The organism is Rugamonas aquatica (assembly GCF_009380215.1).
Lineage (GTDB): Bacteria > Pseudomonadota > Gammaproteobacteria > Burkholderiales > Burkholderiaceae_D > Rugamonas > Rugamonas aquatica_B.
In genome coordinates this window covers 1-55,491 of the sequence record NZ_WHUG01000018.1, presented here as the reverse complement: position 1 = coordinate 55,491, position 55,491 = coordinate 1, and the positions used below count along the sequence as shown (strand labels likewise).

Annotated in this window: 52 protein-coding genes and 8 tRNA genes (1 of these 60 only partly in view); 25 read left to right on the top strand and 35 right to left on the bottom strand. The window is 64.0% G+C overall.

Features of this window, described 5'->3' with window-relative positions; translation table 11 throughout:
* Together GEV02_RS28770 and GEV02_RS28765 are read right to left on the bottom strand one after the other, a co-directional pair.
* Positions 1 to 335, bottom strand: partial view of a DUF4209 domain-containing protein gene (locus GEV02_RS28770; RefSeq protein ID WP_152841280.1) — the start only. Its footprint begins 1,549 nt before the window's first position; only the first 335 of its 1,884 coding nucleotides appear in the window; it begins with the start codon at positions 333 to 335; its stop codon lies beyond the left edge, outside the window.
* A gap of 252 nt (positions 336 to 587) precedes the next feature.
* On the bottom strand, positions 588 to 1,184 hold the full coding sequence (locus tag GEV02_RS28765) for a hypothetical protein (protein ID WP_152841279.1): 597 nt from the start codon (positions 1,182 to 1,184) through the stop codon (positions 588 to 590).
* A 349-nt stretch (positions 1,185 to 1,533) separates the two neighbouring features.
* On the opposite strand from GEV02_RS28765, the gene GEV02_RS28760 reads away from it, so the two are divergent.
* The 5 genes from GEV02_RS28760 to dbpA all read left to right on the top strand — a co-directional run bounded on the left by GEV02_RS28760 (position 1,534) and on the right by dbpA (position 5,623).
* Positions 1,534 to 1,767, top strand: a complete 234-nt coding sequence (locus GEV02_RS28760) for an AbrB/MazE/SpoVT family DNA-binding domain-containing protein (RefSeq protein ID WP_152841278.1) — start codon at positions 1,534 to 1,536, stop codon at positions 1,765 to 1,767.
* Positions 1,761 to 2,108, top strand: a complete 348-nt coding sequence (gene mazF / locus GEV02_RS28755) for an endoribonuclease MazF (protein ID WP_152841277.1) — start codon at positions 1,761 to 1,763, stop codon at positions 2,106 to 2,108. Before GEV02_RS28760 ends, mazF begins: the two co-directional genes overlap by 7 nt.
* Positions 2,109 to 2,170: 62 nt before the next feature.
* Entirely contained in the window at positions 2,171 to 3,835 is a 1,665-nt protein-coding gene (locus GEV02_RS28750) for an acid phosphatase (RefSeq protein ID WP_328595941.1), read from the top strand.
* Between the two features lie 78 nt (positions 3,836 to 3,913).
* Complete coding sequence (locus GEV02_RS28745) at positions 3,914 to 4,138, top strand: hypothetical protein (RefSeq protein WP_008449983.1); 225 nt, start codon at positions 3,914 to 3,916, stop codon at positions 4,136 to 4,138.
* A 75-nt stretch (positions 4,139 to 4,213) separates the two neighbouring features.
* Positions 4,214 to 5,623 (top strand): ATP-dependent RNA helicase DbpA, encoded by a 1,410-nt coding sequence (gene dbpA, locus GEV02_RS28740; RefSeq protein ID WP_008449985.1) that lies wholly within the window; start codon positions 4,214 to 4,216, stop codon positions 5,621 to 5,623.
* Positions 5,624 to 5,701: 78 nt separating this feature from the next.
* Here dbpA and GEV02_RS28735 read toward each other — a convergent pair whose 3' ends face one another.
* Positions 5,702 to 6,907: an MFS transporter gene (locus GEV02_RS28735; RefSeq protein ID WP_152841275.1), complete on the bottom strand. Its 1,206-nt coding sequence runs from the start codon at positions 6,905 to 6,907 to the stop codon at positions 5,702 to 5,704.
* Positions 6,908 to 6,969: 62 nt separating this feature from the next.
* Between GEV02_RS28735 and GEV02_RS28730 the strand changes: the two genes are divergently transcribed.
* Positions 6,970 to 7,779 (top strand): AraC family transcriptional regulator, encoded by an 810-nt coding sequence (locus tag GEV02_RS28730; RefSeq protein ID WP_152841274.1) that lies wholly within the window; start codon positions 6,970 to 6,972, stop codon positions 7,777 to 7,779.
* Here GEV02_RS28730 and GEV02_RS28725 read toward each other — a convergent pair.
* Together GEV02_RS28725 and GEV02_RS28720 are read right to left on the bottom strand one after the other, a co-directional pair.
* Positions 7,776 to 9,269, bottom strand: a complete 1,494-nt coding sequence (locus GEV02_RS28725) for a sensor histidine kinase (RefSeq protein WP_152841273.1) — start codon at positions 9,267 to 9,269, stop codon at positions 7,776 to 7,778. The genes GEV02_RS28730 and GEV02_RS28725 overlap by 4 nt on opposite strands.
* Positions 9,266 to 9,982 (bottom strand): response regulator transcription factor, encoded by a 717-nt coding sequence (locus GEV02_RS28720; protein WP_152841272.1) that lies wholly within the window; start codon positions 9,980 to 9,982, stop codon positions 9,266 to 9,268. Before GEV02_RS28720 ends, GEV02_RS28725 begins: the two co-directional genes overlap by 4 nt.
* A gap of 151 nt (positions 9,983 to 10,133) precedes the next feature.
* On the opposite strand from GEV02_RS28720, the gene msrB reads away from it, so the two are divergent.
* Genes msrB through GEV02_RS28680 form a run of 8 tightly spaced genes read left to right on the top strand, consistent with a single transcriptional unit; the run spans position 10,134 to position 16,831 of the window.
* Positions 10,134 to 10,628: a peptide-methionine (R)-S-oxide reductase MsrB gene (gene msrB / locus GEV02_RS28715; RefSeq protein WP_152841271.1), complete on the top strand. Its 495-nt coding sequence runs from the start codon at positions 10,134 to 10,136 to the stop codon at positions 10,626 to 10,628.
* Positions 10,629 to 10,643: 15 nt separating this feature from the next.
* Positions 10,644 to 12,473, top strand: a complete 1,830-nt coding sequence (locus GEV02_RS28710) for a cytochrome c biogenesis protein DipZ (RefSeq protein WP_152841270.1) — start codon at positions 10,644 to 10,646, stop codon at positions 12,471 to 12,473.
* A 15-nt stretch (positions 12,474 to 12,488) separates the two neighbouring features.
* Positions 12,489 to 13,202 carry a peptide-methionine (S)-S-oxide reductase MsrA gene (gene msrA / locus GEV02_RS28705; RefSeq protein ID WP_152841269.1) on the top strand — a complete coding sequence of 238 codons (714 nt, stop codon included), beginning with the start codon at positions 12,489 to 12,491 and terminating at the stop codon, positions 13,200 to 13,202.
* A 34-nt stretch (positions 13,203 to 13,236) separates the two neighbouring features.
* On the top strand, positions 13,237 to 14,286 hold the full coding sequence (locus tag GEV02_RS28700; RefSeq protein ID WP_152841268.1) for an ABC transporter substrate-binding protein: 1,050 nt from the start codon (positions 13,237 to 13,239) through the stop codon (positions 14,284 to 14,286).
* A complete protein-coding gene (locus GEV02_RS28695) occupies positions 14,283 to 14,867 on the top strand; it encodes an SCO family protein (RefSeq protein WP_152841267.1) in 585 nt (194 codons plus the stop codon). The genes GEV02_RS28700 and GEV02_RS28695 overlap by 4 nt, the downstream gene beginning before the upstream one ends.
* Positions 14,864 to 15,340, top strand: coding sequence for a cupredoxin domain-containing protein (locus tag GEV02_RS28690; RefSeq protein ID WP_235923020.1), 477 nt, complete (start codon positions 14,864 to 14,866; stop codon positions 15,338 to 15,340). Before GEV02_RS28695 ends, GEV02_RS28690 begins: the two co-directional genes overlap by 4 nt.
* Before the next feature lie 8 nt (positions 15,341 to 15,348).
* Entirely contained in the window at positions 15,349 to 16,107 is a 759-nt protein-coding gene (locus tag GEV02_RS28685) for an ABC transporter permease (RefSeq protein WP_152803469.1), read from the top strand.
* Positions 16,097 to 16,831, top strand: coding sequence for an ABC transporter ATP-binding protein (locus GEV02_RS28680; protein WP_152841266.1), 735 nt, complete (start codon positions 16,097 to 16,099; stop codon positions 16,829 to 16,831). The genes GEV02_RS28685 and GEV02_RS28680 overlap by 11 nt, the downstream gene beginning before the upstream one ends.
* A gap of 7 nt (positions 16,832 to 16,838) precedes the next feature.
* Here the strand turns inward: GEV02_RS28680 and GEV02_RS28675 are convergent, their stop codons facing one another.
* The 3 genes from GEV02_RS28675 to earP form a co-directional block, all read right to left on the bottom strand.
* A complete protein-coding gene (locus tag GEV02_RS28675; protein ID WP_152841265.1) occupies positions 16,839 to 18,446 on the bottom strand; it encodes an amidase in 1,608 nt (535 codons plus the stop codon).
* 192 nt (positions 18,447 to 18,638) lie between these two features.
* A complete protein-coding gene (locus GEV02_RS28670) occupies positions 18,639 to 19,214 on the bottom strand; it encodes an elongation factor P (RefSeq protein ID WP_008450015.1) in 576 nt (191 codons plus the stop codon).
* Between the two features lie 132 nt (positions 19,215 to 19,346).
* The gene (gene earP, locus GEV02_RS28665) at positions 19,347 to 20,501 is read right to left on the bottom strand and encodes an elongation factor P maturation arginine rhamnosyltransferase EarP (protein ID WP_152841264.1); all 1,155 of its coding nucleotides are present in this window, start codon (positions 20,499 to 20,501) and stop codon (positions 19,347 to 19,349) included.
* A 176-nt stretch (positions 20,502 to 20,677) separates the two neighbouring features.
* On the opposite strand from earP, the gene GEV02_RS28660 reads away from it, so the two are divergent.
* From GEV02_RS28660 to GEV02_RS28650, 3 genes are all read left to right on the top strand, one after another.
* Entirely contained in the window at positions 20,678 to 21,856 is a 1,179-nt protein-coding gene (locus tag GEV02_RS28660; RefSeq protein ID WP_152841263.1) for a hypothetical protein, read from the top strand.
* A gap of 100 nt (positions 21,857 to 21,956) precedes the next feature.
* Complete coding sequence (locus tag GEV02_RS28655; protein ID WP_152841262.1) at positions 21,957 to 22,250, top strand: hypothetical protein; 294 nt, start codon at positions 21,957 to 21,959, stop codon at positions 22,248 to 22,250.
* 11 nt (positions 22,251 to 22,261) lie between these two features.
* Positions 22,262 to 24,316 carry a S8 family serine peptidase gene (locus GEV02_RS28650; protein WP_152841261.1) on the top strand — a complete coding sequence of 685 codons (2,055 nt, stop codon included), beginning with the start codon at positions 22,262 to 22,264 and terminating at the stop codon, positions 24,314 to 24,316.
* Between the two features lie 45 nt (positions 24,317 to 24,361).
* Here GEV02_RS28650 and GEV02_RS28645 read toward each other — a convergent pair.
* The 13 genes from GEV02_RS28645 to apbC form a co-directional block, all read right to left on the bottom strand.
* Positions 24,362 to 24,437, bottom strand: a tRNA-Glu gene (locus tag GEV02_RS28645).
* A 43-nt stretch (positions 24,438 to 24,480) separates the two neighbouring features.
* A tRNA-Glu gene (locus GEV02_RS28640) sits at positions 24,481 to 24,556 on the bottom strand.
* A 151-nt stretch (positions 24,557 to 24,707) separates the two neighbouring features.
* Positions 24,708 to 24,783: transfer RNA gene (locus GEV02_RS28635), tRNA-Glu, on the bottom strand.
* A gap of 22 nt (positions 24,784 to 24,805) precedes the next feature.
* A tRNA-Ala gene (locus tag GEV02_RS28630) sits at positions 24,806 to 24,881 on the bottom strand.
* A 58-nt stretch (positions 24,882 to 24,939) separates the two neighbouring features.
* Positions 24,940 to 25,015 (bottom strand) — tRNA-Glu (locus GEV02_RS28625).
* A gap of 42 nt (positions 25,016 to 25,057) precedes the next feature.
* A tRNA-Ala gene (locus GEV02_RS28620) sits at positions 25,058 to 25,133 on the bottom strand.
* A gap of 122 nt (positions 25,134 to 25,255) precedes the next feature.
* A tRNA-Glu gene (locus GEV02_RS28615) sits at positions 25,256 to 25,331 on the bottom strand.
* Positions 25,332 to 25,354: 23 nt separating this feature from the next.
* A tRNA-Ala gene (locus tag GEV02_RS28610) sits at positions 25,355 to 25,430 on the bottom strand.
* 84 nt (positions 25,431 to 25,514) lie between these two features.
* Positions 25,515 to 26,930 (bottom strand): glutamate--tRNA ligase, encoded by a 1,416-nt coding sequence (gene gltX, locus GEV02_RS28605; RefSeq protein ID WP_152841260.1) that lies wholly within the window; start codon positions 26,928 to 26,930, stop codon positions 25,515 to 25,517.
* Positions 26,931 to 26,960: 30 nt separating this feature from the next.
* The gene (locus GEV02_RS28600) at positions 26,961 to 27,353 is read right to left on the bottom strand and encodes a VOC family protein (protein ID WP_152841259.1); all 393 of its coding nucleotides are present in this window, start codon (positions 27,351 to 27,353) and stop codon (positions 26,961 to 26,963) included.
* Positions 27,354 to 27,515: 162 nt separating this feature from the next.
* Positions 27,516 to 28,532 (bottom strand): DUF3667 domain-containing protein, encoded by a 1,017-nt coding sequence (locus GEV02_RS28595; protein WP_152841258.1) that lies wholly within the window; start codon positions 28,530 to 28,532, stop codon positions 27,516 to 27,518.
* 117 nt (positions 28,533 to 28,649) lie between these two features.
* A complete protein-coding gene (locus GEV02_RS28590) occupies positions 28,650 to 29,042 on the bottom strand; it encodes a DUF4399 domain-containing protein (protein WP_152841257.1) in 393 nt (130 codons plus the stop codon).
* A gap of 20 nt (positions 29,043 to 29,062) precedes the next feature.
* Entirely contained in the window at positions 29,063 to 30,151 is a 1,089-nt protein-coding gene (apbC, locus tag GEV02_RS28585) for an iron-sulfur cluster carrier protein ApbC (protein WP_152841256.1), read from the bottom strand.
* 122 nt (positions 30,152 to 30,273) lie between these two features.
* Between apbC and metG the strand changes: the two genes are divergently transcribed.
* Positions 30,274 to 32,448, top strand: a complete 2,175-nt coding sequence (gene metG, locus GEV02_RS28580; RefSeq protein ID WP_235923018.1) for a methionine--tRNA ligase — start codon at positions 30,274 to 30,276, stop codon at positions 32,446 to 32,448.
* A gap of 8 nt (positions 32,449 to 32,456) precedes the next feature.
* On the top strand, positions 32,457 to 32,936 hold the full coding sequence (locus GEV02_RS28575; protein WP_152841254.1) for a GNAT family N-acetyltransferase: 480 nt from the start codon (positions 32,457 to 32,459) through the stop codon (positions 32,934 to 32,936).
* Positions 32,937 to 33,033: 97 nt separating this feature from the next.
* Here the strand turns inward: GEV02_RS28575 and GEV02_RS28570 are convergent, their stop codons facing one another.
* From GEV02_RS28570 to GEV02_RS28550, 5 genes are all read right to left on the bottom strand, one after another.
* On the bottom strand, positions 33,034 to 33,489 hold the full coding sequence (locus GEV02_RS28570; protein ID WP_152841253.1) for a cache domain-containing protein: 456 nt from the start codon (positions 33,487 to 33,489) through the stop codon (positions 33,034 to 33,036).
* Between the two features lie 9 nt (positions 33,490 to 33,498).
* Complete coding sequence (locus GEV02_RS28565) at positions 33,499 to 34,575, bottom strand: porin (RefSeq protein ID WP_152841252.1); 1,077 nt, start codon at positions 34,573 to 34,575, stop codon at positions 33,499 to 33,501.
* 21 nt (positions 34,576 to 34,596) lie between these two features.
* Positions 34,597 to 38,217 (bottom strand): hydantoinase B/oxoprolinase family protein, encoded by a 3,621-nt coding sequence (locus GEV02_RS28560; RefSeq protein ID WP_152841251.1) that lies wholly within the window; start codon positions 38,215 to 38,217, stop codon positions 34,597 to 34,599.
* A 22-nt stretch (positions 38,218 to 38,239) separates the two neighbouring features.
* Complete coding sequence (locus GEV02_RS28555; RefSeq protein WP_070361321.1) at positions 38,240 to 39,511, bottom strand: MFS transporter; 1,272 nt, start codon at positions 39,509 to 39,511, stop codon at positions 38,240 to 38,242.
* Between the two features lie 83 nt (positions 39,512 to 39,594).
* Entirely contained in the window at positions 39,595 to 40,386 is a 792-nt protein-coding gene (locus GEV02_RS28550; protein WP_328595944.1) for a putative hydro-lyase, read from the bottom strand.
* Between the two features lie 158 nt (positions 40,387 to 40,544).
* Here GEV02_RS28550 and GEV02_RS28545 point away from each other — a divergent pair, with 158 nt between their 5' ends.
* Together GEV02_RS28545 and GEV02_RS28540 are read left to right on the top strand one after the other, a co-directional pair.
* Positions 40,545 to 41,480, top strand: a complete 936-nt coding sequence (locus tag GEV02_RS28545) for a LysR family transcriptional regulator (RefSeq protein WP_152841249.1) — start codon at positions 40,545 to 40,547, stop codon at positions 41,478 to 41,480.
* Between the two features lie 139 nt (positions 41,481 to 41,619).
* Positions 41,620 to 43,335, top strand: a complete 1,716-nt coding sequence (locus tag GEV02_RS28540; RefSeq protein ID WP_235923035.1) for an extracellular catalytic domain type 1 short-chain-length polyhydroxyalkanoate depolymerase — start codon at positions 41,620 to 41,622, stop codon at positions 43,333 to 43,335.
* Between the two features lie 4 nt (positions 43,336 to 43,339).
* On the opposite strand, the gene GEV02_RS28535 is transcribed toward GEV02_RS28540, so the two are convergent.
* Complete coding sequence (locus GEV02_RS28535; RefSeq protein ID WP_152841247.1) at positions 43,340 to 45,418, bottom strand: 2Fe-2S iron-sulfur cluster-binding protein; 2,079 nt, start codon at positions 45,416 to 45,418, stop codon at positions 43,340 to 43,342.
* Between the two features lie 14 nt (positions 45,419 to 45,432).
* Positions 45,433 to 46,056 (bottom strand): glutathione S-transferase family protein, encoded by a 624-nt coding sequence (locus GEV02_RS28530; RefSeq protein WP_152841246.1) that lies wholly within the window; start codon positions 46,054 to 46,056, stop codon positions 45,433 to 45,435.
* A 123-nt stretch (positions 46,057 to 46,179) separates the two neighbouring features.
* Between GEV02_RS28530 and GEV02_RS28525 the strand changes: the two genes are divergently transcribed.
* Positions 46,180 to 47,085: a LysR family transcriptional regulator gene (locus tag GEV02_RS28525; protein ID WP_152841245.1), complete on the top strand. Its 906-nt coding sequence runs from the start codon at positions 46,180 to 46,182 to the stop codon at positions 47,083 to 47,085.
* Here the strand turns inward: GEV02_RS28525 and GEV02_RS28520 are convergent, their stop codons facing one another.
* A complete protein-coding gene (locus GEV02_RS28520; protein ID WP_152841244.1) occupies positions 47,086 to 47,985 on the bottom strand; it encodes a DMT family transporter in 900 nt (299 codons plus the stop codon).
* Between the two features lie 146 nt (positions 47,986 to 48,131).
* Between GEV02_RS28520 and GEV02_RS28515 the strand changes: the two genes are divergently transcribed.
* Genes GEV02_RS28515 through panC form a run of 3 tightly spaced genes read left to right on the top strand, consistent with a single transcriptional unit; the run spans position 48,132 to position 50,167 of the window.
* Entirely contained in the window at positions 48,132 to 48,341 is a 210-nt protein-coding gene (locus GEV02_RS28515) for a DUF3460 family protein (protein ID WP_008450053.1), read from the top strand.
* Positions 48,342 to 48,361: 20 nt separating this feature from the next.
* Positions 48,362 to 49,282 carry a segregation and condensation protein A gene (locus tag GEV02_RS28510; protein WP_235923009.1) on the top strand — a complete coding sequence of 307 codons (921 nt, stop codon included), beginning with the start codon at positions 48,362 to 48,364 and terminating at the stop codon, positions 49,280 to 49,282.
* A gap of 45 nt (positions 49,283 to 49,327) precedes the next feature.
* Positions 49,328 to 50,167, top strand: coding sequence for a pantoate--beta-alanine ligase (gene panC / locus GEV02_RS28505; RefSeq protein WP_070361329.1), 840 nt, complete (start codon positions 49,328 to 49,330; stop codon positions 50,165 to 50,167).
* 68 nt (positions 50,168 to 50,235) lie between these two features.
* Here the strand turns inward: panC and GEV02_RS28500 are convergent, their stop codons facing one another.
* The 6 genes from GEV02_RS28500 to GEV02_RS28475 form a co-directional block, all read right to left on the bottom strand.
* Complete coding sequence (locus GEV02_RS28500) at positions 50,236 to 51,444, bottom strand: EAL and HDOD domain-containing protein (RefSeq protein WP_152841243.1); 1,209 nt, start codon at positions 51,442 to 51,444, stop codon at positions 50,236 to 50,238.
* A 45-nt stretch (positions 51,445 to 51,489) separates the two neighbouring features.
* A complete protein-coding gene (cheZ, locus tag GEV02_RS28495; RefSeq protein WP_408014866.1) occupies positions 51,490 to 52,137 on the bottom strand; it encodes a protein phosphatase CheZ in 648 nt (215 codons plus the stop codon).
* 2 nt (positions 52,138 to 52,139) lie between these two features.
* On the bottom strand, positions 52,140 to 52,529 hold the full coding sequence (gene cheY, locus GEV02_RS28490) for a chemotaxis response regulator CheY (protein ID WP_008450066.1): 390 nt from the start codon (positions 52,527 to 52,529) through the stop codon (positions 52,140 to 52,142).
* 143 nt (positions 52,530 to 52,672) lie between these two features.
* Positions 52,673 to 53,743: a protein-glutamate methylesterase/protein-glutamine glutaminase gene (locus GEV02_RS28485; protein WP_008450068.1), complete on the bottom strand. Its 1,071-nt coding sequence runs from the start codon at positions 53,741 to 53,743 to the stop codon at positions 52,673 to 52,675.
* 39 nt (positions 53,744 to 53,782) lie between these two features.
* Complete coding sequence (cheD, locus tag GEV02_RS28480; RefSeq protein WP_008450069.1) at positions 53,783 to 54,382, bottom strand: chemoreceptor glutamine deamidase CheD; 600 nt, start codon at positions 54,380 to 54,382, stop codon at positions 53,783 to 53,785.
* Positions 54,383 to 54,391: 9 nt separating this feature from the next.
* On the bottom strand, positions 54,392 to 55,261 hold the full coding sequence (locus GEV02_RS28475) for a CheR family methyltransferase (protein WP_008450071.1): 870 nt from the start codon (positions 55,259 to 55,261) through the stop codon (positions 54,392 to 54,394).
* Between the last annotated feature and the right edge of the window lie 230 nt (positions 55,262 to 55,491).

The window sequence follows — 55,491 nt, the reverse complement described above, 5'->3', positions numbered from 1 at the left end:
GGCGTCTGCTCGGAGCGGAGCTTCCAGTATTCGATGACCTCGGGCTCGATCTGCTTGGCGTCGGGGACGTGGACCTCGTTTCCGGCATGGTCCACGCCAGACGACACCGGTCCGAAGTAGGAGTCCCACGGCCCACGGTCGGCGGGCGTTGTGGTCATGAAGCGGTGGCCGACGATCTCCGCCACGCACCCACGCCGCTCGTCATCGCTCAGTTCTTCAACACTTGGAATCAAAGCTTCCAGTTGGGCAGAGAAGTCGTGCCCAATCATGTAAGCAAGTTGCGCCTCCGCTTTTGCAAGATGGCTAGCCAGAAGTGGAAGGATGCTGATCTGCATGGTAAAAATTCTTGGTCAAAAGGCTTGACATTGGCTACCAGTCTGGGAAGTTACTTTTTAGATTGCAGGCTTAAAGTGGTTTTTTTGGAAAAATGACGCACCAAGCGCATTGCCGATTTTCTCGATCTGAATTTTTCAATTTCCTCATCTAAATCATGAAAAAAACAAACTTGGAAAGTTATCGGAAAAATAGATATGCCATGATGAATTGGTATTCATTCGCATTGGCAATCATGTGCTTGCTTATTGAGTTCAGTCTGATTTTTTAATTTCATCTTTCGAATTTTTAGCTGAGCTCTCTATTTTATTAGACTCATTGGCCATGCATGACTTTTTAGAAGATTGTTCTATTTTTACTCTTTCTGCTTCTTTTTCTTGCTCTTCGTGAATTTTTGAAACATGAGATATGAACATTAACAATACCGTTCCCAATACGACCAAAAGTGTTCCTGCCTCAGCAAAGTCTTCAGCCTCAAGAAAAAGCGAAGAAAGTTTTTTGTTTGAAAAACGAAGAGGCGGATTGGCGCGGGTAATTTGAAGCTCGTAATCTTTTTTATTTATTGATGCTTGCGGGGCACCCAACTTCTTCATTAATTCAATTTTAAATAACAAAAATTCTTCTTTTGAGACGTAAAAATGTTTATCTTCATCTCCTATTTTAAATAATTCATCCCTTTCTTCTTTGCTCATTGCAACGCCTCTAAAAATAATAGTGGCGCCAGTTACAATTAAAATATTGGCAAGCAATTCGAAAGAACCAAAGCTCTGGTTTATTCTGGTTGCGTAAAATAAAGCTCCAACATTTGCAAGCAATAGAAAACTAAAAATTAAAACAGATTTTGCCTTCATATTGAAAACTTTCGTTCTTAGGACTGTGTTCAACAATACAAGATGGATGTGTTGGCCGGTGTCATTTGCGTTATCAATATATCATGTCGATGTGTATTTTTGTGAGCCAAACAGTGATACACTTCGCGCCACACCCTTGAACCCAGCGCCCGGAAGCCACAATCCGCGATTGCCCTTTAGGTTCAACGGCTTGGCCTGAACAGAGCTCTGCCGAGACGCTTATCCTGTCCCCGCAACCAGATTCGATAAACCGTTGATTTCTTTCAGGAATCAACGGCTTTTTTCTTTTGCGCGCTTGTATTCTTCTTTCGCATGTATCTACAATGTAGAAACACTGAGGGAGGCAAATATGCTGCTCGAAATTCAAAAATGGGGAAACAGCGCTGCATTGCGGATTCCTGCTGCGGTGCTGAAGGAAACTGGCCTTCAAATCGGCCAAAAACTGGTCCTCAAAACAGACGGCGGGAAGTTGCTGCTGGCGCCTGCGACCGAGACGCTGGATGACCTGGTCGCCCGCATCACCCCTGAAAATCGTCACTCTTCCCAGTTGGACGATCCAGCCGCCGGCAACGAAGCATGGTGACAAACGCCTACATCCCGGATCGAGGCGATGTCGTGTGGCTCGACTTTACGCCACAAGCCGGGCATGAGCAGGCTGGCAGGCGGCCCGCCTTGGTGCTTTCCGTTGCAAGCTACAACGCCGCCGCAGGATTGGCGGTCTGCTGCCCCGTTACCAATCAGGCCAAGGGCTACCCTTTTGAAGTACCCGCCGTGCCCGCGTCTCAATACACCTTAACCGGAGTGGTTTTAGCCGATCACGTTCGCTCCGTTGACTGGCGAGCCCGAAACGCCCGCAAGTTCGCAGAGGTGACATCGCAGTGCGCCCACGACGTCAGCACTCGCATCAAACTGCTTCTCCCCTGATATACCCAATCCGTCATAAAACTGTCACAATTGCTTTTTTTGGTTTGCCCAGGGAGGCGTGTGTGAAGGATCAAGTTCAGGTATCAGCGCAACAGGAGCAGGATGCTCCAGTCAATCCATCACGCCGCCGCATCTTCCAGGCCGCCGCCGCTACCGGCATGGCCGCGTCCCTGCCCTCGCTGGGCGAGGCCGCGACGGCCAAGCCGGCCGCCGTCAAAGGCTCGCTGGACGCCAAGCTGAAAGCCCACGTCAAGAACGTGGTGGTGATCTACCTGGAAAACCGCAGCTTCAACAACCTGTTTGCCAACTTCCCCGGCACCGCCTGGCCTCTGTCGGCCGCCACCGCAGCCGCCTGCCAGCAGCGCGACCGCGACGGCTCCGTGCTGCCCGCGCTGCCGAAAGTCTGGGGCGGCATGGTGCCGAACACCCAGGACATCGGCGGCAAAAAATACGCGCTCAAGGAAGACGACATCAAGGGCCTGCCTAACGCGCCATTCAAACTGGTCGACATCGAAGGCAAGCCGCTGCCGGAAGCCGTCATCACGCGCGACCTGTGGCACCTGTTCTACCAGAACCAGATGCAGATCAACGCCGGCAAGAACGACGGCTTCGCGGCCTGGGGCAACACCGGCGGCATGGTCATGGGCTACTACGGCGAGACCAGCAAGAACCTCGGCCTGTGGAAGATCGCCGAGCAGTACACGCTGTGTGATAACTTTTTCATGGCGGCCTTCGGCGGCTCCTACCTGAACCACCAGTTCCTGATCTCCGGCCGCACGCCCGAATACTTCAACGCCAAAGACACCGCCGCCAAGAAAAAGATCGCAGTGCTGGACGACGGCCCGACCGGCTTCCGCCTGTCCGTCACCAAGGACAGCCCCGCGTCGGCGATGGACGGCCATCCGCACTTCGTCAACAACGGCGCCATCACGCCGGACGGCTACGCGGTCAACACCATGGCCCCGCCCTACCAGCCCAGCTACATCCGCCCCGCCTTCGACGGCGATCCGCTGCTGGCCGATCCGAACGACGCCGGCACCCTGCCGCCGCAAAGCTACGACACCATCGGCGACCTGCTGTCGGCCAAGAAGGTCAGCTGGGCGTGGTACGGCGGCGCGTGGCAAGCGGCGCTGGATGCGCGCGGCGGCGGCGAGAAGCCCAACTTCCAGTACCACCACCAGCCGTTCAACTACTTCAAGCAGTTCGCACCCGGCACCGCCGCGCGCGCCGAGCACCTGCGCGACGGTGGCCTGGGCGACAGCCCGATCTCGAACCGCTTCATCGCCGACGCCATCGCAGGCAAGCTGCCCGCCGTGACGTTCTACAAACCGCAGGGTAATCTGAACCTGCACGCCGGCTACTCGGACATCGAGTCCGGCGACGCCCACATCGCCAACGTGATCGAGCACCTGAAGAAGTCCCCGCAGTGGAAGGACATGGTCGTGGTCATCACCTTCGACGAGAACGGCGGCTGGTGGGATCACGTGGCGCCGCCCAAGGGCGACCGCTGGGGCCCGGGCTCGCGCATCCCGGCCATCGTCATCTCGCCGTACGCGAAAAAGGGCCAGGTCGACCACACCTTCTACGACACCACGTCGATCATGCGCTTCATCACCCGCCTACACGGCCTGCCGCTGCTGGAAGGCCTGAAGCTGCGCAACGACGCCTTCGCCGCCCGCAACGCGCTGCCGCCGGGCGACCTGACGGGAGCGCTGAGCTTCCGTTGAGTTTGGGCTTTGTGTTACACTTCGCCCTTAACTTACACTGAGCCCGACTGCTGCAGCCGGGCTTTTGTTTTTTTTCAGATGAGAGATAAAAAAGATAACGCTACGTTCGACCTGCCCGGCTTCAGCCCGGCCGCGCCGCTCGAACCGGAAGCAAAGCGTCCGCCGCCACCACGCGGCAAGCGCGCCACACTCAAGCAAGTGCAACTGGAACTGCTGGAACCAACCGACACCTCCGGACTGCCGGTCTGGGTGCGCGACGAAAACCTGGACCTCACCGGCTTGCCGGTGTGGGCGCCAAACTAACAACAACCCCGATTATCACAGCGTCAGCGAGCCTGTTAGACTGTGACCACGTCCTTTTTGAACAGGTCTGACACCATGACATCCACCGCCTTTTCCAGCCTGCCGCTGGCCCCTACCCTGCTCGACAATCTCGATTCGCTCGGCTACAAAGAGATGACCACGATCCAGGCGCAAAGCCTGCCGTCGGTGCTGGAAGGCCGCGACCTGATCGCCCAGGCCAAGACCGGCAGCGGCAAGACCGCGGCCTTCGGCATCGGCATCCTGGCCAAGCTCAATCCCGCATGGTTCGCCGTGCAGGCGCTGGTGCTGTGCCCGACCCGCGAACTGGCAGACCAGGTGGCCAATGAGCTGCGCCGCCTGGCGCGCGCCACCGGCAACGTCAAGGTGCTGGTGCTGACCGGCGGCTCGCCGATGCGTCCGCAGATCGCTTCGCTGGAACACGGCGCCCACATCGTGGTCGGCACGCCGGGCCGCGTGCGCGATCACCTGGGCCGCAACACGCTGGACCTGTCCAAGGTCGAAACGCTGGTGCTGGACGAAGCGGACCGCATGACCGACATGGGCTTCTACGACGAAATCGCCGGCATCGTCAGCGCCTGCCCGAAACGTCGCCAGACCCTGCTGTTCTCGGCCACCTACCCGGACGACATCCGCCGCGCCACCGATTCCTTCCTGGTCGATCCGGTTGAAGTGACGGTCGAAGCGCAGCACGACAACAGCCAGATCGAACAGCTGTTCTTCGAGATCGGCTTCGACCAGCGCACTGCCGCCGTGGCGCGCCTGCTGGGCCACTACAAGCCGGTATCGGCTATCGCCTTCTGCAACACCAAGGTGCAGTGCCGCGAGCTGGTGGAAGAGCTGCAATCGAAGGGCTTCTCCGCCATGGCGCTGTACGGCGAACTGGAACAGAAGGAGCGCGACGAGATCCTGGTGCTGTTCTCGAACCGCAGCTGCTCCGTGCTGGTGGCCACCGACGTCGCCGCGCGCGGCCTGGACATCCCGAATCTGGAAGCGGTAATCAACGTCGACGTGTCGAAGGACACCGAGGTGCACATCCACCGCATCGGCCGCACCGGCCGTGGCACGGAACAGGGCCTGGCCCTGTCGCTATGCGCGCCGAACGAGAAGAAGTGGGTCAAGCTGATCGAGGAATACCAGCAATCCGAAGTCCAATGGTTCGACCTGAAAAGCCTGGACGACAACGAGTACGGCGTCGATCCAGCGCCGATGATGACGCTGGTGATCTCGGGCGGCAAAAAGGACAAGCTGCGTCCGGGCGACCTGCTGGGCGCACTGACCGGTGACGCAGGCCTGAGCAAGGAGCAAGTCGGCAAGATCAACGTGTTCGAGTTCCAGACCTACGTGGCGATCGACCGCCGCGTGGCTTACGACGCCTTCGAACGCCTGAGCCGTAACAATCCGCTGGGCGGCGACTTCGGCGCCATCAAAGGTCGCAACTTCAAGATGCGCTTCATCGAATCCTGATACGTCATTCCCGCGCAGGCGGGAATCCATACTGAGCATGCGTTCCATGGATTCCCGCTTTCGCGGGAACGACGACGTTCAACGGTGCGGCTGCTCGATATGCGGCAGCAGCACCGTGAGGATGCCCAGCAGCGGCAGGAACGAACACAGTTTGTACACATAGGCGATGCCGGCCACGTCGGCGATATGCCCCATGGCTGCGGCGCCGATGCCACTCACGCCGAACATCAATCCAAAGAAGATCCCCGCAATCATGCCGACCTTGCCCGGCATGAGCTCCTGCGCGAACACCACGATGGCGGAGAACGCCGACGAGATCACAAAGCCGATCACCACCGACAGCACGGCCGTCCAGAACAGGCTTACGTAAGGCAGCATCAGCGTGAACGGCGCGGCGCCGAGTATCGAAATCCAGATCACGCGCTTGCGGCCGATGCGGTCGCCGATAGGCCCGCCCATGAAGGTGCCCGCCGCCACCGCCGCCAGGAACAGGAACAGGTACATCTGCGCCGACGACACCGACAGGCCGAATTTATCGATCAGGTAAAAGGTGTAGTAGCTGCTCAAGCTGGACATGTAGATGTACTTGGAGAAGACCAGCAGCGCCAGCACCGCCAGCGCGCCATAAACGCGGCCTTTAGATAAAGGCGATACGGCATGCGCGGCGGCTTTGCGCGGCAGTCCGGCCAGGTGGGCGCTGTGCCAGCGGCTCACTCGCACCAGCACCAGGATCGCGGCCGCCACCAGCAGCGCGAACCAGGCGATATTGCCCTGCCCCCGGCCGATGATGATGGCCGCAGCCAGCAAGGGGCCAAGCGCCGAGCCGACATTGCCGCCAACCTGGAACAGCGATTGCGCAAAACCGAACCGCCCACCCGAGGCGATGCGCGCCACGCGCGAAGCCTCCGGATGGAAGGTCGAGGAACCGACGCCGATCAGCGCGGCGGCCAGCAGCAAAGCCGGGAAGCTGCCGGCGACGGACATCATCAGCACGCCGATCAGCGTGGACACCATCCCCATCGGCAGCAGCCAGGGCATGGGACGGCGGTCGGTGTACAGGCCTATCCACGGCTGCAGCAGCGAGGCGGTGCACTGAAAGGTCAGCGTAATCAAACCCACCTGCGCGAACGTCAGGCCGAACTGCGCCTTCAGCATCGGGTAGATCGACGGCAGCATGGCTTGCGTCAGGTCGTTCAGCAGGTGGACCAGCGCGACCGCGCCGAGGATGGAAATGACGGTGTCGCCGTGGGGACGGCTGGAAGCGGAGAGAGTCGAAGTATTCATGCCGTCCAGTGTAATATGGCTAAAAACCCGATCTATTCCATTCTTCGTCGAATAAGTGACAAATGAAAGCCCTTAAACGCAGCAGCGACCACCGCGACTACCAGCGCGTGCCACGCGTCGTCACGGCCATGGCGCGGGACGAGGTGCATGGCGTGTCGGTGGCGCCGCACAGCCACGAACGCGCGCAGCTGCTGTATGCGACCGAGGGCCTGATGAAGGTGAAGACGGCGTTCGGCGTGTGGATACTGCCGCCGCGCCGGGCCCTGTTCATCCCGCCCGGCGTGGTGCATCAGTGGACTTCCATGAGCCGCGTGACGATGCGGACCATCTACATCGAGGCCAAGGTGGCGCAGGCGTTTGGCGACAGCTGCCGCGTGATTGAAGTCAGCCCGCTGCTGCGGGAGTTGATCTTGTCGCTGCTGGATGAGCCGATCGAATATCCACTGCCGGGACGCGGCGAGCATCTGGCGATGCTGATCCTGTCGGAGCTGGCGGCGGCGGAGACGGTGCCGATCGCGATCCCCTGGCCACGCGACCGTCGTCTGTTGGCCGTATGCGAAGGCATCGTCGATGATCCAGGCAGCCCGCGCACCATCGAGGACTGGGCCGCCGAAGCCGGCGCCAGTGCGCGCACGCTGATACGCCTGTTCCCGAAAGAGACAGGGCTGCATTACCGGCAATGGGTGCAGCAGGTGCATCTGGCCGAAGCCTTCGGCCGGCTGGCACGCGGCGACAGCGTGGGCGAGATCGCGGCGGCGCTGGGCTATGCCAGTCCGAGCGCGTTCAGTGCGATGTTCCGCCGCATCCTCGGCAAGACACCGCAGCACTATCTGAGCGGCTGGCGCGCGCCCTTGCAGAACGCCGGAAGCTAAGCCGCCGCCAGCGCGAAGCGGAACACGGCGCCACGCTGCGGCACGCGCACCAATTCGATGGTGCTGCCGTGCAGTTGCAGGATGCGGCTGACGATCAGCAGGCCCAAGCCCCCTTCCCTGTGCTCTCCGCGCAGCGCGAACGGGCGGCGGAACAGCACCTCCTCCATGTCCGCCGGGATGCCAGGCCCGGTGTCGCCGACGGTGATGCGGACCTGACCCTGCTCATTCGCCTCCACCGCAATTTCGACCGTGCCGCCGGCCGGCGTGTGGCGGATGGCGTTGTCGAACAAGTTGGTCAGCACGCGCTCGATCATGCCCAGGTCCGCGCGCACCATCGGCGCCGGGTGCGGCAATACGGCGTTCAGGTGCAGCTGTTTTTCCTCGGCCCGCAGTTCGAATTTCTGGAACACGTCCTGTATCAAATCGCTGAGCGAGAACGCTTCGATCTCGGGCGCCACCGCGCCGTGTTCAAGGCGAGCCAGTTCGAACAAGGCCTGCGCCAGGCGGCCCACCTTGCGGCTTTGCGCCAGCGCGATGCCGAGATAGTGCTGGCGGCCCGCCGCGTCCAGCGTCTCGTCTTTCAGCGACAGCGTCTCCAGATAGCCGTGCAGTGAGCCCAGCGGCGTGCGCAGGTCGTGCGAGATGTTCGCCACCACTTCGCGGCGCTCGTGGTCCAGCTGGCGCACGGTTTGCCATTGCTCGTTGATGCGCTCCGCCATCTCGCTGTAGGTGCGCTCCAGGATGGCGATTTCGTCTCGGCGTCCGCCGGCGTTGGGTGGCGGCAGCAGCAGTTGTTCGGCCTTGGTGTCCAGCCGGCCCATGGTCGCGGCCAGGCGGTGCAGCGGCCGTGTAATCAGGCGGAAGGCGACCAGGCCAGCCAGCAGGCCAAGCAGCGCCACCACCGCCATCGACCACAGGGTCGTGCGCAGCGCCGAACTGGCGGTGGCGCGTGCGGCGAGGCGGTCGTGCTCTTCGCTTTGCAGGATCACGTAGATGTAGCCGACCTTGCGTTCGTCCATGCGCAGCACGGCCGCACTGAAGACCTTGCGGCCGCTGTCGCTGCGGGGGTCATCGCCCTGGATCGGCAAGGGCTGGTTGTCGAGCAGGCGGCGGATGGGGTCCAGGTTCACGCGATCGCGCTTCAGGTGGCCGGCCGGCGCGGCGTGGCCGACGATGCGGCCTTCCATGTCCAGCAGGTAGACCTCGACGTTGGGATTGACCACCATCAGCTGGCCGAACAGGCGGCGCACGGCTTCGGGACCCAGGCCTTCGCTGGCGGGGGCGCCGGTCGCCGGTGCGGGATCGCTGTCGGCGTGCATCAGCTGAGCGTCGAGCGCGATGCTGCGCGCCAGACCGCGTGACAGGCCCTGCACCACCTCCTTCTCATGCATGATGTTGGCGCGGATCTGCAGCCACGCGGACGCGCCGCAGCACGCCAGCAGCAGCACCGAGAACACCAGCGACAGTCGCTGCGTAAGGCTCAGGTTCATGCCGCAGGTACGCCGTTGGCGAAGCGGTAGCCCTTGCCCCAGACGGTGAGGATGCGGGCCGGGTCGGTGGGATCGGCTTCGATCTTGGCGCGCAGGCGGTTGATGTGGGTGTTGACGGTGTGTTCGTAGCCGTCGTGCTGGTAGCCCCAGACCTGGTTGAGCAGGTCCAGCCGCGAGAACACTTTTTCCGGGTGCTTGACGAAGAAGTACAGCAGGTCGAATTCACGCGGCGTCAGGTCCAGCGGGCGGCCTTCAACCTGGGCCTGGCGGGTCAGCGGATCGAGGCGGACGCCGTTCAATTCCAGCGCGCCGGCTTCGTTGCGCTGGTTGCGGGCCATGGCGTCGGCGCGGCGCAGCAGCGCCTTGACGCGGGCCACCAGCTCCAGCACCGAGAACGGTTTGACGAGGTAGTCGTCCGCGCCCAGTTCCAGGCCGAGGATGCGATGCACTTCGCTGGAACGGGCGCTGGTGATGATGATGGGCGTGTAAGTCGCCATCGCGCGCGCCTGGCGGCAGATCTCCAGTCCGTCCACGCCGGGCAGCATCAGGTCGAGGATTAGCGCATCCCAGCCGCCGGTGCGCAGCTGGGCCAGGCCCTGGTTGCCGTCGGCGCAGTGCGTGACCTGGTAGCCCTCGTCCTGCAAATGCAGGCGCAGCAGGTCGGCAATAGGCATATCATCCTCTACGATCAGGACGCGTTTTGGTAAATCCATAGTCTGTCGGGCCGGGTAAAAGTCGGAATGCCGCCATTGTGAAGGATTCCTGCGCAGGAAAGTATCACATTTAATTGAAGTTTACGTGAGGATTTCGTCAGCGCTTCAGGGCCAGAATGGCTGCATCGACATTTCACTTTATGGAGTTTGTATGACTTCCAGACGCAAATTTCTCTTCACCAGCGGCGCCGCCTTGGTGGCAAGCGCAGTGACTTTACGTTGGCATGCCGCGCATGCGGCACCGGCTGCAGCATGGGAAGTGACCCACTCGGATGCGGAATGGCGCGCTTTGCTGTCGCCTGCGCAGTACGAGATTCTGCGGCGCGGCGGCACGGAGCGCCCGTTCAGCAGTCCGCTCTACAAGGAGCACCGCGCTGGGAAGTTTTTCTGTGCGGGGTGCCAGAATCCGTTGTTCTCGTCTTCCACCAAGTTCGATAGTGGCACCGGCTGGCCTAGTTTCTGGAAGCCGCTGGAGCGCGGCGTCTACACGGCTCGCACCACATCGCTGGGTTTCCGTGGCGCGGAGGTGCAGTGCCGCCGCTGCGGCGGGCATCTGGGCGATGTCTTCGACGATGGTCCGGAGCCGACCGGTCTGCGGTATTGCATCGACGGGCTGGCGCTGGTTTTCACGCCTGGCGCGGCTTAAGGAAGGACGATCGCTATGCTGCTGATACTTCTTTCCTATCTGGGTGGGGCGCTGACGATACTCAGCCCTTGTATTTTGCCGGTGCTGCCGTTTGTGTTTGCACGCACGGGGCAGCCGTTTGTGCGCAGCGGCTTGCCGCTGCTGGCCGGGATGGCGCTGACCTTTGCACTGGTGGCGACGCTGGCTGCCGTTGGCGGTGGCTGGGTGGTGCAGGCCAACCAGTATGGGCGCTGGCTTGCCATGGCGCTGATGGCTTTCTTTGGCTTGACGCTGATGCTGCCGCATCTGGCGGATCGTCTGACCAAGCCGCTGGTGGCGCTGGGCGACAAGCTGTCGAACAAGGCGCAGCAGGCCGGTGCTTCGGCCGGCGACAGCGCTTGGTCGGGGGCGCGTTCGTCTTTCCTGCTTGGGATTGCGACGGGTTTGTTGTGGGCGCCTTGCGCCGGGCCGGTGCTAGGTCTCGTGCTGACCGGGGCGGCGTTGAACGGCGCCAGTGCCGGGACTACGCTGCTGCTGTTGGCGTATGCGGCGGGGGCGGCGACTTCGTTGGGACTGGCGCTGCTCATCGGGGGTAAGGTCTTCAGTGCAATGAAGCGCTCACTGGGCGCGGGCGAATGGGTACGGCGCGGCTTGGGCGTGGCGATGCTCGGCGGCGTGGCGGCCATTGCGAGCGGGCTGGATACGGGTCTGCTGACGCGCGTGTCGACGGTCGCCACGGCGGGGCTGGAGCAAAAGCTGATCGACAAGCTGTCGCCACGCGCTCCGCAAGATGGCGCAATGATGGCCGGCGGCGCAATGATGTCGCGGACGGCGATGACCGGCAATGGCCCGGCCATGACAGCCATGCGCGGCGCGGCGGCTGGCGGCAGCACGCTGCCGGTGGAAGGCAAGCTGACGCAGCTGACCGGCGCGGTGGAATGGCTGAACTCCGCCCCGCTCAGCGCTGAGCAGCTGAAGGGCAAAGTGGTACTGGTCGACTTCTGGACCTACTCCTGCATCAACTGCCTGCGCACCATGCCGTACGTGAAAGCCTGGGCGGAAAAATACCGCGACCAGGGCCTGGTGGTGATCGGCGTCCACGCTCCCGAATTCGCTTTCGAACGCGATATCGGCAACGTGCGCAAGGCAATCAAAGACCTCGGCATCACCTACCCTGTCGCGGTCGATAACAACTTCGCCATCTGGCGCTCGTTCGGCAACCAGTACTGGCCCGCGCACTACTTCATCGACGCCAAAGGCCAGATCCGCCATCACCACTTCGGCGAAGGCGAATACGCCCAATCCGAACAGGTGATCCAGCAGCTGCTGGAAGAAGCGGGCCGCAAGGATGTGTCCAACAGCGTGGTCAGCGCGGAAGACGCCAAGGGCGTGCAGCAAGCCGCCGACATGGGACAGGTGGCCTCGCCGGAAACCTACCTGGGCTACGAACGCGCTCAGAACTTCGCCTCGCCGGAAGGCCAGGCCGCAGACCAGGCCCGCAGCTACACCGCTCCAGCCAAACCGTCGCTGAACCAGTGGGGCCTGGCGGGCAGCTGGCTGTCGCAGCCGGACCAGGTCACGCTGAACCAGGGCACCGGCCGCATCGTCTACCGCTTCCATGCACGCGACCTGCATCTGGTGCTCGGCCCCGGCAAGGACGGCAAGCCGGTGCGCTTCCGCGTGACGATAGACGGTGCCGCACCGGGCGCCAACCACGGCACCGACGTTGCCGCCGACGGCAGCGGCACCATCACCGGACAGCGTTTGTATCAGCTGGTGCGACAGTCCGGCAGCATCGGCGACCGCACCTTCAGCATTGAGTTTCTCGATCCCGGCGTACAAGCCTACGCCTTTACCTTTGGTTGAAACGGAGAGCACACTATGAACAGCATACTGAAAAACTGGGGCGGCCCTGCCGCATTGGTCGGCGCAGCCATCTTCGGCGTGGCCTTGTGGCAGCAGCCAGCGGAATCGGCGGAAGTCGCGGTGGTGATCGAGCCGCCAGCCGTCGACGAGCCGGCAGGCAGCGAGCATGCTGCCACCGCCATCTTTGCCGGCGGCTGCTTCTGGGGCGTGCAGGGCGTGTTCCAGCACGTGAAGGGGGTGAAAACCGCGGTCTCCGGCTATGCCGGCGGCGAAGGCCGCAACGCCAACTACGAAGCCGTCAGCGGCGGCGATACCGGCCATGCGGAGAGCGTGAAGATCACCTACGATCCGGCGCAGATCAGCTATGGCAAGCTGCTGCAGATTTTCTTCTCGGTGGCGCACAATCCGACGGAGCTGAACCGCCAGGGACCGGACAGCGGCACGCAGTACCGCTCGGCGATCTTCCCGCAAACGCCGGTGCAGCGCAGCGTGGCGGAAAAATACATCGCCCAGCTGGATGCTTCGCACGCGTTCAAGAAGCCGCTGGCGACGAAGATCGAAATGAACAAGTTCTTCTACCCGGCCGAGACCTATCACCAGAACTACCTGACGCTGCATCCCAGCGATCCCTACATCGCCTTCAACGACCTGCCCAAGATCGAGAACCTGAAACGTATCGCGCCGGATGTCTATCGCGCCGATCCGGTGCTGGTTCGGAAAGGCCTGTAGTACAATTACAGGAAAATACGACAGGCCAAGAGCCATGGACCACCGAGACGATCCTTCCCCCGATTCACCGCTGCGGCGCCGGCTGCTGGGCGGACTGCTGTCCGCTGCGGCGCCAACGCTGCCGCTGATTTTGCCGTCCAGCGCCAGCGCGGCCGATGCGCCTATCCAGGTCGGCGGCCTGCCCGTCACCTGCAATCTGACGCTGCCGGTGGCCTGCATGGCGAAGGCCGCCGATGCGGGCAAGCCTGGCGCACTGCCGCGTGGCTTTGAGTACAGCAAATACAACGGCTGGCCCGAGGTGAAGGAATCGCTGATGACGGGCCGCATCCAGGCCGCCTACATGCTGGCGCCGCTGGTGATGGATTTGGCCGACAAGCGCATCCCCGTCAAGATCGTCTCGCTGGGCCACCGTTCGGGCGCCGTCATCATGGTGCGCACCGATTCGCCGCATAAAAAATTCTCCGACCTGCGCGGCAAGCGCATCGCGATACCGAGCCGCTTCGCGGTGGACTTCCTCTTCCTGCGCAAAATGCTGGCCCGCGAGAAGATGACGCCGAAGGATATCGAGATCGTCGAGATGGCGCCGCCGGACATGCCGGCCGCGCTGTACGCAAAAGCTGTCGATGGCTACTGCACCGGCGAGCCTTTCGGCGCGGCCGCGCAGCGCGCCGGCTACGCCCGTCCGCTGGCGATGACGCGTGACGAATGGCGCAACTACATCTGCTGCGTGCTGACGGTGCGCGAGGAACTGATCAAGGAGAACCGGCCGCTGGTGCAGGAGCTGGTCAACTACGTGCAGGCCGCCGGCAGCTGGCTCGATTCGACGCCAGCCAGCCGCGAAAAGGCGATCACCATCGCCGCCGGCCGCAAGTACTTCAATCAAGATCCGAACATCCTGCGCTTCGTGATGCAGAACCCAACCGACCGCGTGACCTACGGCGACCTGCGCATGATACGTGCGGAGTTCGATGAGTTGATGCAGCTGTCGATCGAGGCCGGCACCATCAAGCGGCCCATCGCCTACGAGTCGTATGTGGACGAGAGCTTCGTCAAGGCCATCAAGCCGGTCGCCATCAGCATATGAGCAAGTTGAGCATAGCCTTACTGGCGATGACAATCGCGTTCAGCGCGCAAGCGGCCGACACCCTTGGCCTGAAAGCCGGCGTGTTCGATCCGCCGCGCATGGCGCCGGATTTCACGGTTCGAGGCTCGGACGGCAAGGAGCTGAAACTGAGCCAGTACCGGGGCAAGCTGGTGCTGCTGGAATTCGGCTACACGTCCTGCGTGGACGTGTGCCCTGTCTCGCTGGGCATGCTGGCGGAAGCGCGCCGGCAGATGGGCGCGCAGGCCAGCCAGCTACAGGTCATCTACATCACCGTCGATCCCGAGCGCGACACGCCCGACCGCATGCGGAACTACCTGCGCGCCTTCGACCCGACCTTCATCGGCGCCACCGGCACGCCGCAGCAGATGGCGCGCGTGCGCCAGGACTACGGCATCACCGCCACCAAGAAGATGATCGACGGTAGCAAGACCGACTACACCGTCGGCCATTCCTCCTACTTGTACTTCGTCGACCGCAAGGGCAGCCTGCGCGCGCTGCTGCCGTTCGGACGCACCGCCGCCGACGTGGTGCACGACGCCACACTGCTGTTGAAGAATTGAGTACGCCGCAGCCTCGCCGCCGCGCACGCGCAATCGTTATCGCGCTGAGCCTCGCCGCCGCCAGCCTTGCCGCTTTGTGCGCGCTATGCGCGTGGGCCGCGCTAGCGCCCATCGCCCTGGCTACGCGTGACGAATTGTTTGAAATCCCGAACGGCACTTGGGCGCGCCGCATGGCCGGCGACAAGGTGGAGATCCTGCCGTCCGAAATCCACCTGACCCAGGGCGCCAACGACGTGCTCCTGCTGCGCAACAAGGACAGCGTGCCGCAAATCTTCGGGCCGGTGCTGATTATGCCGGGCCAGAGTTTCCGGCTGCCGTTCGAAACCGTCTCCGTCAACGACTTCGCCTGCACCGCGCACGCCAGCGGGCAAATGCGGGTGGTGGTCGACGCCCTGCCCGCCGCCGGCTGGCCGCGCCTGAAGTGGCGGGCCTTGCGCGCCTGGGCGCGTGCGCCGCATCTGCTTTCAACATAAAGAACGCTATGGAAAAACTCAAGAAAATCCTGCCGCCACTGGCGGTGCTGGCCTCGCTGATCGCCCTGTGGTGGATCGTCGTGGTGCAGACCGAGAGCGTGATCTTCCCGACGCCGCTGCAAGTGGTGACGGGCACGCTGGAACTGGCGGAAGACGGCACGCTGTGGGAGCATATCGGCGCTTCGCTGTTCCGGGTCGGCACCGGCTTCGGGCTGGCGGCGGCGGTGGCGATTCCGCTCGGCCTGTGGATGGGGCGCGTGGACGGCGCCTACATCACGCTCAATCCCATCTTCCAGATTCTGCGGCCGATCTCGCCGATCGCCTGGATACCACTGGCGATCCTGTGGTTCGGCGTGGGTAATCTGTCGCCGGTGTTCCTGATCTTTATCGCCGCCGTGTTCCCGATGATCGTGCAGACGGCGGCCGGCGTGCACACCATCGAACGGCGCTACCTGCGGGCGGCGGAGAACTTCGGCGTCTCGCGCACCACGCTGTTCCGGCAGGTGATTATCCCTGCGGTGCTGCCGGAGATTATCGTCGGCATGCGCATCGCGCTGGGCGTGGCGTGGCTGGTGGTGGTGGCGGCGGAGATGATCGCGCTGCGCTCCGGCCTGGGCTACCTCATCATGGACTCGCGCAATGCCGGCAACCGCTACGACCTGGTCATCGCCGGCATGATTATCATCGGCGTCATCGGCCTGATACTGGACGCGGTGATGCGCAAACTCGAAGGCCTCAAATCGGTAAGGTGGCGCTATGGACGCTAAGATCGTCGTCAAGGAAATCAAGAAGAGCTTCAAGGATCTGCCGGTGGTCGGCGGCGTCAGCCTGGATGTGCGGGACGGCGAATTCGTCGCCATCGTCGGGCCGTCCGGCTGCGGCAAGTCGACGCTGATGAAGATCATCGCCGGCTTCGAGCAGCCCAGCGAGGGAGAGGTGCGTATCGACGGCGTGGTGCGGCGCGGGCCTAATCCCAAGGGCATCTCGATCTCGCAGCATGGCTCGGTGTTCCCGTGGCTGACGGTGCAGCAAAACCTGATGTTCGGCCTGACCGGCGACGGCCACGGCGACAAGTCGGCGCTGGCCGACCACTATGCGGAGATGGTGGGGCTGAAGGGTTTCGAGAGCAGCTATCCGCACGAGCTGTCGGGCGGCATGCTGAAACGGGTGGAGCTGGCGCGGGCGCTGGTGGTCAAGCCGGAGATCCTGTACATGGACGAGCCCTTCTCCGCGCTGGATGCGTTGATGAACCTGAAGATGCGCACCGAACTGCTGCGCATCCTGGCCGAGGAGCGCCACACGGTCATCCTGATCACGCACGATGTGGAGGAAGCGCTGTTCATGGCGGACCGCATCCTGGTGCTGTCGCCGCGGCCGACGCGGATACAGGCGACCTTCGAAGTGCCGCAGCCGCATCCGCGCAAGCTGTCGCAACCGCAGTTCCAGGAGATGAAGGAACAGATCCTGCGCGAGCTGGGTGTGACGATCTAAGAACTGACTAACGCACGGCCAGCGAGACGCTGGCGGGGAACTGCGGTGCGCGTCGGTGCAGCGTGGCCTGTTCGTAGGCGTAGGCCATGCCGATCAACGCCGCTTCGCTGTAGGCTGCGCCGACGAAGGACAGGCCGACCGGCAGTCCATGCACATGCCCGGCCGGCACGGTGATGTGCGGATAGCCCGCCACCGCCGCCGGCGACGAGAAGCTGCCGCCGAAATGGTCGCCGTTGATGAAGTCCGTCAGCCACGCAGGCCCGCCGGTCGGCGCCACCAGCGCGTCGAGCCGGTGTTCGCGCATGACCTGGTCGATGCCTTCGGCGCGCGAGTAGCGCTTGTTGTTGGCCAGGGCTTCGCGGTAGGCCGGCGTATCGAGATCGCCCTTGGCTTGCGAGCGTTCCAGATATTCCTGGCCGAAGTACGGCAGCTCCTGTTGTCCGTGCTTCTGGTTGTAGGCGATGACGTCGGCCATGTTCGATACCGGCGCGTGCGGCGCGTACTCCTTCAGGTAGGCCGCCAGGTCCGCCTTGAATTCGTACAGCAGCACTTCGGTTTCGCTGTCGCCATATTTGCCGACGTTGGGGACTTCGGTGTCGACCAGCTCCGCGCCTTGCGCCTTCAAATCCAGCAGCGCTTTCTCGATCACCGCATCCAGCTCGTCGTTACTGCCGAAGAAATTGCGGGCGACGCCGATGCGCCGGCCCTTCAAGCCGCCCTTCTCCAGCGCGGCGCGGTAGTCGCCGGCCTTGCCGGCGCTGTCCTGCGTGACGGGATCCCTGGCGTCGATGCCCGTCATCGCGGCCAGCATCAGCGCGGCGTCGGCGACGCTGCGCGCCATCGGGCCGGCCGTGTCCTGCGAGTGGGCGATGGGGATGATGCCGCTGCGGCTGACCAGGCCCAGCGTGGGCTTGATGCCGACCAGGCCGCAGATCGAGGCCGGCGAGACGATGGAACCGTCAGTCTCGGTGCCGACCGCCAGCGTGGCCAGTCCGGCGGCGATGGCCGCGCCCGAGCCGGAGCTGGAGCCGCTGCAGTTGCGGTCCAGCGAATACGGATTCAAGGTCAATCCGCCGCGTCCGCTCCAGCCGCTGACCGAGTGCGGCGAGCGCATATTGGCCCATTCGCTTAGATTGGTCTTGCCGATGATGACGGCGCCGGCCGCCCGCAGCTGCGCGGCCACATGCGCGTCGCGCGCGGCGCGGATGCCGTTCAGCGCCAGCGAGCCGGCGGTGGTGCTCATGCGGTCGCCGGTGGCGATGTTGTCTTTGAGGAGAACCGGGATGCCGTGCAGCGGACCGCGTACGCGCTTGAGGTTGCGCTCGCGGTCCATCTCCAGCGCGATCTTCAATGCTTCGGGATTGATTTCGATGATGGCGTTGATGCGCGGACCGGACTTGTCGATGGTCTTGATGCGGGCCAGGTATTGCGAGGTCAACGAATGCGAGGTCAACTTGCCGGCCTCCATCATCTGCTGCTGTTCCCAGACGCCGGCGTCGAGGATGCCGCCGCTGCCTAGCTTGGACGCCGCACCGGTGGGCGTCGCCAGCACCCGGTTGCTACCCGCCGCGGCACCCGCCGCTACGCCGATCCGAACGAATTCCCTGCGATCCATGCCATCCTCGTGATTGGTTTGTACTGATCACCTATGCGCACTATTTGTTGCGTCGCATAAATATATCAGCGTGTTGCCACCTACACCACAAAAATTATTACAAATCAGCAAATAATTCCCGAATCCCAATAAAAAAAGCACGCCGGCATGTGTTTCACATGCGCTGGCGTGCTTTTTTAGCACTGAAACCGATTAGTTACGAACGATACGCTTGTATTCGTTGGTACGGGTGTCGATCTCGATGACGTCGTCCTGGCTCACGAACAGTGGCACTTGAACGGTGTGACGCTTCGATTCGATAGCGTTTTCGATCTTGGCTTCTTTCAGGACGTTGCCCGAAGTGTTGCCTTTGACCGCAGGCTCCGAGTACACAACCTGACGCGCGATGGTGGTTGGCAGTTCAACCGAGATCGCTTTGCCGTCGTAGAACACGGCTTCGCATTCCATACCGTCTTTCAGGTAGTTCAGCGCTTCGCCCAGGTTTTCTTCTTCGATTTCGTACTGTTCGTAATCAGCGTCCATGAAGACGTACAGCGGGTCGGCGAAGTACGAGTAGGTCACTGGCTTTTTGTCCAGAACCACGACGTCGAACTTGTCGTCGCCGCGGAAGACGTTTTCCATCGGGGTGTTGGTCAGAAGATTTTTCATCTTCCATTTGTACGTGAAGCCCGTGCGGCTCGAACCGTTGACGTCGGAACGCAGAACGATCATAGGCTTGCTGTCAACCATGATGATGTTGCCAACACGAATTTCTTTTGCAGGTTTCATAGAGAGTGTACGTAAAAAGTAGGTTGCGTAAAAATCATCTGTCGCCAGGCGGGAAGCCCAAAGCTCACGGTTGATCAGGTAAAAATGCGCTAGAGATTAACCCGGCATTATACCTTGTTTTTCCCACACCGCCTATCTCAGCGTGGCGGCGAACGCCATCAGATTGGCGGCCAGATCGCCGTTGGCCTGCATTTGCGTCTGCCACGCGGCGGCGCGTTGCGCCATGGCCGGCATCTGGCGTTCGAACGCTTGCCACAGCGCGGGCCAGTCGTCACCCTCGCCCGCCGTCGGCGCGCCGTTCCAGCGCAGCGAAAACTCGGTCAACGCATCAAGCTCGCCGGCGTAGCGCTGCAGGAAGGCGCGCAGTTTTTTGTGGTGCAGGTTTTCGTCCTGCGGGTAGATGTGCCAGACGAAAGGCCGGCCCGCCCATTGCGCGCGCACGAAGGAATCCTCGCCGCGCACGAAGTTCAGGTCGCAGGCCCACAGCAGTTGGTCGTAGTCCGGCTGCGGCACGAAGGGCAGCACGCGCACGGTCAGCGCGCCGCGCGTGGCGCTGGCGCCGGCCGTGGCCTCGGCGCCGAGGAAGGCTTGCACCGCCTCGGCCGCCACGCCCTCCGGCACCAGGCAGGTCAGCGGCTGCGCGGCTGCGGTCCACACGTCCAGCAGCGCCGACACCGGCGCGTGCGGGTAGCAGAACAGCGTGACCTTGGTGGACGCCATCTCGGCCGGGGTGACGCCGAAGCGCGCCAGGAACTCCGCCATTGCCGCCGGCGATGACTGGAAGCTGCGGCGCGCTTGATCCAGTTCACTTTCGCACAGCAGGCCGCCGGTCTTGTCGGTGAAGCCGGGGAAGAAGAAGTGCTTGGTCAGCGGCAGGCGCGGATGCGGCGAGGTCAGGCGATGGCAGCCTTCGACCCACTCTTCCGCCGTCAAGCCTTCCAGGTTGAACCAGACCGGGCGCGGTTCGCACTGCGCCATCGCCTCGATATAGCCGGGCGGGATGTCGACGGCGAAGAATTCGATGACGATGTCGGCCACGTCGGCGGGCGTGAAGACGCCGTCCTGGTCGCGCCAGTGGCGCACGGTGACGCCGTCGAGCTGCTGGCTGGCGGCGGCACGGTCGACCTCGGGGCAGATGCGCTGGAAGCTGGCCAGGTCATCGACCCACAGCGTGACGGCCAGGCCGTGCTCGCGCCGCAGCTGGCGCGCCAGGCGCCAGCAGATGCCGATGTCGCCGTAGTTGTCGACCACACGACAAAACAGATCGAGGCGGCGGAGTTGGTTCATGACGGATAGGGAAAAAATGCGAGGCTGGATGATACCTGATTAACGTTCGACGGCCACCAAGAATACCAAAACTTCTGCGGACAGCCCCAGTCCAATCCCTTCCAGCGCAGGTGGTGACAGCCCGCACGCCATGTGCCGGCCGCGCTGGCCAACACCAACCACAACAAGGAGATACCATGAATGAGTTTCAACAGTACTACGGTCAACAACTGGCGCCGCAACAACTGGGCGGCCTGGCGCCGCAAGGCTTCTTCGGCGGCCTGCTGGGCGCTCCGCTGGGTGGGCTGATCGGCCGCGGCATCGGCGGCCTGTTCGGCAACTCCCGCCTGGGCAACCAGATCGGCCAGGCGGCCGGCGGCATCGGCGGTTCCTTCCTGCCGTTCAGCGTGGATCCCGTGACGGCGGCCTATGCGCAACAAGCACAGCAACAACAGCAACTGCAGCAGCTACAACAAGCCCAGCTGGCGCCACAAGGCTGGTTCGGCAACCTGATCAAGAGTGTGGCGCAGCCGCTGGGCGGCGCGATCGGCGGCGCCTTCGGTAACGCCGGCCTGGGCAACACCATCGGCGGCATCGCCGGCCAGCTGGGCGGCATGCTGCCCTTCGCGGCCGATCCGGTGCAGCAAGCCTATGCACAACAGGCGGCGCAAGTACAACAGCTGCAACAGCTGCAGGCGCAGGGACTGGCGCCGCAAGGCTGGTTCGGCAACATCATCAAGAGCGTGGGCCGTCCGCTGGGCGGCATGATCGGCGGCGCCTTCGGCCATGCCGGCCTGGGCAACACCATCGGCGGCATCGCCAGCCAGCTGGGCGGCATGCTGCCCTTCTCCGTCGATCCGGCCGAGCAGGCAGCCGCATTGCAGGACGTGCAGCTGCAATCGCAAGGCCTGGTGCCGCAAGGCTTCTTCGGCAACCTGATGCGCCATCGCGCCAACACCGGCATCATCAGCCCACCCATCTTCAGCCCACCTATCGGCATCCCCGGCATCGGCTACTCCAGCCCCGGCATCGCCAACATGCTGCCCTTCTCCGCCGACCCCGTCACGCAAGCGTATGCGCAGCAAGCCCAGGACGCCCAGCTACAACAACTACAAGGCCTGGCGCCACAAGGCTGGTTCGGCAATCTGATCAAGAGCGTGGCGCAGCCGCTGGGCGGCGCGATCGGCGGCGCCTTCGGCAATGCCGGCCTGGGCAACACCATCGGCGGCATCGCCGGCCAGTTGGGCGGCATGCTGCCGTTCGCGGTCGATCCGGTGACGGCGGCCTATGCGCAGCAACAGGCGCAGCTGGCACAACTGGCACAACAAGCCAACGCCGGCAGCAACGCGCTTTACGGCGGTCAAACGCTGCACTGATAGTTTGATGCCCTGAGCTGCAGACGAGGCGGCGCCTTGCCGCTCCTGCCCTCCGACGGCCATGGCTGCGGAGGGCGCAGCTCTTTTTAAGGAGATTCCCATGACAGAAGCGCAAGCCGCGCCGGCCGGGAAGGCACGGTATCTGATCCACGCCGCCGACGGCGCGCCGCTGGCCGATTTTCTGGCGCTGGCCGATGTCGACCCCGAGATCACGGTGGTCGATGTGATCGGCCCGCACGACGCGCCGCATACGGCGGTCGTCGAAATCAGCGCCGACAAAGCCCGCGTGCTGGAGCTGCACTTCCGCAGCACCGGCACGCCCTCCCATCAATTAACGATAGAACCGGACCAGCCGCTGTCGCTCTTCGACAGCATGCAGGCCGGGCCGATTTGAAAGGAATGTCCATGCCCAAAACCACCAACGACGGCGCCTCGTCGCCGCCGGACCCCACTCTTTCCGGTGGCGTTGACGCCACCGTTTCCGCCGAGGGCGGCGGGCGCTCCGGGCGCTCCGGCTCGTCCGGTAGCTCGGCCTTGTCCAGCGGCGCCGGCGACGGCAGCGAGGCGCGCGGGTCGGCCGACTCGGCCGGTTCGGTCGGCGAACCCGGCCGGCGCAGCGACAGCGGCGGCCGCGCCATCGCCGCGCGCAAGAAGCAGTATGTGATCGCACCGCGCCAGCCCGACGGCCTGCAGGCGATGAGCTTCCAGCCGCTGCAGTTCTCGGCGCTGGAGCAGGCGCTGCGCAGCAGCCACGACATCGAGGTGGTCGACACGGTCGGCCCCAAATCCGTGCTCGGCGCGCTGGCCGACGGCATGGGCGGTTCGCAGGGCGTGCTGGTGGCGCGCATGACGGAGCAGAAGGCCGCCGTGCTGCACCAGCAGGGCCAGGGCCGCCTGCTGGTCGAGCAGGACCAGCACCTGAACCTGATGGAACCGGGCCTGCGCCAGCCGGCGCTGGTGACGGGCATGATGCCGGCCGCCGCCGGCGGCCCGGTGCTGAACGCCGTCATCAGCGTGGTCGGCAAGGATGGCGCGCCGCAGGCCGAGGCCGAAGTGTCGCTGTTCGGCAGCATGCTGCCGGCCAGCGGCGTGACCGACGCCAACGGCCAGGTCACGCTGTCGCTGTTCGGCGAGACGCCGGACTCGGTGCGCGGGCTGTACGTCAAGCCCAAGGCCGACTACTGGAGCTTCTACCAGCGCGATCCCGACATCAGCACCGATGAAGCCAATGTCGTCGGGCTGCGGGCGCTGTCGGACTGGCCGTCGCTGGCCGGCTTCCCGCGCCAGCGCGCCTACGGCTGGGGCCAGAAGGCGATGCGGCTGGACCAGCTGCCCGGCAACTACCGCGGCCAGGGCATCAAGATCGCCATCATCGATTCCGGCGCGGCCACCACGCACGCCAACCTGCGCGGCATCAAGGCCGGCTTCGACGTGTTGAACAAGAAGACCAACCCCGACGGCTGGGATCAGGACACGCTGGGCCACGGCTCGCACTGCGCGGGCGTGATCGCGGCGGCCGACATCGCCTCGGGCATACGCGGCTTCGCGCCGGATGCGGAGGTGCACGCCTGCAAGCTGTTCCCCGGCGGGCAGATCAGCCAGTTGATCGATGCGCTGGAATACTGCATCGACAAACAGATCGACGTGGTCAACCTGAGCCTGGGCGGCGCCGAGGTGTCGGAGGCATTGGAGCAGCAGATCGTGCGCGCCAAGCGGGCCGGCATCGCTTGCATTGTCGCGGCCGGCAATTCGGGCGGCGCGGTGCAGTATCCGGCTTCGTCGCCGAATGTGCTGGCGGTGGCGGCGGTCGGCAAGCTCGACGAGTTCCCGGCCGACAGCTACCACGCGCAGACGCTGGACCAGAATGTCGACGCCTACGGCTATTTCACGGCCAAGTTCAGCTGCTTCGGGCCGCAGGTGGCGGTGTGCGGGCCGGGCGTGGCGATCACGTCCTGCGTGCCGCCGAATAATTTCGCGGCCTGGGATGGCACGTCGATGGCGACGCCGCACATCACGGGACTGGCGGCGCTGACGCTGGCCCATCACCCGGACTTCCAGACGCCGCAGTACAAGGCGCGCGGCGCCGAGCGGGTCGAGCGGCTGTTCCAGCTGATACGCGCCAGCGCGCACCGCGTCAGCCTGGGCGACCAGAGCCGCACCGGTTTCGGCTTGCCGGATGTGCTGGTGGCGGTGGGCTTGCAGACGCAGGCCGGCCAGCAGCCGGCGCAGGCCGTGGCGCCGCAGGCCGCCACGCTGGCGCCGATGATGGCAGGGCAACCGCTGGGCGGCTCGCTGGGCGGCAATTTCGCCGGCTTGATGGGGAATCTGGGCGGCGCACCGGTCTACGATCCGCTGGCGCTGGACATGGCGCGGGCGCAGTTCGCGGCCTATGGCGGCTGGCCGCCGCTGCATGTGGGCGCCTTCCCGCTGCCCAAGCCGTACAACCCCATCATGTGGTAGGCCCGGAAATGCAAAAAGCCGCACTAGGCGGCTTTTTGCATCAACTGGCGTCCCCAGGGGGATTCGAACCCCCGTACTCACCGTGAAAGGGTGATGTCCTAGGCCTCTAGACGATGGGGACAGAAATCTGTCCGTACTGCGATATTGGAAAAGTCCTGAAACACTGGCGTCCCCAGGGGGATTCGAACCCCCGTACTCACCGTGAAAGGGTGATGTCCTAGGCCTCTAGACGATGGGGACTTTTCCAAGGCGCGAATCATAGCAGTCTCTATCGCGCTTGGCAATAGCAAACCCTTGTTTTTACAGGAAAAAGCCGAAACATAGTCGAGCTTGCAACAGGCGGGCAAACGCCGCAAAAACAAAAAAGCCGCTCTAGGCGGCTTTGCTGTGCTGGCGTCCCCAGGGGGATTCGAACCCCCGTACTCACCGTGAAAGGGTGATGTCCTAGGCCTCTAGACGATGGGGACATGTCGGTGCTTCCTGCGCTAATGGTGGAGGTAAGCGGGATCGAACCGCTGACCTCTTGCATGCCATGCAAGCGCTCTCCCAGCTGAGCTATACCCCCCGGGCGCAGAAAGTCTTCTGTCGTACTACGTTTTTACTACTCATCAGCCAGGCAAAGCTGGCGTCCCCAGGGGGATTCGAACCCCCGTACTCACCGTGAAAGGGTGATGTCCTAGGCCTCTAGACGATGGGGACCCTGGAACTACGGTTACTACTTTCGTCATCATCTCCGCGCAGTGGTGGAGGTAAGCGGGATCGAACCGCTGACCTCTTGCATGCCATGCAAGCGCTCTCCCAGCTGAGCTATACCCCCCGGGCGCAGAAACAATAAAAGCCGCTTGCGCGACTTTTGTTTTCACTACTTGTATCTATCCAGCATAAAGCCAAACATCAAACAATCAGTACAAACAACGTCAACTACAACATCTACAACTTTGGCGTCCCCAGGGGGATTCGAACCCCCGTACTCACCGTGAAAGGGTGATGTCCTAGGCCTCTAGACGATGGGGACTGCGAACAACCAATTCTGCAACGTGGTGGAGGTAAGCGGGATCGAACCGCTGACCTCTTGCATGCCATGCAAGCGCTCTCCCAGCTGAGCTATACCCCCGTTTGCTGCAGAAACAAGAGTATAGCAAAGAAGCTGCACTATGCAAATACCCTTTTGCAACTTTGCTCAGGATTCAATGCAGAATCACAGAAACTTGGCGAGGCGGGCCAGGATGACGTCGCGACCGAAGATCTGCAGCACCGCATCGATGGCCGGGGTTTGCAGTTGACCGGTCACGATCAGACGCAGCGGCATCGCCATCTGCGGCATCTTCAGCGTGTTGGCGGCCAATACTTCCTTAATCATCGCGGCCAGCGCTTCCTTGGTCCACTCCACCGTTTTGCAGCGCTCGGCAAACTGCGCCAGCGCCGGCTTGACGGCATCGGTCAGGTGCTGGGTCATCAGCGCGGCGTCCGGCTGCGGCGTGCGGAAGAACAGCATGGCGGCGTCGGCCAGTTCATTGACGGTGTTGACGCGTTCCTTCATCAGCGCCAGCACGGCCGGCAGCGACGGCGCGCCCTCGCCTTCCAGCACGGCGCCGGCGGCCAGCATGCGCGGCTGCGCCAGCGCGGCCAGGCGCTCGTTGTCGGCCTGCTTGATGTAGTGGTTGTTGAGCCAGTTCAGTTTCTCGATGTTGAACTGCGCGGCCGAATTCGACAGGTGGGTGCCGTCGAACCAGGCGCATACCTGCTCCATCGAAAACACTTCGGCGTCGCCATGACTCCAGCCCAGGCGCACGAGGTAGTTAAGGATCGCTTCCGGCAGATAGCCTTGCGCCGGGTAATCCATGACATTGACGGCGTCCTTACGCTTGGACATTTTCTGGCCGTCGGCGCCCAAGATCATCGGCAGGTGGCCGTACAGCGGCAGCGGTGCGCCGATGGCGCGCAGGATGTTGATCTGGCGTGGCGTGTTGTTGACGTGGTCGTCGCCGCGCAGCACGTGGCTGATTTCCATGTCCCAGTCATCAACGGCGACGCAGAAGTTGTAGGTCGGCGTGCCGTCCGGGCGGGCGATGACCAGGTCGTCCAGTTCCTTGTTGCCGATGGTGATGGTGCCTTTGACGAAATCGTCCCAGCTCACTTCGCCGTCCAGCGGGTTCTTGAAGCGCACCACCGGCTTGCGGTCGGCAGGAATGGCCGGCAGGGTCTTGCCCGGCTCAGGACGCCAGGTGCCGTCGTAGCGAGGCTTCTCGCCGGCTTCGCGCATGCGCTCGCGCATCGCTTCGACTTCTTCCGGCGACGAGTAGCAATGGTAGGCGGTGCCGGCTGCCAGCATCTGCGCCACCACTTCGCGGTAGCGGTCCATGCGCTGCATCTGGTAGAACGGACCTTCGTCGTGGCTCAGGCCCAGCCATTCCATGCCTTCGATGATGGCTTGCACCGCTTCCGGGGTCGAGCGTTCCAGGTCGGTGTCCTCGATGCGCAGCACGAAGGTGCCGCCGAAGTGGCGGGCATAGGCCCAGGAGTACAGCGCCGTGCGGGCGCCGCCCAGGTGGAGGTAGCCGGTCGGGCTGGGTGCGAAACGGGTGCGGACTGGCTTGGCTGGTGCAGTAGTCATCGAAGTAGGAATGCTTATGTGTAAAAGAAGCTATTTTACCGCGTCGGCGAAGGTGCGGCGATACTGCTCTTCGGCGTCGGCGCGGGTGTTGATCTCAAATAGCAGGCCGCCGGGCGCTTCGCAGAAGAAGCGCGAGCCGCGTTCGTGATAGAACACCTCGGTTTTCATGGTCACGCCATCCTGCTTGAAACGCTGGTGCATGGCGCGCACGTCGTCGGCGCTGGGCAGTTCGAAACCGAGATGGAAGTTGTGCGGCCAGACGGTGCTGCGGTCGCCGCAGTCTTCGATGACGATGTCGAAGCCGTCGCGCTTGAGGATGCTGACCGGGCCGGCCAGTTCGACGCGGCAGCCCAGCTGGCGCTCGAAGAAGGCGACAGTGGCGGCGACGTCGTTGGATGGGAAACTCAGGTGATTCAAACGCATGGTGGACTCCGTTTTATGTGGTGAATGAAAGCCACAGATTACGGAGTTCGCCCGACACCGGCAATTCGCTACCCGGCAGGCGGGCGGGAGCGAAAAACCGGTGTTAAAACAAGGCCTTGCGGCTTAGATCAGCCAAGGCGCGGCGGCGCTATTCGCTTTTCATCAGGCCGACGTCAGCGATATGAAGAGCATCACCTGCGTGATGATGACGGCCAGCGTCATCAGATAGGCGACCACCAGCACCAGCCAGCGGGCCACCGTCGCCAGCGGCGCGCCGCCGTAGACATTGTGCATCGCCCGGGCGATATACAGGAACAGCAGCGCAAGCAGCAGCCGCGTACCCCACACCCACGGCGTGACGTGCACCAGCGCCATGATGAAGAAGGCGAAAGCATTGACGTGCAGCGCGAACAGCAGGTACTCGCCGTAGCGCCGGCCCGACGGCAGGTACAGCAGCTTGAGGAACAAGGCAAACACCGGCACCATGAAGAAGATCACATACGGCATGCGGGCGAAGAAGCCATGCGTCAGGCGCTCGGCCTTTTGCCCGGGCGGCAAGGCATAGTAGCGGTCGAGCGACTGCTGGAAGGTCGGGAACACGGTGCGCAAGACGGTCAGCGCGAAGGATGGGTTATCGGTGCTGGGCAGCGTCAGGCCGAAGTTGACGTGACTGCCGTCCGGCGTGACGTCCACGCCAAAGTTGTAATAGCCCAGCATGATCTCGTAGCGCTTGATATTGGCCGCATCCGCCACGCGCAGCTCCGTTTTCCCGATATCGGCGCGGACCGCCGGCCTCTTCGCGGCCGTGCCGTCCTTGGCGCTCTCGCCCACCGAAAAGCCGCTGAACTGCAGCAGCGCAAACAGGATCACACTCAGCGTCAGGAACAGCCGCAGCGGCTGCATGTAGTTGACGCGCTTGCCGGCCATATAGGCCTTGGTCAGCGCGCCTGGACGCAGCAGCAACTGGCCCATCGTGCGCCACAGCTTGCCTTCGATGGCGACGTAGTGACCGATGAACTCGGCGACGAATTCGCCCATGCTGGGCGGATGCAGCACGGCTTCCTGGCCGCATTGCGGGCAGAAGTTGACGCCGAGGCGGGCTTGGCAGCCGGGGCAGAATTCAGGGGTGGCGTGATGCGCGGCGGGCGCGGGAACAGCGTGCAGAGGGGGCGACGTCAAGGGCGGCTTCCAGAGCGTGAAAACCGGAATGCTACCTCATGGAGTTGCGTTTTTTAATACTTTTTTTGGAAAAGTTGCGCGCAGTGTGGGCTGCGCGCAACCATCGCGGCGATCGCCTTACTTGACGGTGATCTTGATGTCCTTGCTCATGCCCGGACCATAGGACTGGTGCAGGCCGTTGGCGAACTGCATCGACAACACATAGGTGCCCGGCGCCAGCTTGACTTCGGTCTCGGTCTGGCCCTTGCCAAAGTGGATGTGATGCTCATCGGCAGGCACGACTTCGCCAGCCTTGACCGGCGCGGCGTTAATCAGCAGGTGATGGTGGCCGGTGTTGGCCGTCATGTCGCCGGCCGGCTTGACTTCCATGCCGGTGACGGCGAACTTGACCTTGACCGGGCTGGTGACGGTGGCGCCATCGGCCGGTTCGACAAACGATACCGATTGCTGGGCAAAGGCGGCGGCGCTGATGGTCAGCAAGGCTGCTACGGCTGCGATTTTTTTCATCATGTGGGTATCTCCGAGGTTAATTAATCGTTCTTGATTACGATGCTAGGGAACTTGCTGGTCATGTCTTTGGCCTTCTCCGAGACCTGCACTGCGATCTTGCGGGCGATGTCCTTGTAGATGGCGGCGATCTGGCCGTCCGGCTCGGCAACCACGGTCGGCTTGCCGGAATCGGCCTGCTCGCGGATCGCCAGCGTCAGCGGCAAGGCGCCGAGGAATTCGACGTTGAAGTCCTTGCACATCTTGGCGCCGCCGCCGGCGCCGAAGATTTCCTCCGCGTGGCCGCAGTTGGAGCAGATGTGCGTGCTCATGTTCTCGACGATGCCGAGGATGGGAATGCCGACCTTCTCGAACATCTTCAAGCCCTTGCGCGCGTCCAGCAGCGCGATGTCCTGCGGCGTGGTGACGATGACGGCGCCGGTGACCGGCACTTTCTGCGACAGGGTCAGTTGAATGTCGCCGGTGCCCGGCGGCATATCGACGATCAGGTAATCGAGGTCGCGCCAGTTGGTTTGCTCCAGCAGCTGCTGCAGCGCCTGCGTGACCATCGGGCCGCGCCACACCATCGGCTCATCCGGGTCGATCAGGAAGCCGATCGACGACACTTGCACGCCGTAGTTTTCCAGCGGCTCCATGGTCTTGCCATCCTTGGTCTCCGGACGGCCGGACACGCCCAGCATCATCGGCTGCGACGGGCCGTAGATGTCGGCGTCCAGCAGGCCGACCGAGGCGCCCTCGGCGGCCAGCGCCAGCGCCAGGTTGACGGCGGTGGTCGATTTGCCGACGCCGCCCTTGCCCGAAGCCACGGCGATGATGTTCTTCACGTTGGGCATCAGCTTGAGGCCGCGCTGCACGGTGTGCGAGATGACCTTGCTGTGCACGTTGACACTGACCTTGCCCGCGCCCGGCAATGCGCCCAGACCGGCAACGACGCTGGCGCGGATGCTGTCGAACTGGCTCTTGGCCGGGTAGCCCAGCTCGATGTCGAGCGAGATGTCGCCGCCCTCGACCTTCAAATTCTTCACGGCCTTGCCGGACACATAGTCTTTCGTTGTATTTGGGTCAACGATTTGGGACAGCGCGGCTTTGACGTCTTCTACTGTGATGCTCATGTAACTCTCTCCGTAAAATGTGCCCTCATTCTAGCGCATCGCGACAGAAATCCCCTCGAACGTGCGCAGTAGCGGCTTCCACTGTTAAAATGCTCTTTTTCCACCCACAAAGTGCATCAACCATGACCCGCAAGCTGTTCGTCACCACTGCCCTGCCCTACGCTAACGCCGCTTTCCATATTGGCCACATGATGGAGTACATCCAGGCCGACATCTGGGTACGGTTCCAGCGAATGCAGCGCGATGGCGAAGCGCAACGCGTGGTGCACTTTGTCGGCGCCGATGACACCCACGGCACGCCGATCATGATCGCTGCCGAAAAAGAAGGCATCACGCCGCAGGAATTCGTCGCCAAGATCGCCGCCGGCCGCGCCCAGTACCTGGACGGTTTCCATATCGCCTTCGATAACTGGTATTCGACCGACTCGCCGGAAAACGTCGAACTGTCGCAGGGCATCTACCGCAAGCTGCGCGACAACGGCCTGATCCAGACCAAGATCGTGCCGCGCTTCTACGACCCGGTCAAAGGCATGTTCCTGGCGGACCGCAACATCAAGGGCGAGTGCCCGACCTGCCACGCCAAGGACCAGTACGGCGACAACTGCGAAGTGTGCGGCGCCGCCTACCAGCCGACCGAGCTCATCAACCCGTTCTCGGTGTTCACCAACGCCACGCCGATTCTGAAGGATTCGGAGCAGTACTTCTTCAAGCTGTCCGACCCGCGCTGCTATCAGTTCCTCAAGGACTGGCTGAACACGCCGGGCCGCCTGCAGCCCGAGATGGTCAACAAGGTCAGCGAATGGCTGGGCGAAGCCGGCGAGAAGCTGGCGGACTGGGATATCTCGCGCGACGCGCCCTACTTCGGCATCCCGATTCCTGACGCGCCGGGCAAGTTCTTCTACGTGTGGCTGGACGCGCCGGTCGGCTACCTGGCCAGCCTGAAGAACTACTGCGAGAAAAAAGGCATCGACTACGAGGCGCTGCTGAAAGATCCGGGCACCGAGCAGATCCACTTCATCGGCAAGGACATCGTCTCCTTCCACCTGCTGTTCTGGCCTGCCATGCTGAACTTCGCCGACCATCCGGTGATCGACAAGCTCAAGGTCAACGTGCACGGCCACCTGACCGTCAACAACGAAAAGATGTCGAAGTCGCGCGGCACCGGCATCTCGCCGCTGCGCTACCTGAACCTGGGCATGAACCCGGAATGGCTGCGCTACTACATCGCCTTCAAGCTGAACTCCAAGGTGGAAGACCTGGACTTCACCGGCGACGACTTCGTGGCCCGCGTCAACAGCGACTTGATCGGCAAGTACGTCAACATCGCTTCGCGCTGCGCCGGCTTCATCGCCAAGAAATTCGACGGCAAGCTGGCGTCGTCGCTGTCCGACGGCGCGCAGGGCTGGATCAAGCGCGCACTGATCACCGCTGACGGCATCGAACGCCAGGCCAGCATCGCCGCCAATTTCGAGGCGCGCGAGTTCGGCAAGGCGCTGCGCGAGATCATGGAAATCGCCGACATCACCAACCAGTATGTCGATGAAAACAAGCCGTGGATCCTGGCCAAGGACGAGGCCAAGCTGGCCGAGCTGCACGACGTCTGCACCGCCGCGCTGATCCTGTTCCGCCAGCTGACCATTCTGCTGTCGCCGGTGCTGCCGGGCGTGGCCGCCAATGTGTCGAAGTTCCTCAACGACGAGCAGCTGGTGTGGGCCGATACCGATGTCGCCAGCGGCGTGGTGTCGAACGCGATGCTGGGCCGTACCATCGGCGCCTACGCGCACCTGATGACCCGCGTTGACGCCAAGATGATCGAAGACCTGTTCGACGCGCCGGCACAGCAAGCTGCGGCCGCAGCCGCACCGGCGGTTGCCGCCAAGCCTGCCAAGCAAGCCGCTGCTGCCGCGCCGGCCGCACCGGCGCTGCCGATGCCGGAAGGCGTGGAAGAACTGGCGCCGCAGATCAGCATCGACGACTTCGTCAAGATCGACCTGCGCGTGGCCAAGATCGTCAACTGCGAGCACGTCGACGGTTCCGACAAGCTGCTGCGCCTGACGCTGGACGTGGGCGAAGGCCGCCTGCGCAACGTCTTCTCGGGCATCAAATCGATGTATCAGCCGGAAGAACTGGTCGGCAAGCTGACCGTGATGGTGGCCAACCTGGCGCCGCGCAAGATGAAGTTCGGCGTATCGGAGGGCATGGTACTGGCTGGTTCGGCCAAGGACGAGAAAGCCAATCCAGGCATCTACATCCTCAATCCATGGCCGGGCGCTGAACCGGGCATGCGCATCCGCTAAGGACTTGCATGAACATCGTGGTCCGCGAAGCGACGAATGACGATGCCAGGCTGATCGCCGACCTCACGCGTGCTGCGTGGGCCGGCAAGGTCAACGTCACTTCCAGCGGACACCGCGAAACCGCCGTACTCGTCGCAGAACATCTGCGTGCGGGCGGCGGTTTTGTTTTGCTGGTCGATGAGCAGCCGGTGGGTTCGGTGCGCTGGCTGCCGCTCGATGCGGAGCCGGATGTGTGGGAAGTGTGCCGCATGGGCGTGCTGCCGCAGTACCGGGGCGGCAATCTGTCGCAGCATCTGCTGGAGGCAGTGATCCATCACGGCCTGGCGTCCGGCGTGGAAGAGGTGCGGCTGGCCGTACGCGGCGACCAGCCCAAGCTGATCGACTTCTATACCGCCTTCGAATTCGAGCTGGCCGAGGAGCTGGAATACTCGCACGCCAATCCGATGGAGCCGCCACCGCTGGTGATGCGGCGCTCGCTCAAATACTAAACACCGGGGGTCAAGTCTGACATTCGGACACAAGCTCGACGTTAGCCAGGCAGCTATGGCTGAGGCCGTGTTCAAATGTCAGACTTGACCCCACGGGTTATTTGTAGATGCCGCAGCCGATCACGACGTCGTCCACGCGCTCGACGTAGGTGCGCTTGCCGTCGACTTTGCCGGTGCTGGGGTTGGGCCATTTGTAGTCGACCCAGCCCTTGCCTTCCTTGCTCATGCCCAGCGCCAGGATGTCCTTGATCAGGTATTTGCCGTCAGCGTCCTTCATCTCCAGCACGTTCTTGCCGACCAGCTTGACGTTGGCGCCGTTGGCCAGCTCCACGCCATCGCCGTTGGCGCCGAAGGCGAAGATGTACAGATCCTTCTGGATGAACTGCCCCTTCGGATTATTGAACTCGGCGAAGGCCTTCTCCTTGCCGTTCTTCTTCAGGAACTCGCTGGCCTTCTTGACCATCGCCACCGCCTCATCAGCCGTGCCTTTTTCCGCCGCGCCGGCGCACAGCGCTACCATCATCATGACGCATACCAGTATCAATTTTTTCATGTGAGCTCCTTAGAAGATGTGGCGAATGCCGAGATTGAGACCGCGATTACCCGTGCCGCCTTCGATCGCACTACCGACCGTGTAGCCGGCGCCGTTCTTGTTGCGGATGTAAGCATACACCCCGTACAAGTCGGTGCGCTTTGACAGGTAGTAGCGATAGCCCGCCGCCAGCTGCTCGGCATCCTGATTGAAGCCGGTCTTGTCGTTCTTGCGGATGTAAGAGCCTATCCACGTACCGAACCCCTGCGGCACCGTCACACCCAACAGCACCACGCTGCTGTCGATGGAAGGCGTCGGCGCCACCGCGTAGCCGAACGGGTTGTTCAGGTTGCGCGGCAAGGCGCTGTTCAAGCCCTTGTCCACGCCATACGCAAAGTGCGCCTTCGCCACGCCGAAGTCGTACAACGCCGTCAGCACGGTGTTCTTGGCGCTGCTGGTATTCTTCAGCGTGGCCGTATCGTTGTTGCGGTTGTGATGCGCCAGACGCACCACCAGCGGGCCGCTGGTGTAAGCGACCGAGCCGCCGAACTGGCGCTGCGCCGTGCTGTCGCCCGGCACCTCGCCGACGCCGTAGACCACTTCCGCATTGAAGCCGTTCACCACCGGCGACGCGTACTTGACCGCGTTGTCCATGCGGCTGGCGCTATTGCCGGTGGAGGCCATCAGGTTCTTGGTGTCGCCCGCCGTGCCGGAGCCGAAAGGATCGACCGCCGCCACCGCCAGATACTGCGGCGTGTACTGGCGGCCCAGCGTCAGCGTGCCTGCCGTCTTGCTCTGCAGGCCGACATAGGCCTGGCGGCCGAACAGCAAACCGCCCTGTCCCATGGCGCCGGTGTCGGCCTGGAAGCCGTTCTCCAGCAGGAAGATGGCCGACAGGCCTCCGCCCAGATCCTCGCTGCCCTTGAAGCCCAGCCGCGAACCCGCCTCCACGCCGCTGGTCAACTTGGTGCTGGAGGCCGCGGCGCCAACGCCGCCGCTCTCGCGCACTACGGCCATGTCGACAATGCCGTACACCGTCACATTCGATTGTGCCGCCGCAGTCCCCGCCAATGCGCCCAGGGTGAGCGCAAGCATAGTTTTTTTCATTTTTATCTCCAGTTGGTTTGCTTACTTGGTGCGCTTGGTGCCGAAGCCGCCGCCACCCGGCGTCTCGATGGCGAATACATCGCCGGCCTGCATCTCGGCCGTGTGCGTCGCGCCGAATTCCTCTACCGAGCCGTCGCCGCGCTCGACCCAGTTGCGGCCCAGCGCTCCAGGCGCCGCACCTTCCAGCCCGAACGGCGCGATGCGGCGGTGGCCGGCCAGGATGTTGGCCGTCATCGCCTCCAGGAAGCGGATGCGGCGCAGCGCACCATCACCGCCCCGCTGCGCGCCATCGCCGCCGCTGCCGCGACGGATCGCATGCGTTTCGACCAGCACCGGGAAACGCCACTCCAGCACCTCCGGATCGGTCATGCGCGAGTTGGTCATGTGGGTCTGCACGGCAGCCGTGCCGTCGAAGCCCGGTCCCGCGCCGGAACCGCCGGCAATGGTCTCGTAGTACTGGTGCTCCGCGTTCCCGAAGGTGAAGTTGTTCATCGTGCCCTGCGAGGCCGACATCACGCCCAAGGCTCCATACAGCGCGTCGGTCACGTACTGCGACACTTCCACATTCCCGGCCACCACGGCCGCCGGGTAGCGCGGATTGAGCATCGAGCCTTCCGGGATGATGAGCTTGAGCGGCTTGAGCACGCCCTCGTTCATCGGGATATCACTGTCGATCAGCGTGCGGAACACGTACAGCACGGCGGCCTTGCACACCGACAGCGGCGCGTTGAAGTTGGTCGGCCGCTGCTCACTGGTGCCGGTGAAATCCACCGTGGCGCTGCGGCTGGCGTGGTCGATGGTCAGCTTCACGCGCAGCACGGCGCCGTCGTCCATCTCGTACGAGAAGCTGGCGTCGCGCAGGCCGCCGATGGCCTTGCGCACCGCCGCTTCCGCGTTGTCCTGCACGTGGCCCATGTAGGCCAGCACCACGTCTTCGCCGTAGCAGGCGGTCGCCTTCAGCAGTTCGTTGGCGCCGGTTTCGCATGCGCCTAATTGCGCGATCAGGTCGGCGATGTTCTGGTCGATGTTACGGCTCGGCCAAGGCCCGGCAGCGAACAGGCCGCGCACCAGCGGTTCCTGGAACACGCCACGGTCGACGATCTTGATGTTATCGAGCAGGACGCCCTCTTCCAGGATGCTGGTGCTGTTTGGCGGCATGGAGCCGGGCGTGATGCCGCCGACATCGCCGTGGTGGCCGCGCGCGGCGACGTAGAACAGCGGCTGCTCCCCATCGCCGTAAACCGGGCATACCACCGTGATATCCGGCAGGTGCGTGCCGCCGTTGTACGGCACGTTGAGCACATAGGCGTCGCCCGGCGCCATCGTGGCCGCATGTTCGCGGATCACACACAACACACTGTCGCTCATCGAGCCCAGATGCACCGGGATGTGCGGCGCGTTGGCGATCAGGTTGCCGTAACGGTCGAAGATGGCGCATGAGAAGTCCAGCCGTTCCTTCATGTTGACCGAGTAGGCGGTGTTCTCCAGCGTGGTGCCCATCTGCTTGGCGATCGCCATGAACAGGTTGTTGAAGATCTCCAGATGGATAGGATGCACGTCGGTGGTCATCTTGTGCGCGCTGCCGGCTGCCACGCCGCGCTCCAGCAGCAGCGTGTGGTCGGGCAGCACGCGCGCGGTCCAGCCGGCGTCCACCACGGTGGTGGCGATCTCCTCGCGGATCAGCGCGGGGCCGGCCACGCGGCTGCCCACCGGTAGCTCGGCGCGCACGTGCAGCGCGATAGGCACGGTCTGGCCGTCGACGTAGCTGTAGACGCGGCCCGGCGCATCCGCCCCGCCGCCGGCCGGCACTTCGATGACGAAATCTGCGCCATCGCCAGCACCGATCGCCTCGGCGGACACGGACTCGATCACCAGCGGCTGGCCTTCCATGACGAAGCCGAAGCGGCCGCGATACAGCGCCGCGAAGGCCTCGCTCATCTCGGCCATGCTGGCCAGCGGAATGACGAAGGCCGAATCGCTGTCCTGGTACTTCAGCCGTGCGCACAGTTCAACGCGGATGTCTTCCTGCGCCACCTGCTGCTCCAGCAGTTCGATGGCGGCATCGCGCGCCAGCGCCACCAGCTGCGGTCCCAGCTCGGCCAGCGTGGCGTCGCTGAGCGGCTGTTCGACGGCGCCCTCGCGCATGGCGCGGATATCGGCCAGCCCCATGCCGAACGCCGACAACACGCCGGCGAATGGATGGATGACGATCTTGGTCATGCCCAGCACATCGGCCACGCGGCAGGCGTGCTGCCCACCAGCGCCGCCGAAGCAGCACATGGCGTAGCGGCTGACGTCATAGCCGCGCTCCACCGAGATCGACTTGATGGCCTGCGCCATATTGTCGACCGCCACCGCCAGGAAGCCGTCAGCCACGGCGGATGGCGACAACCGGGTGCCGGTTTCGCGGGCGATCTTCTCGGCCAGTTCGCCGAAGGCGCGCACCACCACGTCGCGGTCCAGCGGCTGGTCGCCGTTCGGGCCGAACACGCGGGGGAAGTGCTCCGGCTGGATACGGCCCAGCATCACGTTGCAGTCGGTGACGGTCAGCGGGCCGCCCTTGCGGTAGCTGGCCGGCCCCGGATTGGCGCCGGCCGATTCCGGCCCCACCTTGAAGCGGCCGTTCTCGAAGCTGCAGATCGAGCCGCCGCCCGCCGCCACGGTATGAATGTGCATCATCGGCGCGCGCACCCGCACGCCGGCCACCACGGTCTCGAACACGCGCTCGTAGGCGCCGTCGTAGTGGGCGACGTCGGTCGAGGTGCCGCCCATGTCGAAGCCGATCACCTGTTTCAGCCCGATCGCCTCGCAGCTCTTGACCGCGCCGACGATGCCGCCGGCGGGGCCGGACAGGATCGCGTCCTTGCCCTGGAAGCGGCGGGCGTCGGTCAGGCCGCCGTTGGACTGCATGAACATGATGCGCACGTCGCCCGTATCGGCCGACACCCGCGACACGTAATCACGCAGCACCGGCGACAGGTAGGCGTCCACCACGGTGGTATCGCCACGGCCGACGATCTTCATCAAGGGGCTGACCTGATGGCTGACCGAGATCTGCGTGAAGCCTGTCTCCTCGGCCAGCGCCCGCAGCCGCTGCTCATGCTGCGGGAAGCGGTAGGCGTGCATCAAGACGATGGCGATGGCGTCGATGCCCATCGCCCGCAGCGCCACGAACTGGCCGCGCAGACGCTCCTCGTCCGGCACCTCCAGTACCTCGCCGCGCGCGCCGATGCGCTCATCGATCTCGATCACTTTTTCGTAGATCAGGTCCGGCAGCTCAATACGCATGGCAAAGATGTCGGGCCGGTCCTGGTAGCCGATGCGCAGCTGGTCGGCGAAACCGCGCGTGATCGCCAGCGCCGTGCGTGCGCCCTTGCGCTCCAGCAGCGCGTTGGTGGCGACGGTGGTGCCCATCTTGATCACTTCGATCTGCTCGGCCGGCAGCGGCTCGCCGGTCTTCAGGCCGAGCAGGTCGCGCATGCCCTGCGTGACGGCGTCTTCGTAGCGCTCCGGGTACTCGGACAGCAGCTTGTGCGTGACCAGCTTGCCGTCCGGGCGACGTGCGACGATGTCGGTGAAGGTACCGCCGCGGTCTACCCAGAACTGCCAGCGGAGTGGTTGGGCGGGGATGTCGTTTTTCATGGTGTGGCCTCTACTATCTCAATCAGGATTCAAGTTGTTTGCCGGCGGTTTCGGGCAGCGTCAGCGCGGCCAGTATCATCACGCCGTAGGCTGTGCCGGCGAACACGCCAATCGCCTCGCCCAGCGCCATCGACTGGCTGCTCATGCCTATCATCAGCGGGAACAGCGAGCCGATGGCGCGGCCCATGTTGTAGCTGAAGCCCTGGCCGGAGCCGCGTATCGAGGTCGGGAACAATTCGGTGAGGAAGGCGCCCATGCCGCTGAACACGCCGGATACGCAGAAGCCCAGCGGGAAGCCGAGGAACAGCATCACGCCGTCCGTCACCGGCAGCCGGGTGTAGGCCAAGGCGATACACATCGAACCGGTGGCGAACAGGATGAAGTTCTTCTTGCGGCCCAGGTAGTCGGTCAGGAAGGCGCTGACGATGTAGCCCACATAGGAGCCGACGATCACCATCGCCAGGTAGCCGCCGGTGCCCAGCACCGTCAGATGGCGCTCGGTCTTGAGGAAGGTCGGCAGCCAGGTGGTGATGGCGTAGTAGCCGCCTTGGGCGCCGGTGGTCAGCAGCACGGCACGCAGCGTGGTGCTCAGCATCTTCGGCGCGAAGATCGCGGCGAACGAGGCGCGGTCCTGCGGCGCCACCTTGTTCTGCTGCGCGACGAAGACTTCCGGCTCGTCGACGAAGCGACGGATGAAGATCACGAACAGCGCAGGCAGTATCCCCAGCAGGAACAACGAGCGCCAGGCCCAGTCGGCCGGCAGCAGCGAGAACATCAGCGCATACAGCAGCGCCGACACGCCCCAACCTATCGCCCATCCCGCCTGCACCATGCCGACCGCCTTGCCGCGGTCCTTGGCGCGAATCACTTCGCCGATCAGGATGGCGCCGGCGGTCCACTCGCCGCCCATGCCAAAGCCCATCAGGCCGCGCGCCACCAGCAGCTGCGTGAAGTTCTGCGCCAGTCCGCACAACACGGTGAAGAAGGCGAACCACAGGATGGTCAGCTGCAGCGTCTTGACGCGGCCGATGCGGTCCGACAGGATGCCGGCGATCCAGCCGCCGGCGGCGGAGGTCAGCAAGGTGACGGTGCCGATCAAGCCGGCGTCGCCCTTGGACAGGCCCCAGGTGGCGATCAGCGTCGGGATCACGAAGCTGAGGAACTGCGTGTCCATCGCGTCGAGCGCGTAGCCGATCTTGCAGCTCCAGAAGGTGCGGCGCTCCTTGCCGGTCAGTGCGTGGAACCAGGAGAAGAAGCCTTCCTTCTCGGCAGTCGATAGTGCTGTGGTGTTCATGGTGCTCCCCTATTTTTCAGGCGCAGCACTCCCCGTTCGGACGCGCGCTGCGGGTCCGTCGTGGGTGCCACTGTGGTTTTAAGTCAGAACGCTGCTAAGGATGAATTGAGGATGTCGGTGACGAGCATGTACCCCGGCTGGTGGGTGATCGCCAGCGGCAGGCGCGCGTGGCGGATGGCTTCCTGCGGCGTCACGCCGCATGCCCAGAAGACCGGTATTTCGTCAGGCATGATCTCGACCGCGTCGCCGTACTCGGGGCGGTTGATGTCGGCGATGCCGATCAGCGACGGGTCGCCCAGATGCACCGGGGCGCCGTGCACCGCCGGAAAACGGCTGGTGATCTGGATCGCACGGATCGCGTCGGCCGCCTTCATCGGCCGCATCGACACCACCATCTCGCCGCCGAACGGGCCGGCGCTGCGGTTGCGGATATTGGTGCGGTACATGGCGACGTTGCGGCGCTGCTCGATGTGGCGCAGCTTGATGCCGGCGTCGATCAGCATCTGCTCGAACGAGAACGAGCAGCCGATCGCGAACACCACCAGGTCATCGCGCCACAGGTCGTGCAGCGCGTGCGTTTGCGCGGCCAGTTCGCCGTCGCGGTAGATGTTGTAGCCGGGCGTATCGCTGCGCAGGTCCATGTCGGCGCCGAGCGCGCTGACGTTCCACTGTCCCGGCTCACCGACCGCCAGCAGCGGGCAGGCGCGCTGATTGCGCTGGCAGAACAGCAGGAAGGCGTCGGCATGCGCCTGCGGCAGGATCACCAGGTTGGCCTGGGCGTAGGCGCCGCAGTAGCCGGCGGTCGGCAGGCGGAACTCGCCGCTGCGCACCTGTTGGCGTAGTTGAAGTGGGGTCATGGCGTGTCTCGCTTTTATCGTCGTTCTTATCGTTTAAAGTCATGATTAACTTGCATGAGTTAAGAATAAACTTGAATAACCCTACACGCCATCTAGTTATTTTTGCTGTTGTTGTATAGTTTTTCTTACCACTCCGCGCTATCTTGGTGCGCCGGGTTAAGGTATTCTTGTCTGCCATGAACACCCGCTTCCTGGAGACCTTCGTCACCCTTGCCCAGTTGCGCAGCTTCCGCGCCACGGCGCGCGCGCTGCACGCGACACCGGCCGCCATCTCGCTGCGCATCAAGACGCTGGAGGAAGAGCTGCAAACGGAATTGATCGACCGCGCCAGCAAGGACTTCCGCCTGACCGCCAACGCCGAGTACCTGCTGGCCCACGCCAAGGCGGTGGTCGACGCCACGCGCCGGCTGACGGCTGCGGCGCAGAAGGACAGCGCGATCCGAGGCCGCCTGCGCGTGGGCGTGATCGAATCGGTGGTCCATAGCTGGCTGGCGCAGTATATCCGCGAGTTGAACACCACCTATCCCGAACTGGAAGTCGATCTGGCGGTCGACATGAGCAATGTGCTGGAGCGCCGGCTGCGCGCGCGCGAGCTCGATCTGGTGATCCAGGTCGAGGGCGTGGAGAGCAGCGACATCGTCTCCGAGGCGCTTGCGGTCTACCCGCTGCACTGGATCGCCCGCAAGGGGCTGGTCGACACGCGCAAGGAAGGCTTGAACCAGCGCCTGCTGGCCCTGCCCATCCTGACCTTCGGGCGCGGCACGGCGCCGCAGCGCATGATCGAGGAGATCGTCAGCAAGATGGCCAACCTGGCGATGGTGCCGCTGGAGCAGACCCGCATCACCTGCTCGCCGTCGGTGGCGGCCATAGTGCAGCTGGTGAAGGACGGCTACGGCGTGGCGGCCATCCCCAGCCTGTTCGTGGTCGATGCGCTCAACAGCGGCGAGTTCATCGAACTGCCGGTGCAGCCGGAACCGCCGGCCATCATCGTCTCGATGTGCTTCCACTCCAACGCCGAGATGCTGGTGCACGCGGCCGCCAACGCCGCCCGACTATCCTGCGCCAGCTACTGCGCGCAGGTCGATCCCCGCTATATCAAGTCGCTGGGCTAAACCTCAAGCCCATCGCCGCCATCGAGCAACAGTAAAAATACTGGGGTGCTTGCGCATGGTTTTATTTGCACTATTATCTCCCTGCCGGCGCACCCACACATCACGGAGACAAATCATGGCAATCCACATCAGGCATTTGATGTCGCGTGTGCTCGCCGCTACGATCCTGCTGCTGACGGTCTGCACGGCGCAAGCGGTGACGGCCGGACCCGGCGCATGGAGCTCGCAGCAGACCTGGGCCGCCGACAGCGTCAACGGCGGCAACCTGACCGGCTATTTCTACTGGCCCGCCTCGCAACCCACGCTGGGCGGCAAGCGCGCGCTGGTGCTGGTGCTGCACGGCTGCCTTCAAACGGCCGGAGGGGACGTAATTAACACCACCGGCGACGGCGGCTTCAATTGGAAGGCCGCGGCCGACCAGTACGGCGCTGTGATCCTGGCGCCCAACGCCACCGGCAATGTCTACAACAACCATTGCTGGGACTACGCCAACACCACGCACAACCGCAGCGCCGCCGGGCACGACGCCATCCTGCTCGACCTGGTCGGCCGCTTCGTCAACGACCCACAGTACGCCATCGATCAGAATCAGGTCTACGTCACCGGCCTGTCGTCGGGCGGCGGCGAGACCATGGTGCTGGGTTGCCTGGCGCCGGACATCTTCGCCGGCGTCGGCATCAATGCGGGGCCGCCGCCGGGCACCACCACGCTGCAGATCGGCGCCGTACCTTCCGGGTACACGGCCGCCACGGCGGGCAACAAGTGCAAAGCGATGGCGGGCGCCAACGCCGGCGCCTTCGCCACGCAGATCGCCGGCGCGGTGTGGGGCACGTCGGACTTCACGGTGGCGCAGGGTTACGGGCCGATCGACACGGCGGGCATCCGCCTGGCTTACGGCGGCAGCTACGCCAAGGGCGCAGCGGTGGCGGTGGCTGGCGGCGGCAGCAACATCCCCTACACAGACAGCAACGGCAAGCTACGTACGCACGAGATCACGGTGAGCGGCATGGGCCATGCGTGGCCGGCCGGCAGCGGCGGCCAGAACACCAACTACGTCGACTCCACGCGGGTCAACTACCCGGCCTTTGTCATGGACTTCTGGTTCAAGAATAATTTGCGAACGTCGGCGACACCGGGGCCGGAGATGACTTCCTGCGGCACTACGGTGGTCAGCGGCAGCGGCGTTACCATCAGTGGCGCGGGCACGGCCAGCGGCGGCGTGGCCAGTTACGGCGTGCTACTGAACGGGCCGACGCCGATTAACGATACGGCTGCCGGCAGCGGCGCCAGTTTCAGCAAGACCTACAATCTGGCCAGCGGCTACTACACCGGCAGCGTCACCGCCACCGATGCGTTGGGCCAGGTTTCGACTGGGTGTCCGCTCGCGCAATTCCTGGTCGGCAGCGCGCCGGTGCTGCAACCGCCGACGGGCCTTGCCGCCGGCACGCCAACTGCCAGCAGTGTGCCTTTGAGCTGGAACGCCGTCAGCGGCGCCACCGGCTACAACGTGTATCGCAATGGCGCCAAGCTGAATGCGTCGCCGCTGCCTGCCACCAGCTATACCGCAGGCGGGCTGGCGGCAGCCACCACGTACAGCTTTGCCGTGTCAGCGGTGGGCGCGTCGGGCGAGAGTGCGCTGTCGGTGGCGATCAACGTGACTACTGCGCCGGCGTGGAGCTGCACCACCGTCAGCGCCAGCAACTACGCGCACGTGCAGGCCGGGCGCGCGCACGACAGCGGCGGCTATGCGCTGGCCAACGGCTCCAATCAGAACATGGGCTTGGATAATCTGTTCTTCAGCAGCGTGCTGGCGCAGACGGCGGCCGGTTACTACGTCATCGGCGCCTGTCCGTGAGCCACTACAGCGCCAGCGTGAGCGCGGCGCTGCCGGCGGCGGGAACGGTGGAGCACAGCAGCACCTGGCCGGGGGCGACATCGGCGCTGCACTGGCGGGTGTATTCGACCTCGCCGGAGATCAGGCCGACCGCGCAGGCGCCGCACTGGCCTGAGCGGCAGCTCGCCTCGGCCGCGACGCCTTTGGATTCGGCCAGCGCCAGCAGGCTGGCCGCGCTGCCGTCCCACATCGCCGACACGCCCGATTGCGCAAACTGCACCGGCACATGCTGCGCCGATCCGGCACGCCGGGCCACGCTGGTGGCCGGTGTAGCGTCGCGCCGCACGCTGGCCGGGCCGAAGGCTTCGAAGCGTATGCGTTCGTCGGCGATGTTCAGGCCGCGCAGGCCGTCGTACATCTGCTGCATGAACGCGGCCGGGCCGCACAGGTAGAAATCGTAATCGTCGAACGGCAGCTGCGTCTTCAGCCAATCGAGGTCGATACGGCCGCTGCTGGCCTGCCAATTGACGATGTCGCTGGCCGCGCCGTCGTCGCCGCTATAGCGTATGTGGACATTCAGGTTGCGGTGGCCCGCCGCCATCGTCTGCAGGTGCTCGGCAAACGGTTGCTCGTCGCGGTTGCGGGCGCCGTGGAAGAAATGGATGGCGTGCCGGTGGCGCGTGCGGCTGCCGTTCACCAACAGCCCGTTCAGCATGGCGATCATCGGCGTGATGCCTATGCCGGCCGACAGCAGCACAGCCGGGCGCCGCGTGCCGCGCTCGAAAACAAAATCGCCGCCAGGCCCCAGCAGCTCGACGCGTGCGCCCGGCGCCAGATGGTCGTGCAGCCAGCCGGAGACCGCGCCGTCGCGCTTGACGCTGATGCGGTAACGGCGGCCGTTCGGCGCGTCGGACAACGTGTAGCTGCGGATGCGCGCGGCGGCAGAGCCAGCGCTGGCACCGCCTCCCGCCGCCGCCGCTTCGGCTTCAGCATCGGCGGGCACTCGCAGCGAAATAAACTGCCCCGGCACATGCGCGGCGACACCCAATCCATCTGCCGGCTCCAGATAGAACGATTGCACGCTGGCGCTTTCGCGCACCACTTCGGTGACGGTGTACGGACGCCATGTGCTGGTCAGCGCGGCCGCTTGTTGCGCGCGGTCGGCCTCCTCCCAGCTGCCGGTGCGCGCCACCTGCGCGGCGGGCTTAGGTTCGCTCCAGCGGAACGGCAGCGCGCCGACGTTGCGCACCACTTCGCGCACATGAAAGCGCAGCAGCTGCTCGGCGCCGGCGAAGGCCCGCAGTTGCGGCCCCTCCCAGATAATCTCCGCCTCCACCGCCACATGCAGCATATCGCCGCGCTCGAAGTCAATGAACAGCAAGCCCGCACGCGGATGGCCAAGCAGATTGCCCAACGTGTTGAAGAAGAAGTTGCCGACGAATTCCGGCGACGTCAGCGTGCGCTCGTCGTCCACGCGCACGAAGCCGGGCCGTCCGCCGCGATGCGAGACATCGACGCCCTGCCCGCGCCCCGCCTGCGCATCCAGATTGGCGCTGGCGATAAAGAATGTATCGGCACGGGCGATCAGCGCCTGGTCCTCCGCACTGAGCGCCGCAGCGCGCCGCACCTGCACGGTGGGCGCGCTCGCCACCGGCGTCTGCACGCGATCCTGGATGTACTGCGGGCAGTTGCCAAAGCTCTGCGACACCGCGACCCGCATGCCGCCCGCATCCATCGCCGCGATCATACCGTTGACGCGGTTGCGCCGCCGCGTGGTCGGCACCAGCCCCAGTCCGCCCAGATGAGCGCCCACACGCAACTGGCCCTGCAACGGATCGCCGGCCAGCATGCCGCCGGCGATGTGCAGCGTGCGCGCATCGGGCGTCGTGATGAAGCCCGCGTCGTTGACCAGCATGGTCGCCCAAGGTTGCCCCGCCTCGTCCAGCGCGCCGATGAAGAACAGCGGCAGCTCGCCGAAGAACTGGCGATGCTGGTCCGGCATATAGTCGCGCACACCGGCAGCGCCTGCGCCGGCCATCTGCTCGCGCACGCCCACGCGCTGCTGGATCGCCAGCTCGCCGGCGTGGAAGGGAGAGGCGTCCATGGGCGGCCCCTCGCCTAAGCCGCTTCAGGCGCCACGCCGGCCTGCGTGGCCGGCATCGCTACGAACCCCGGCAGCGCGCGCACATTGGCCAGCCAGCTGCGGATGTTCGGATACGGCTTGAGCGACACACCGCCTTCCGGCGCATGCTCGATGTAGCTGAAGGCCGCGATGTCGGCGATGCTGGCGTGCTCGCCCAGCACGTAGCGGCGGCCGGCCAGCTCGCGCTCCAGCACGTCGAACAGCCGCGTGGAGATCTCCTTGGCCCGCTCATGGTCCAGCGGCGCGCCGAACACCGTCACCAGCCGCGCCGCGCACGGGCCGTAGGCGATCTTGCCGGACGCCGTCGACAGCCATTGCTGTACCCGCGCCGCCGCCACCGGCTCGCGCGGCAGCCAGCGGCCGCTGTCGTCGTAGCGCGAGGCCAGGTAGACCAGGATCGCGGTCGAATCGGCCAGCGTCAGCTCGCCATCCTCCAGCACCGGCACTTCGCCAAACGGGTTGCGCGCCAGATGCTCGGGCGAGCGGTTCTGGCGGGCCCGCATGTCGATCTCGACAAACTCGTAAGGCAGGTTCAGCAGGCTGAGGAACAGCCGTACGCGGTGGGTGTGGCCGGAAAGAGTGGCGCCGTAGAGTTTCATAGTGGTGGTTTCCGTCAAAGTGGAGAGATGGTCCAGTATAGGCAGCCCTCATCGTGCTGATAAGCTGGACAAAAACAGAATCTCAGTTCACCCTAAGTGGACAATCACTACCCCAGCCACGCCATGGTCGAATTAAACAACGTCAACCTGAACCGCCTGATTACCTTTGTCGCCGTCGTCGACGCCGGCTCGCTGACGGCCGCAGCCGAGCGCCTGGGGCTGGCCAAGTCCATGGTCAGCAAGCACATGCAGCTGCTGGAGGCCGAGGTGGGTGTCGGCCTGCTGCTGCGCTCCACCCGCAAGCTGGCGCTGACCGAGGCCGGCCGCGCCTTCTACGACGCCAGCCGCCAGCTGCTGCAACAGGCCGAGCAAGCCATCGAACAGGCCCGCAGCAGCCGCGACATCCCGCAAGGCACGCTGCGGGTGGCGTCGCCGATCGATTACGGTGTGATGGTGGTGGCGCCGCTGCTGTCGCAATTGCGGGCGCGCTATCCGGCGCTGAAGGTGGAGCTGGTCTGCGGCGACGGCCTGATCGACCTGATCGCCGAAGGCATCGACGTCACCGTCCGGCTGGGCAAGCTGGCCGATTCCGGCTACATGGCCGCGCGCGTGGGGCGGCTGCGGCGCTGGCTGGTGGCCAGCCCCGCCTTCGTCGCCCGCCACGGCATGCCGGACGGGCCGGAAGCGCTGGCCGCCCTGCCCTACATCGCGCTGACGGTGCTGCAGCAGCCGAACAGCTTCACGCTGGAGCACGCGGACGGCCGGCAGCACGCGGTACGCATGCTCAACACCGTCTTCGCCACCAACACCGCCACCGTCTGCCGCGCCGCCGCGCTGGCCGGCGACGGCGTGCTGCGGGCCACCGAGTTTTCGGTGCGGGAGGATCTGGCGGCCGGGCGCCTGGTGCGGCTGCTGCCGGCATGGACGCTGCCGGAAAGCGACATCCACGCGGTCTTCCCCGCCTCGCCGCACCTGCCGCAGAAAGTGCGGGTGTTTATCGATGCGCTGAAGCTGGCCGCCGGCGACTGATCATCGCCGCGCCGACACCACGATGCCGGCCACGATCAGCGCGAACGCCGCCGCATGGTAGCCGTGCGGCGCCTCGCCCAGGAAGGCCGACGACAGCACGGCCGTGAACAAGGGCGTCAGGTTGACGAAGAAGGCGCCGATCGACGGCCCGGCCGCCTGCACGCCCTCGCCCCAGCAGCGGAAGGCGATCACCGCCGGCCCCACCGCCACGTACAGCAGCGCCGCCGCCAGCGTCCAGCTCCATTGCACCGGCGCCGCGCCCAGCGCCTGCTCGCCCAGCGCGAAGCCGCCCGAGCACAGCACGCCGAACGCCACCTGCGCCAGCAGGAAGCCTGCCCAGTCGGCGCGCAGCGCGGCCGGTTCGCGCACCCGCATCAGCAGCCAGCTGTAGAACGACCAGGCGATGGTGGCCAGTATCATGAACAGGTCGCCCGCCACCAGCCGCAGTTCCAGCACGTGGCGCCATTCGCCGCGCGCCAGCACCAGCAGCACGCCGGCGATCGACAGCGCGGCGCCGGCCACCTGGCGCCGGCTGACCGGCACGCCGAAGAACAGCCAGCCGGTCAGCATCATCCACACCGGCATGCCGGAGGCGACCAGCGTGACGTTGATCGGCGTCGAGGTTTGCAGCGCCATGTATTGCAGCGTGTTGTACAGACCGATGCCGAACAGGCCCAGCAGCGCGTACTGCTTCCAGTGGCGCCACAGGCCGGCCTCGCGCCGGAACACCGGCCCGGCCAGCGGCCACAGCAACACGAACGCGATCGCCCAGCGCAACAGGTTCAACAGCACCGGCGGCAGCTGGTCGTGCACCAGCCGGCCGACGATCGAGTTGCCGGCCCACAGCAGCGGCGGCAGGGTCAGCAGGAATACGGTGCGGGGCGTCAGACGGGTGCTCATCGGGTATTTTTACGTGGAAACTATGCAATATTGCAACTTGAGCATAGCCGATTCCGCCATTTCCCGCTGGCGGCGAGCGATAGCATTAGCGCCCAGCCGCCGCGGCGCGGTAAAATACCCGTTGCTGATCCACCCACTTAGAAAATATGAAACTCTCTAAACAACATTCGATGTACGAATCCGAGCACACCCTGTTCATCAAGGCGCTGAAGGAAAAGAACCCGGGCATGGAAGCTGGCCAGCAACAAGGCCGCGCACTGCTTTGGGATCGTCCGCCGGTATCGCTGGATGAGCAGGAGCGCCAGCTGAAATCGGCCATCAAGCAACAAGCTTACGTCTACCAGAACAAGGTCTAAGCACCCCCGGGGCGGCAAGCATGTTGCCAGACGATATGGCTGAAGTCCAGCCGCCAGCAGCCGACGGCGTCCTCGCCGAGGCAGCGGCACAGCCATCGCCCGAGGCGGCGGAGCTGGCCACGGCGGCCGCTGCGGTCGAGGCGGTGGCCGTCACCACCGAGGTGGCCGCCCTCGCCCGCCTGTACGGCGAGCCGCTGCTCAAGCTGCCCAACGATCTGTACATCCCGCCCGACGCGCTGGAAATCTTCCTCGAAGCCTTCGAAGGCCCGCTGGACTTGCTGCTCTACCTGATCCGCAAGCAAAACTTCAACATCCTCGACATCCCGATGGCGCAGCTGACGCTGCAATACCTGAAATATGTCGACCAGATCCGCCTGTCCAACCTGGAACTGGCCGCCGAGTACCTGCTGATGGCGGCCATGCTGATCGAGATTAAATCGCGCATGCTGCTGCCGCAGCGCCAGTCCGAGCTCGACATCGAGAGCGACGACCCGCGCGCCGAGCTGGTGCGCCGTCTGCTGGAGTACGAGCAGATCAAGCTGGCCGCCTACGACCTGAACACGATCCCGCAGCTGGACCGCGACTTCGTCCGCACCCAGATCTTCATCGAGCAAAGCCTGGTGCCGACCTGGCCGGACGTGGAGCCGATCGACTTGCAGCAAGCCTGGCTGGACGTGCTCAAGCGCGCCAAGCTGACCCAGCACCACAAGATCAGCCGCGAGGAACTGTCGGTGCGCGAGCACATGACCGGCATCCTGCGCCGCCTGCAATCGAGCCGCTTCGTCGAGTTCGCCGACCTGTTCGACGGCGCCGGCGGCGTGCCGGTGGTGGTGGTGAACTTTGTCGCGCTGCTGGAGCTGGCCAAGGAAACGCTGATCGAAATTACCCAGGCCGAACCGTTTGCGCCCATTTACGTGCGGCTGGCCTACTCGCCCGCCTGACGGCAGGCGCCCCTGAATTCCCATTACGCTCATAGCGACCATGTCATGAAAATCGTCACCTCCATAGAAGAACTGCGCGACCAACTCAGCGGCCAACTGCGCACCGCTTTCGTCCCGACCATGGGCAATCTGCACGAGGGCCACCTGTCCCTGATGCGCCTGGCGCGCAAGCACGGCGACCCGGTGGTGGCGTCGATCTTCGTCAACCGCCTGCAGTTCGGCCCGAACGAGGATTTCGACAAATACCCGCGCACCTTCCAGGCCGACGTCGAGAAGCTGGAGAAGGAAGGCGTGTATGTGCTGTTCGCGCCGACCGAGAAGGATTTGTACCCGGAGCCGCAGGAATTCCGCGTGCGTCCGCCGGACGACCTGGGCAACACGCTGGAGGGCGAGTTCCGCCCGGGCTTCTTCACCGGCGTGACCACGGTGGTGCTCAAGCTGTTCTCCTGCGTGCAGCCGCGCGTGGCCGTGTTCGGCAAGAAGGATTACCAGCAGCTGATGATCGTGCGTAACATGAGCCGCCAGTTCGCGCTGCCGACCGAGATCATCGCCGCCGAAACCTACCGCGCCGACGACGGCCTGGCGCTGTCGTCGCGCAATATGTACTTGTCGCCGGCCGAGCGCGCCGAAGCGCCGGCCCTGTACCAGAGCCTGAACTCGGTCGCGGCCGAAGTGCGCTCCGGCCATCTGGACATCTTCCAGCTGGAGCACAAGGCGATGGACGATCTGGCCCAGCGCGGCTGGAAGCCGGACTACATCTCGATCCGCAAGCGCATCGACCTGCAACCGCCAAGCGCCGGCGATTTGGCGCAAGGCACGCCGCTGGTGGTGCTGGCCGCCGCCAAGCTGGGCTCGACGCGTTTGATCGACAATCTGGAAATTTAAGGCTGTGCTTTAACGCCGCGCCTGGGCCGCTGCGCCCGGGCCGCGGCAATCGAACCGCCGGAGACGGCTCAGGCGGCGACGTTTTGCGCCCAGGCCAGCGCGGACAGGTGGGCCTGGTTGACGTCTTCCGGGCTCAGCTTGAGGGAGGCGGCCAGCGAGGCCACCAGGTCGGAATTGAGTTCGCAAGCCTCGGCCAGCGCCAGATACGGCCCGTACTTGCCGCTGCGCGTCAGCAGCGCCGCCACCACGTCGTCGGACAGCTGGATGTTGGCCAGCACTTCCTGCATGCTGATGCCCAGCAGCCGGTCCAGCAGCGAGAACATGCCCGCCACGAAGACGTTTTCCGCCTCGCTCTTGCCCAGCGCACCGACCGCCAGCAGCTCGGCCAGGCGGCCGCGCACCACCGCCGTCTCCAGCAGCACCGGCGAATAGCCCGACGTGCTGGCCGTGGCCAGCAGCAAGGTCAGCCAGCGGTACAGCGGCGTGTAGCCCAGCAGGGTCAGCGCCTGGCGCAGCGACTGGATCTCGCGCCCGGCGCCGAAACCGGCCGAGTTGATGAAGCGCAGCAGCTTGTACGACAGCGTGGCGTCGCGCTTGAGCACCGCCTCCAGCTGGACGATGTCGGCGTTCTGCCGCACCATCTGCATCAGCTGCATGATGATGGCCTGGGCCGGATTCAAGCCCTTGCTGTCGGTGCTGGGACGGGGCGTCAGGTGCAGCTTGCCGACGAAGGCGTTCAGCCCCAGCGCGGCGCAGGCGTCGAAGTCGGCCCAGTTGCTGACCGGCCGCGCCACCATGCCCACTGCCGACTGCTTCAACGCGGCATAGGCGCGCGCCTGGGTGCCGACGTCGGCGCCGGAAAAGCGCACTTCAACATAGGAGGCAATGGTCGGCAGGCGGTTGCCGATGCGGGCCAGGTCGGCCTCGCGCAGCAGGATGCCGACGCCACCGGCGCGCAGCGCCTGCACGGCCGCCAGCGTGTCGGGACGGGCCAGTTCGGAAGTCTTGATCGAGAGGACGGTGCGTTCCGGCGGCAACTGATGCAAGGCATCGGTCGACAGCATGGCAGGCACCGCTTCGAGGAAAAGGATTTTGTCGCGCAGCGCCCAGTTGCCGTCGGCATCCAGCACCTGGCCGGCGACGAAGGCGACCAGCGCCTCCAGCTCGGCGGGCGAGGACGGCGCCGCGCCCTGCCGCTGCCAGCAGATCTCATACCCAACCACCCGCTGCTTGGGATCCAGCAGCGGCTCACGAACGAGAAAATTGGTCTGATGCATGATGCTCGTATGGGAGGAGGCCCGCGGCGAACGGGCCGATACAGATCAGAAGCCCAGACTATCCAGCAAGTCGTCCACCTGCTCCTGGTCAGCCACCACGTTCTCGCGGGTCGGATCGATCTGCGGTCCGTTCAGCAAGCCGTTGTCGATTTCCTTCTTCATCTGTTCAGGCGCAAAGTCGATCAGCATCTGCACCAGCTGCTTTTCAAGGTTTTGCGCGATCGAGGTGACTTTCTTGATCACTTGCCCGGTCAGATCCTGGAAGTCCTGCGCCATCATGATGTCCATCAGATGCGCCTTGGTCTGCGAGGTGCCGGCCGTGGCGCCTTCCAGCGCGGCGATGGTCTGCTGCGCCAGCGCGCGCCATTGCGCGTCGGAAGCGTCGCCGGCCAGCAAGCCGTTCCAGGAAGCGCTCAGCTGCTTGGCGTCGCCGGCGATCTGGTCCTGCAAGGGACTGGCGGCGTCGGTGGCGTTCAACACTTTCTGCGCCGCGTCTTCGCTGAGCCGCGCCACATAATCAAGGCGGTCACGGGCGTCGGGGATGTCCGAAGCCGCCTTCTCTATCAATTTATCCAGCCCCAGGCCACGCAGGCTTTCATGCAAGGCCCGCGTCATGTGGCCGATACGCGACAAAAACTCCTCATTCGGCTCCACCGCAGTGCCTGCGATGGCGCCGTTTTGTTGCTCAACCATCATCAAGCTCCGAGTTTCTCGAAGATCTTGTTCAGTTTTTCATCCAGCGTTGCAGCGGTGAAGGGCTTGACCACGTAGCCATTGGCGCCGGCCTGGGCCGCCGCGATGATGTTTTCCTTCTTGGCTTCTGCCGTCACCATCAATACCGGCAGCTTGGCCAGCGCAGGATCGGCACGAATGTTTTGCAACATCGTCAAGCCGTCCATGTTCGGCATGTTCCAGTCGGACACGACGAAGTCGAACGATTCGGCACGCAGCTTCGCCAGCGCCATCACGCCGTCCTCTGCCTCGTCGACATTGGCATAACCCAGTTCCTTCAACAGATTCCGGACAATGCGGCGCATCGTCGAAAAATCGTCAACGACTAAAAATTTCATCTTTGGATCAGCCATGAATTACTCCGTTGTTTCTCTACGCGGTTGTTAATAGTGTCTACAATTGCCAGCAAGTTGTAGGATAGCATTTTCGTTGCTTTAAGGCGAACAAAGTAGCAGTAAAACGTCACACTTGACGATTTAAAGCGGATTTGCTCCCGTCATACGCGCAATGCGCGCATGCCGTGGGCCGCCAGATAGCCCAGCACCATGCCCGGCAGCGCCTGCAAGGCCCCCACTTCGTGGGCGGCGCCGACCGCGATCGCCTCGCGCGGCATGCCGAACACCACGCAACTGGCCTCGTCCTGGGCAAAATTATACGCGCCGGCGCCCTTCATCTCCAGCATGCCGGCCGCGCCATCCTTGCCCATGCCGGTCAGGATAACCCCAACCGCGTTTTTACCGGCGCACTGCGCGGCCGAACGGAACAGCACGTCGACCGACGGCCGGTGGCGGTTGACCGGCTCGGCCTGGTCGATCTTGGTCATGTAGTTGGCGCCGCTGCGGGTCAGGTACAGGTGCGAGTGGCCGGGGGCGATGTAGGCGTGGCCCGGCAGCACCCGCTCGTTGCCGGCCGCTTCCTGCACCGAGATCTTGCACAGCGAATCGAGGCGCTTGGCGAAGGAGCGCGTAAAGCCTTCCGGCATGTGCTGGGTGATCAGGATGCCCGGACAGTCGGACGGCATCTGCATCAGGAATTCGCGGATCGCCTCGGTGCCGCCGGTGGAGGCGCCGATGATGATCAGTTTTTCCGACGAGGTCAGCGGATTGCGCAGCTGCGGCAACGGCGCCTGGCCTTCGGCGCCCGGCTGCGGCAGGGTGCGGGCGCGCACGCGCGCCTTGGAGGCAGCGCGGATCTTGTCGGTGATCAGGTCGGTGTACTCGCGCATGCCGGCCTGGATCGAGATCTTCGGCTTGGTGACGAAGTCGACCGCGCCCAGTTCCAGCGCGCGCATGGTGATCTCGGAGCCGCGCTCGGTCAGCGAAGACACCATCACCACCGGCATCGGTCGCAGGCGCATCAGTTTTTCCAGGAAATCCAGGCCGTCCATTTTCGGCATCTCGACGTCCAGCGTCAGCACGTCGGGGTTGGTTTGCTTGATCAGCTCGCGCGCGACCAGCGGGTCGGGGGCGACGCCCACCACTTCCATGTCGGGCTGGCTGTTGATAATCTCGCTCATCACGCTGCGGATCAGCGCGGAATCGTCGACGATCAGGACTTTGATCTTCATAAAAAGCTACTTTCCGGGCAAAAGGCCCCACTACTTACATTAAAACAGATCGATATCGCCACCCACCGGCGCTTTCTTCAGACGGCTGGCGTACTCGATTTCGCGCTTGGCCAGCGTGTCGTTATGGGTCTGCATCAGTTTCTTGACCAGCACCTTGCCGGTGCGCGGGAAGAAGTACACCTTGCGCGGGTGGATGTCGTTCAAGTCTTCGGCCACCACGCGGATTTTCTCGACCTTGAGGAAGTTCAGCACGAAGGCCGCGTTGCGTTCGCCGACGTTGATGGCGGTGAAGCCTTTCAATACGGCGCCGCCGCCGAACACCTTGGCTTCCATGTTCTCGCGCTTGGCGCCGGCCTTGAGCAGGTCGTTGATCAGGATCTCCATCGCGTAGGTGCCGTAACGGGCCGAGGCCGACACCGGGCTGCCGTTGTCGCCGCCGCCGTCGGGCAGCATGAAGTGGTTCATGCCGCCCAGGCCGGTCACGCGGTCGCGGATGCAGGCCGACACGCAGGAGCCGAGCACCGTCACGATCAACATATCCTTGTTGGTGAAGTAGTACTCGCCCGGCAGTATCTTGGCGGCTTCGCAGTCGAACGTTCTATCGTAATAAACGTTCGTGGCAAATTGTTCGAGGTCCATGTTTTACTCTCATGTGCGTTGCGATGCTTTTTGGGCAGCGCCACGGTGTTGTTCGTCCAGCTCATACACCGTCTTGCCGCGTAGTTTGAGCGACTCCGACACGTAGAGGAAATTCTCCGAATGGCCCGCAAACAGCAGGGCGTCCGGTTTCATCAATGGGACAAAGCGGGACAGGATTTTACGCTGTGTGGCTTTGTCAAAGTAAATCATGACGTTACGGCAAAAGATCACGTCGAACTGGCCGCTGATCGGCCAGCCGTCGGCCAGCAGGTTGAGCTGCTTGAAGGTGATCATATTGCGCAGCTCGGGCCGCACGCGGGCCATGCCTTCGCGGTCGCCCTTGCCTTTCAGGAAGAAGCGGCGCGAGCGCTCGGGCGACATCTTGTCCAGCCGGTCCATCGAATAGACGCCGTTGGCGGCCGTGGCCAGCACATTGGTGTCGATGTCGGTGGCGATGATGTGGCAGTTGGGCGTGAGCGTGTTGAACGCTTCGCACACGGTCATGGCGATCGAATACGGTTCTTCGCCGGTCGAGCTGGCCGAGCACCAGATGGTGATCGGTTCGCGCTTGTGCTTGATGTGCTCGGCCAACAAGGGGAAATGGTGGGCTTCGCGGAAGAACGAGGTCAGGTTGGTGGTCAGCGCGTTGGTGAACGACTCCCATTCCTCGCCCAGGCGGCCGGCCTCCAGATCGTCCAGGTACTTGGCGAAGGAGGCGATGCCGGTGGCGCGCAAACGCCGCGCCAGGCGGCTGTACACCATCTCTTGCTTGCTGTCGGCCAGCGAGATGCCGGCCCGTTTGTAGATCAGGCCGCGGACGCGTTCGAAGTCCTTGGCGTTGAAATCAAACTCTTTGACGGTGTCTTTGGTTTGCGGCATATGTTAAACCTCTTATCTGTAACTACTAACAATGCCCGCGTCGCCGTCATTCCCGCGCAGGCGGGAATCCATGCTGAGTATGGGTTCCCGCCTGCGCGGGAACGACGAGCCGACGTTTAGAACTCTTCCCATTCATCGCCGGCGGCCGGGGCCGAGCTCAGCTTCTTGGGCGCGGCCGGCTTGGCGGCTGCCGCCGCCGGGCGCGCGGCCACGGCCGGGGCGCGCTGGGC

What these genes read in the sequence shown, in the direction of transcription:
- GEV02_RS28725 (WP_152841273.1), bottom strand. Translation starts at nt 9,269, where the DNA reads ATGAACCTGAGCCTTACGCAGCGACTGTCGCTGGTGTTCTCGGTGCTG.
- GEV02_RS28720 (WP_152841272.1), bottom strand. Translation starts at nt 9,982, where the DNA reads ATGGATTTACCAAAACGCGTCCTGATCGTAGAGGATGATATGCCTATT.
- GEV02_RS28730 (WP_152841274.1), top strand. Translation starts at nt 6,970, where the DNA reads ATGAAAGCCCTTAAACGCAGCAGCGACCACCGCGACTACCAGCGCGTG.
- GEV02_RS28710 (WP_152841270.1), top strand. Translation starts at nt 10,644, where the DNA reads ATGCTGCTGATACTTCTTTCCTATCTGGGTGGGGCGCTGACGATACTC.
- apbC (WP_152841256.1), bottom strand. Translation starts at nt 30,151, where the DNA reads ATGAGCATCACAGTAGAAGACGTCAAAGCCGCGCTGTCCCAAATCGTT.
- GEV02_RS28735 (WP_152841275.1), bottom strand. Translation starts at nt 6,907, where the DNA reads ATGAATACTTCGACTCTCTCCGCTTCCAGCCGTCCCCACGGCGACACC.
- GEV02_RS28675 (WP_152841265.1), bottom strand. Translation starts at nt 18,446, where the DNA reads ATGGATCGCAGGGAATTCGTTCGGATCGGCGTAGCGGCGGGTGCCGCG.
- GEV02_RS28760 (WP_152841278.1), top strand. Translation starts at nt 1,534, where the DNA reads ATGCTGCTCGAAATTCAAAAATGGGGAAACAGCGCTGCATTGCGGATT.
- GEV02_RS28510 (WP_235923009.1), top strand. Translation starts at nt 48,362, where the DNA reads ATGTTGCCAGACGATATGGCTGAAGTCCAGCCGCCAGCAGCCGACGGC.
- earP (WP_152841264.1), bottom strand. Translation starts at nt 20,501, where the DNA reads ATGAACCAACTCCGCCGCCTCGATCTGTTTTGTCGTGTGGTCGACAAC.
- GEV02_RS28745 (WP_008449983.1), top strand. Translation starts at nt 3,914, where the DNA reads ATGAGAGATAAAAAAGATAACGCTACGTTCGACCTGCCCGGCTTCAGC.
- gltX (WP_152841260.1), bottom strand. Translation starts at nt 26,930, where the DNA reads ATGACTACTGCACCAGCCAAGCCAGTCCGCACCCGTTTCGCACCCAGC.
- GEV02_RS28575 (WP_152841254.1), top strand. Translation starts at nt 32,457, where the DNA reads ATGAACATCGTGGTCCGCGAAGCGACGAATGACGATGCCAGGCTGATC.
- GEV02_RS28485 (WP_008450068.1), bottom strand. Translation starts at nt 53,743, where the DNA reads ATGAAGATCAAAGTCCTGATCGTCGACGATTCCGCGCTGATCCGCAGC.
- GEV02_RS28560 (WP_152841251.1), bottom strand. Translation starts at nt 38,217, where the DNA reads ATGAAAAACGACATCCCCGCCCAACCACTCCGCTGGCAGTTCTGGGTA.
- GEV02_RS28600 (WP_152841259.1), bottom strand. Translation starts at nt 27,353, where the DNA reads ATGCGTTTGAATCACCTGAGTTTCCCATCCAACGACGTCGCCGCCACT.
- GEV02_RS28670 (WP_008450015.1), bottom strand. Translation starts at nt 19,214, where the DNA reads ATGAAACCTGCAAAAGAAATTCGTGTTGGCAACATCATCATGGTTGAC.
- GEV02_RS28530 (WP_152841246.1), bottom strand. Translation starts at nt 46,056, where the DNA reads ATGAAACTCTACGGCGCCACTCTTTCCGGCCACACCCACCGCGTACGG.
- cheZ (WP_408014866.1), bottom strand. Translation starts at nt 52,137, where the DNA reads ATGGTTGAGCAACAAAACGGCGCCATCGCAGGCACTGCGGTGGAGCCG.
- GEV02_RS28680 (WP_152841266.1), top strand. Translation starts at nt 16,097, where the DNA reads ATGGACGCTAAGATCGTCGTCAAGGAAATCAAGAAGAGCTTCAAGGAT.
- mazF (WP_152841277.1), top strand. Translation starts at nt 1,761, where the DNA reads ATGGTGACAAACGCCTACATCCCGGATCGAGGCGATGTCGTGTGGCTC.
- GEV02_RS28655 (WP_152841262.1), top strand. Translation starts at nt 21,957, where the DNA reads ATGACAGAAGCGCAAGCCGCGCCGGCCGGGAAGGCACGGTATCTGATC.
- GEV02_RS28590 (WP_152841257.1), bottom strand. Translation starts at nt 29,042, where the DNA reads ATGATGAAAAAAATCGCAGCCGTAGCAGCCTTGCTGACCATCAGCGCC.
- GEV02_RS28565 (WP_152841252.1), bottom strand. Translation starts at nt 34,575, where the DNA reads ATGAAAAAAACTATGCTTGCGCTCACCCTGGGCGCATTGGCGGGGACT.
- msrA (WP_152841269.1), top strand. Translation starts at nt 12,489, where the DNA reads ATGAACAGCATACTGAAAAACTGGGGCGGCCCTGCCGCATTGGTCGGC.
- dbpA (WP_008449985.1), top strand. Translation starts at nt 4,214, where the DNA reads ATGACATCCACCGCCTTTTCCAGCCTGCCGCTGGCCCCTACCCTGCTC.
- GEV02_RS28650 (WP_152841261.1), top strand. Translation starts at nt 22,262, where the DNA reads ATGCCCAAAACCACCAACGACGGCGCCTCGTCGCCGCCGGACCCCACT.
- GEV02_RS28475 (WP_008450071.1), bottom strand. Translation starts at nt 55,261, where the DNA reads ATGCCGCAAACCAAAGACACCGTCAAAGAGTTTGATTTCAACGCCAAG.
- GEV02_RS28540 (WP_235923035.1), top strand. Translation starts at nt 41,620, where the DNA reads ATGTCGCGTGTGCTCGCCGCTACGATCCTGCTGCTGACGGTCTGCACG.
- GEV02_RS28535 (WP_152841247.1), bottom strand. Translation starts at nt 45,418, where the DNA reads ATGGACGCCTCTCCCTTCCACGCCGGCGAGCTGGCGATCCAGCAGCGC.
- GEV02_RS28555 (WP_070361321.1), bottom strand. Translation starts at nt 39,511, where the DNA reads ATGAACACCACAGCACTATCGACTGCCGAGAAGGAAGGCTTCTTCTCC.
- GEV02_RS28700 (WP_152841268.1), top strand. Translation starts at nt 13,237, where the DNA reads ATGGACCACCGAGACGATCCTTCCCCCGATTCACCGCTGCGGCGCCGG.
- GEV02_RS28545 (WP_152841249.1), top strand. Translation starts at nt 40,545, where the DNA reads ATGAACACCCGCTTCCTGGAGACCTTCGTCACCCTTGCCCAGTTGCGC.
- GEV02_RS28570 (WP_152841253.1), bottom strand. Translation starts at nt 33,489, where the DNA reads ATGAAAAAATTGATACTGGTATGCGTCATGATGATGGTAGCGCTGTGC.
- metG (WP_235923018.1), top strand. Translation starts at nt 30,274, where the DNA reads ATGACCCGCAAGCTGTTCGTCACCACTGCCCTGCCCTACGCTAACGCC.
- panC (WP_070361329.1), top strand. Translation starts at nt 49,328, where the DNA reads ATGAAAATCGTCACCTCCATAGAAGAACTGCGCGACCAACTCAGCGGC.
- GEV02_RS28500 (WP_152841243.1), bottom strand. Translation starts at nt 51,444, where the DNA reads ATGCATCAGACCAATTTTCTCGTTCGTGAGCCGCTGCTGGATCCCAAG.
- cheY (WP_008450066.1), bottom strand. Translation starts at nt 52,529, where the DNA reads ATGGCTGATCCAAAGATGAAATTTTTAGTCGTTGACGATTTTTCGACG.
- cheD (WP_008450069.1), bottom strand. Translation starts at nt 54,382, where the DNA reads ATGGACCTCGAACAATTTGCCACGAACGTTTATTACGATAGAACGTTC.
- GEV02_RS28515 (WP_008450053.1), top strand. Translation starts at nt 48,132, where the DNA reads ATGAAACTCTCTAAACAACATTCGATGTACGAATCCGAGCACACCCTG.
- GEV02_RS28685 (WP_152803469.1), top strand. Translation starts at nt 15,349, where the DNA reads ATGGAAAAACTCAAGAAAATCCTGCCGCCACTGGCGGTGCTGGCCTCG.
- GEV02_RS28525 (WP_152841245.1), top strand. Translation starts at nt 46,180, where the DNA reads ATGGTCGAATTAAACAACGTCAACCTGAACCGCCTGATTACCTTTGTC.
- GEV02_RS28695 (WP_152841267.1), top strand. Translation starts at nt 14,283, where the DNA reads ATGAGCAAGTTGAGCATAGCCTTACTGGCGATGACAATCGCGTTCAGC.
- GEV02_RS28765 (WP_152841279.1), bottom strand. Translation starts at nt 1,184, where the DNA reads ATGAAGGCAAAATCTGTTTTAATTTTTAGTTTTCTATTGCTTGCAAAT.
- GEV02_RS28660 (WP_152841263.1), top strand. Translation starts at nt 20,678, where the DNA reads ATGAATGAGTTTCAACAGTACTACGGTCAACAACTGGCGCCGCAACAA.
- GEV02_RS28520 (WP_152841244.1), bottom strand. Translation starts at nt 47,985, where the DNA reads ATGAGCACCCGTCTGACGCCCCGCACCGTATTCCTGCTGACCCTGCCG.
- msrB (WP_152841271.1), top strand. Translation starts at nt 10,134, where the DNA reads ATGACTTCCAGACGCAAATTTCTCTTCACCAGCGGCGCCGCCTTGGTG.